Genomic DNA, 57,671 nt, shown 5'->3' with positions numbered 1-57,671 from the left:
GGTCTGATTTTACTTGGTGTAGGTGGATTTATTAGACCAAGTACATCTGCCTTTTTACACAACGCCTCTACTGTTGGAATAAGTTTAAACAGTATGACAAATTTATTAGAAGACTCTAATACTTATAGCTACAATTAATCCTAATTATATAAAACATCCTTATAAAACACATGTACATATAAAAGATTTATAGTTCATATTTAAAAAGAAGGAGTTGTCTCAAAATTGATTTTTTACAATCAAATTTCAAGTTCAACTCCTTTATATACTTCCCCTTTTATAAATTTCTTTAAAACTTATCCTTCAATTATATTTTCAACTAATCTTTGTTCATAGCATTTTAAATCATTTTGTTTTAGATAATTAAATTCAGACTCTACATAAATACCACATCCTACAAATTCAATTGTCAAGTTAGGTATATTTTCTTTCAATATGCTAGTCTGTTCATAAATAATTCTCTCCAATAAATCAACCTGTAATATTGAAAAATGCTTCATAATCTCTCCATCATTATCTATATCTTTTTTGATTTCAGACCAATTCTTTGCCAAAACACCTTTCAAATCAACATATCCTAGACTCTTCAATATATCCATACTCTCGTCCCATGCGTATTTACTAGATTTATCAAAATATGATTCTAGTTTCTTCTTCTGTTCCTTCGTCAATAAGTCATAAGAAAGTTTCTTATTAAAACGTGTCTTCAAAGAAACCTTTGCCATAGAATATGGGCTTCTACCAGAGTTTAGACCAGAATTCTTGAATTTTTCTATTCCTTTATCTTCTACTGAAGACCATATTGAGTTTATTGAATCTGAATCATTGTATTTAACATCAAGACCATGTGTAATATCAATATAGTTTTGTGGAAATACATATTGATAATAGACATCATTTCTATCATCATATAGTGAAAAATATCCGCTATCGTATAAACGCATATGTACATTTACTTTTGAGCTATCATCTAAAATATTTCGTCTAAGATTAGGGATATTAGCATAAATAGTTACATATTTCATAGCATCAAAGTGTTGATTTACTGGAATCTCAAAGTTAATTTCCTCTCCAGTCAAAAGCTTTTTCACTTCTTCTTCACTACAAGCATATAAAGAATATGTATTTTCATATCCTACTTTAGTTTTTCCACCTAAACTTCCTGCCAATGCTACTTTTAGAATATGATTATCTGTTTTTTGCCATTGATAAGTATCTTGGTCTAGAAAATCTTTAATCTGTCTATTCTGCTCTTTAGCTTGATTTACAACCTCATTTTCGTCTTCTGTAATCCCTACATGGCATCTATTTAAGATATTTACTATATTACTTCCAAATGGGAATGTCCACAATTGAAAAGCTGCTGCCTCCACTTGACACAAATATCTAACCTGATTTAATTCAATTTGATGAATAAGTTTTTTCTGATACTCATTCATCTTATTACCACTATCCGACATTTGATAAATCAATTCTCCCATTGCAAGATTATCTTTTTTCTTATCAATCTTATCAGTAATGGTAATCTGAGTTTCCATCATATCCTGCACTTTCTTGAATATTCCAGAAATCTCCTCTGAGTTTTCCATTTTTAACTTTGAAAATTTTGTAATTAACTCCGTTAAAACATCCTTCATTTTTAATTTACTTATCTCATTTTCAAATATATCTTGATTTTTAACTGTACTATCAAATTTTTCTACAAATGGTACTATAGATTCTTTAAAAGTTTTATCTTTAAACTCTACCATCTGAGTATTTAACTCATCCAATTTTTTAATATTATTTTCTTTATCCTTAATTGCATCTTTTACAACCTCTATTTTACTTTCAAAACTAGACTTTACATTAAGACAATTATTAACACCACTAATTGCTGTATTGACAAGAGAACAAGCAGAACTACCAATACTTAAGACATTTTTAATAGTAGCTGTCTTTTGTTGTCTTTCAACAGCTTGCTTACTCTTTTCTAGTGCAGCCAGCTTGTCTTTTTGTTGTTTATTACTATAGTTTGCTTCTAACATACCTATTTCTTTTTTCTGGATTTTTGTGTAGATTTCCTCATACTCGCCTTCACTTAATCCATTTTTTGCTGCTGTGATATCACTATCTCTTTCTGCATAGTTGGCGTCATCTACAGACTTAACTATAATATCTTTAATCTGATTAAACTTCTCTCTTTTTCCTTCATCAATACCTGCTAAGTTATACGTCATTTTGTCTAAAACAATCTTTCTATCGTCATTTAACTGTTCTCCAAGAACAACACCAATACCATCAGAATCTAATTTAAAATCTGAAAACTCAACCATCCTGTTAGTCCAGTTGTATTCCTCTTCTTTAGCTGAAAGATTTTCATTCAAAGATTTTGCACTATCAAATGCTCCTAGACAAGCTTGACCAATACCACTAAATGCTGTTAGTAAGCTCAACGCGCTTTGTATTCCTGAAAGAATTAACTGTGTTTTCATTTGTTCCTCAAGTTTTTTCTGTTTTTCTTTTAGTTTCTCTATATCTTCTTTTTCATCTTCTTTCATCTTTAGAATCTCTTGAATTAATAGATTCATTTTTGCAGAAACAGAAAGCATTTTATTCTCAAGTTCATTTCTTAAAACTTCTATTTGTTTATTCCCAGATTCAATTTGAGTCAGTATACCTTCTTTATATGTGTTGAAATATCCTTCTTTTAATTTATCTTTCTGTCCTTGTTCCAATTCTTTTAAAATCTTATCTAGATAATTTGTTAAAGCACGAATATCTGTAACACGATTTCCTCCAATTTCATTTTCTTCTATCATTTGCACATAAAACGCAGTCTTTTGCTCAAGTGCAAATAAAATCATACTCCATTCGCTAAAATTCTGTTTTTCTGCTATAAAAGATTCTATTTTATCAGACTGCATCAATTTATTTATAAGATATTCATAAATTTCTTTTGCCTCTTGATAAAATTCTTTCTTTATATTCATATCATCTATAGAAATTGGCTCTTTCTTTTTACTCTCAAATTTAAAGTACTTTTGAAGTATTTCTTTATTTAACTGCATCTCTACTTTCTCAACAGCATGAAAAATCTCATAAATATTTGAAAGTTCTAAAATATCAGCTTCTAAGATTCCTACTGTACACAATAGTTTAAGATTTCTATATCCCTTACTTCCAGTAAAACCGAATCTATCAAAGAATTCATAGAAGAATGTATCCATTGATAAAGAATACTCTTGCTTTAATAATTCCTTTTCTTTTAGTGCATTTCCAAAATGTCCTTCTTTTCCTTCTGCTCCATCTGAACCTGAATCTTCACGTTTGTTAATCGTCCAATCCTTATGCTTTTCATAAAGAGCATTTAATTTCACTCCATCATCTGCTACTTCATTTTCTATTGAAGCATGACTCAGTACATATCTCTGAACCTCCCATGACTAAAGTCACAGGGTTCCTGTTTCATAGAATTTCGCATACTAAAATATGTCTTACAAATTCTCCACAGGCTATCCCCGTAGTTCCTACGGTTCTTACATACGTTATCTATTTTAAACGGTTATTAGTCTTAATCCTTCTTTTAGTATATTTATACTTGCATTTATATCTCTATCATGAGTTGCATTACAACAAGGACAAACCCATTCTCTTATACTTAAATTCTTAACTTCCTCGTTTTTGTACCCACATTTATTGCATATTTGTGAACTTGCAAAGAATTTACCTACCTTTACAATTTGTCTACCATACCAATTAGCCTTGTATTCTAATTGACGAATAAATTCTGACCATGACACATCAGAAATAGAAAGAGATAATTTACGATTTCTAGTCATATTCTTTACTTGTAAATCCTCTATGCAAATAATATCATTCTCTCGTATTAATTTGGTAGATAGTTTTTGTAGAAAATCCTTCCTTTGATTAGCTATATGTTCTTGAAGTCTTGCAACTTTTAATCTTGCTTTATTTCTATTTAAACTACCAATTGTTTTTCTCGATAATTCTCTTTGTAATTTAGCAAGTTTGTTTAATGACTTCTTAAGATACTTAGGATTTTCTATAAAGTCTCCACAACTTGAGATACAAAATTCTTTAATTCCTAAATCTAAACCTATCTGATTATTAGTATTTTCAAAAGCTTTAATATCTATATCAGTACAACATAGTGATACATAATATTTACCACTTGGCTCTTTGGATATAGTAGCATTAAGTATTCTCCCTTGAGGTACTTGTTTATCCCTTACTTTAACCATACCAAGTTTAGGTAATTTTATATATTGACTAAAGTAGATAATGTTTCCATTTGTAAAGTTAGTTCTATATGAAAATCTATTAGTTTTCTTTGATTTAAATTTAGGAAATCCTGAATTTTCTTTAAAGAATTTTTTATATGCGTTTTCTAAATCTTTTAAGGTGTTTTGTAGTGAAAATTTGTCAGGTTCTTTAAGCCACTCTAATTCTCTTTTTAAATTGGTCAAATCAGAACTGCACTGTTTATAAGTAAAAGTTTCTTTATTGTTTTCATAAACTTCTATTTTTTTAGCAAGATACTTATTATATACAAATCTACAACATCCAAAAGTTTTGTTAATTAACTCTTGCTGTTTTTTATTTGGATACATTCTAAACTTATAAGCTTTTTCCACTACTATCACCTCACTTTAATTGTTTTTTATGATTATTAATATACATATCCGAGTAACTTCTATTTTTCATCACCCATTATAATATTAACAAACGTAATTATTTAAAACAATTATTTCGAAGGTTTTATATCTATTTTTAAATAACATATGTAAGAACCATAAGTCTTAACTTTTATCATTTTTGAGGTTGTCGTTCACATAAGTTCGCTACTACCTATGCAGTTCTCTTATGAACTTCTTACACTTTCATGTAAGCACAGACTATATCTTATCCTTCGGCATTATCCGTTAAGGTCTACCCACTTCCACTACCGATAGCTTGTAGTGTACTTCCCTCAAGAGGAATAGTCGTTGAAGTTTCTCCTATTCGGAGTTTACCTGCTGATTGCCCATTTTAAAGTACTTAGGGTTTAACCTTATACCATCTAACCAATTTTTTCTACTTTCGTAACTTTCACACTTAGGTTTATTTCATCCTTATGTTTTAGTTTGGTTAGCTTTAGGGGTTTCCAGCAATTCAAGTAGTATTGGATAGGTTATATCCTATCTCTACATATAAGTTTCCCTATATGCTGACTATTTTAGCTACTAACTCATGACTAAAGTCACGAGTGTGCGTAGCTATTTTTTAATCAAAATAGTAGTAGTTTCTATCACTGTCATCTATTGGAGTAGAGATACCTATATATCTTATTGTCTCTTCATATATTCCTCTAATTCCTCCAAGACCCCCAGAGCCTCCTTTTCCTCCAGAACCGCCTTTTCCTGCCATACCATGATGTCCATCTTTTGTACTTATAGCATCTTTTAGTACAGATGCTTTTCCAAGGAGATAAATCTGTCCAGATTTGCTTCCAAGACCTGCATTTCCACCATTACCTCCTGTACCTCCAGTTCCACCTGGTTTTCCTTTTTCTGCTTTTACCACAAAATATTTTGTCTTGTTTTCCTTAGCAAATTCTTTCGACTCTTTTTTAGAACCTATCTTTGCATTTGCTCCAATTTCTCCAGTTATTCCTGTCTCTCCAATTTTTCCATCCTGTCCATTTCCACCTAATCCACCATCAGTATAGAGTTTAAGCTCTCCTTGTTTTTCTATCTCTTTAAAAGATAATAAAATATCTCCTGAAGTTCCTGCATTATTACCATTTCTTCCATTCATTACATTATAAATAGTGTCTTCTCCAATCAATTTTTCTGCATCTTTACCAGATACGTTAATTGAATAAGAACCTTTTGGTATACATAATTTTTCTACCATCAATACAATATTTTTACCTGAAAAAACTTCTTTCTCCATATTACAATCAATTTTCAACTCACACTCTCCATACATATGTATAGAAGATAAAATATTAAGTTGATAACCAGATATTATTTCAGTTAAATCCGATAAGCTCACTTTAGGTATAGGTATATATATAGAAAGTATCTTTTCTTTCTCATATGATTTTATATATGTACAACTTCTAATTTTCTCTCTTCTATATTCTGCATCTTCGAGCCTTTTAGCCTCTTCTTTCTTATTTTCTTCTTCTACTATCCAGTTTCTAAGACCCCTTAACGTATCTTCTAATGTATTCTTCAGTAATGATTTTAATAACTCACTTAGACCAACAATATGAGTTTCACTACAGTAACTATTTAGCTCTAAAAGAAGGCGTATTTCTTCTAATACATTCACTTTTTGTAATCCATCACCATATGAAAGTTCTTGTACAAATTCCATAAGCTCCTTGATACTGCTTGTTTTACTACATAAATTTTCATAAATTTGTTTCAACTGAACTTCTTTATCTTTTAGATTTTTTATAGAAGGTAAGATGGAAATAGACTCTTCTATACCTTTTTTGACACTTTGTATATAAGGAACTAAAAGCTTTTCTATTTCCTTATATGTTATATCAACAGCTTTTTGTATTTCTATTTTACAAGAAGCTGTAAGCATCAAGCCCATATCTGTTTTTTCAAAAGTTCCAGGGAGATTTTTCATTTCATCTAATAAACCTTTTGGATTTTTATCCAGAGGATTACATAGTTTAATAGATACAGTATCTGATAATACTACATTTAATAGGTATACTAGTTCCTTGTAACCTTCATAATCTTTCTCTTGACTATCTAGGTCTTCTTTTACTTTTTTTAATATAGCCCTTATTTTCTCTTCTGTTACTGTATTGATGAGTAACTTAGGTATTTTATTGATAAGGAAGAAAAAATTTTCTTTATACTTTTCATAATCACCAAGCATATCTTTCAAGTTTTTACCGGTTTCTATTAATAATGTATGTCTAGAATCCATTAGAGATTGATAGTCTAAAATAACTACCATTCCTTTCACCTTTGAAGACGTAGTGATAGTTTCTCTTACCAGCATTGCACCTGCAATCATATACTCTGGTCCACGGTTATCAAAAAATCCCGGACAATCACATAATGAAAAGTCTCTATTTGTAACATCTACAACTTCTGGGCATAATGTCTTAGAGTATACACCATTTCCAATTTCAACAGCTGACTCTTTTGCAGTGATATATACTTGTCCAGTTTCTTCATCTGTTATTTCTTCCATTTCACAACCTTTTAAGTAATTGATACAAGTACTCTTTCCAACACCTGAAGCACCTAAAAATAATAAAATTGACTTTTCTTTTAAATTGTAGTTTCTAAGTTCGTCCCTTCCATCTTCCAAAAGGTTTACGATTCCATTATAAAGTTTATCTGCCATATATACATCCCTTTCTATATTTCAGAACAATAGCTTTGATATTTTTCTTTAATAAAATTCTCTTCTACTTTTGAAACAGCTGTTGATGACTTAGTATTTGGAGTATTAAATCCTCCATTTTCTCCTCTGTCTCCATATTCAGCGTATTCTCTTGATGGACCTGTTTTTCCTTCGCTCCAATTTCCACCATAAAGTTCTACACGATAATAAAATACTTTCTCTGTCTTATAATCCCAGCTTGTAAAATATCCTGTATAGTATAAAGTCTTATCTATACCACTTGCAGAGAATGAAAGTGTATTATATCCATGATGACCACCTTTTCCTCCATATCCACCTAGACCTGGTCTACCATTTGGACCTACTTCTCCATCTCTCACTGTTATATCACAATGATTAATTATTCTATTTTTTTGTTCTTCTGAGTCTGCAATGAAGTAAATATTACCTTTCTTACCAGCATTTCCACCTCTTCCAGCATTTCCACCAGCTCCACCTTTGTCACCTTTTTTACCTTTTGTTCCTTCTGCAAAGTATCCTTTAAATATTTGTCCAGCGAAATAACTTGTATATCCTGCATCAGCTCCATTTGCTCCATTTGCTCCAGTTTCACCATATTTCCCATCTGTTCCTTTAGAGCCATTTCCTCCATTTGCAATTAGTGTTAAGCGATAATTTCTAATTTCTTTCTTAACACATAGGTAAATGTTACCTGCATCTCTACCATCTTTACCATTTTGTCCATAAATAGAATTATCTAAAATTTCTCCATCTTTTCCACTTACATTAATCTTTACATTACTACTTACATCAAGATTATTACAAGCAAGAATAATATTTTTTTCTGATGCAAATCCCATTCCAAGGTTATCATCCATATAAATAGTTTCTTTAGCAAAGAACATAAATGTAGAAGTATTGTCATCTACTTTTCTATTTTTGAAATATTCCAATACACTACTAATTACTAAGTTTGGAATTAATGCTCTTATTTCAACACTCTTCTTATCATTAATATTGATTGTTTTTACTATAAATGGATTTAAAATGTATTTACTTACAAATTCCCTAACTATTTCGTTTCCTTCTTCTCCATATGTATTTAATCTTGTTATACTATCTCCTAATTTTTCACTCTGTATAGTTGTAACATTCATCAAAATTTCTTTAAAATCATTTATACTATATATATAATCCTTTTTATTTGCAACTTCCATTAATTTTTCTCTATTTTTTAATGTAAATATCTGTTTTTGTACTTCATAAGAAACTAAAACTTCTTCTAGGTTCTTTCTTATTATAGTAAAGTTTTGTTCCATTATCTTTTTACTTACTTTTTCTATAATAAATTCCATATGTACAGAAGGTAATAAAATTTCGCCAGTTCCATTTTCTGTATATTTACTTAAAGCATCAATTATATCTAAATTTCCCTTTATCTTATTTTGTAATTTCATACAAGTATCTTGCAAGAATAATCCACTTTCTTTAGACAGTACATTAATAAATTTGTCTATAGTAAGACTTGCTGTACTTTCTAACCAGTTTTTAAATACTCCTACGACTTTATCGTATTTTGATATTTCTTGAATCATTGTTATTCTTTCAATAACCTTGATAAAGTCTTGTGTATATGACTTAACATACTCTTCTAAACTGGATACGATACTACTTTGAATATCTTTTATTAACGTGTCTAAAACTAATCTTGCATCTGCACTAATTGGATATTGGAATGCCGATGTCTTATCTTTAACTTCATCTAGTTCTAGCACTTGTTTTAATAAACTTTCCCTATCATCAGACGCAAGTGGCTTACAAAGGTGAATATTTTTTCCATTATCTTTTAGCAATTCCTCAAATAACCATGCTTTTTCATCTATGTTACTTTCTAAATTTTCACATAACTGTTCATATTTTTTCTTGATAATATTATATAATTGTTTTTCTGTTCTTCCTAAGAAGCTTTTTGAAACGAAAAAGGTTATACTTCCCTTAAAATTATCTCTATGAAGACACATATTTAACTGTTGGAATAAATCCAGCACTTTTGTAAGTCTAGAATCTAATATGTCTGCTTCTGGTATTAATACAACTACTGCACATATAGATGCAGAATTTTTAAATACTTCTCCTAACGAAACTGCTGCACTAATATCATGGGCTACCCCTCTATTATCACTAAATCCTGCCGTATCACATAATTTTGCATCCATTCCTTCGACTGATTTTCTCATATCTACAATGTTTGGATACAAAGTTTGTGAAACAGCTCCTGAACCAATCTCTGCTACAGGGTCTAAACATTCAATGTAGGATATACCAGTATCTTCATCTTCTACTTCTATCATTTTACATCCTGCAAGATAGTTAATTGCAGTACTTTTTCCACAACCTGTACCACCAAGAATTAGAATTAAATTTTGATTTTGAGCCTTATCTATTGCTACTTTTCCTTCATTTAATAAGACTGTGATTTCTTCTAATAGTTGCTTGTTATTTTCTGGCATTTATTTTCCCCCTTGATTATAGATTTTTATTTAAATAAAATTTATACTATTTAAGGTTATTTTCTACTTTTTACTTTTTTATTTGATAAGTGCCTTCCTTCTGTTTAGTAAAATAACTGTGTTGCAGAGTATAATTTTTACCAACACAGTTATTTTACTTAATACATTTATTTTATTATATTTTCTAAATACTATCTTTCCATGGTTATTACATTTATAGCCTTTTTTCTTTTTATTATAGCTATATTTCTATAAAAAATTTGGACATTACACCACTACTGGCTTAAACATTACACTACCATGATTGTACTGTCTATCTTCAACTACAATAAAAACAGGTTCTAAATTTTTAGTAGATGTTATTTTTAATTCTAAAAAAATATTATTAGTTGGTAGTATTTCTACATCATAATTATTTAAATTATTATTTGTGATACTGTTAAATACATCACCTTGACGTTCAAAGAAAACATTATCAACTATTACAAAATAGACATCTTCTTTTTTACTGTTTTCAACCTCTATAGTATTTTGTTTTGTTATATTTAATCTCATATTCCAGCTCCTATTAATATTATTTAATTATATTAATACTTGTAATTGTTGCATCATGTTCATCACAAGGAAGTGGCTTGAAAACAACTATCTCTGCTAAATAATCATGTGGAGGATTTGTAACTGAAGTAGCATTGCAAATAAATTTGAAATTTGTTCCTGCTACAACTTGAGTAGCAACAATAAGTGCTTCATAATCAACACCTTTTAACATTCCTACAGCTTCATTAAATACTTTTAAATCTTCTTCTTCGACAGCCCTAAATTTTGACCATCCACCAACAAAAAGACTCATATAAAAACCTCCTTTATATATATATTTATTTATATAATAGTACCAATTTTCTTAATATTCAACATATTTTGTGTAACTGGTCAATAAAAATGCATAACTGGATAAATAGTCCATTAGAACAATATTTTAAAACAATCTTCTATAATTTAAGATAATATCATACAGAAAATTAGTCATTCTATTAAGATAAAACATAAAAAATACCTTATAGAGTAAGCATCTATCAACTTACTTTATAAGGTAAAATATAATAATCCATTCTTTTCCCAATCAATATCAAATTTAGGTAAAAGAAATTATTTTTTATAGCTCTTTAACATTTACCACTACTGCCTTAGGTCTAGTCATAGCCTCAATTGAATACTTAACACCTTGAGTTCCCATACCAGATGCCTTTACACCCAAGAATGGGAAATGGTCTGGTCCTCTTTCAGTCTTATTATTTATTTGAACAGTTCCAACCTCAAGTTTATCAGCAATATAAAACGCCTTATCAATATCACTTGTAAATACTGACGACTGAAGCCCATACTCTGACTGATTAGCAATTTCAATTGCTTGATTCATATCTTCAACTCTTATAATTGGAAGTACTGGACCAAAAGGCTCTTCCCAAGCAATCTTCATATCAACATTTACATTGTCTAATAATGTTGGATAGAATAAATTATTTTTTCTAACATTACCTGTTATTAATTTTGCCCCTTTATGTAGTGCATCATCAACTAAACCTTGAACAAAATCAGTTGCTTTATTATCTATAAGAGGTGTAATAACTACTTCATCCATTGGATTTCCAATTGTTAACTTCTCTACTAATGGCTTTATTTTTTCCACTAGTTTATCAGCTACACTCTCTTGTACTAAGATTCTCTTTACTGCTGTACATCTTTGACCTGAATATGAATAAGCTCCAGACACTATATTCTTAGCTGCAAAATCTAAATCCGCATCTTCTAATACTATAGCTGCATCTTTTCCACCAAGCTCCAATAATAATGGTACCATTCCAGATATTTTAGATATATGTTGACCAACTTCAGTACTACCAGTAAAGTTAATAAAATTAATGCCTTTATGGGTTACCACATAATCGCCTATCTCACTACCCCTACCTGTAATAGTATTAAGTACCCCATCTGGTATTCCAGCTTTTCTCATAATTTCTACTACATGAAGTGCACTAATAGCTCCTTGTGTGGCAGGTTTTAATACAACAGCATTTCCACCAATAAGTGCTGGTGCAATCTTTGACATTGACAGATTCACAGGATAATTAAAAGGAGATATTGCTAAAACAGTACCTAATGGAACTCTTGAAACATAAGACATCTTATTTCTTGTTCCACCAGGGAAATTATCACCACTAATAGCTTCACCTTCCATATTTTTTCCTACATCAGCTGTGTATCTTAAAAAATCTGCTGTTCTTTCGACTTCTGCTCTTGCAGATTTTATATCTTTGGCTATTTCAAGTACCAATATATTAGCTATTTCTTCCATATTTTCTAACAATAAATCAGCAGCTTTATGGAATATATTCGCCCTCTTATATACAGGCATTTCAGCCCATACTTTTATACTCTCTTTTGTATTTTTAATAACTTCATCTACTTCATGTTTTGTCATAGATTGTACTTTACCAACAAGAGAATTATCTATTGGTGAGTAAATTTCTATTGGTTTTCTTGAATTAGATTCTATCCATTTTCCATTTATTAAATTTTTATATACATTTTCTTTTGTTCTAAGTTCATTAAACATATTTTTATTCCTCTCTATGATATAACTTTGTGTATTTAAATTATAGCCATTTATTCTTTATATAAACATTTCTTTTTTTCATAAACGTTTACCTTGAAAAATTTTTTCATAATCCATGTTTTTTGTACTTTAAATAGCTTTATATTTTAAATAGATTTTTAATTTAAATATCTATTTTTTAATATATCTTTAATATGTCTTTGTAATTTAAGTACTTATTTTAATGTATTTTATTTTAATGTATTTTTATTTTAATGCATTTTTATTTTAAATAATTCTCTCATTATTTCACCCTTACTTTTCTTACAAGATATGATTACACATATCATAATGTCAACAATAATAGAACAGATTATATAATTAAAAGAACACTATTCTGTTAATCATTGACCCTAATCTGTATCTATGATATAATCCAAACAGAACACTATTCTGTTTAAAACTCAGAATAAAAACAGACTGTCACAAGTCTTATTCAACAGATTTTGGAGGTAAAAAATATGCGTAATGTAATCTATTACTTTACTGGAACAGGAAATAGTATGCGAGCTGCTCAAGTAATCGCACAAGAACTTAATGATACAGAGATTATCTCAATGAGAACATCACCATCTGATTATTCAAAATTAGTTGTTGAACGAATAGGGTTTGTTTTTCCTGTGTACCATTGGACTATACCAGAAACTGTAATTCAGTTTATAAAAAATTTAGACTTATCCCCTGATGCCTACATATTCGCAATCTCTATGCCTGCTTTTGTTAACGGAAAAAGCATGGAAGAATTAGCATTGTTACTCAAAGAAAAAGGGTGTAATTTATCTTATGGAAATAAAGTGTATAGTGTTGCAAACTATGTAGCCATGTATCCACCATTTCCTAACCCTAAAAAACGTGTTCCTAAAACGGAAGAACAGCTTAGAATTATCTCAAAAGAAATATCACAAAAAGAAATAAGAAACTACCCAAAACCTAATTTTTTAGTAAATACACTTTTTCATAAAATAATGGACCGTTACATAAATAATTGTCCCTCTAATGATAAATATTTCAAGGTTTGGGATGATTGTATTTCTTGTGGATTATGTGTTAAGGTATGCCCTTGCAAAAATATAATAATGCAAAATGGTAAACCAACATTTCAACATCAATGTAATCAGTGTATGGCTTGCATTTCCTTTTGTCCAAAAGAATCCATTAATTTCCCTTATTTCACTAGAAAACGCAAAAAATATCACAATCCTTACATTAACTCAAATGATATAGTATCAAATCGAAAACATTATAAATAAGGTTAAAAATCTGAAAAAATAAGATGCTTAAAAATTTTTCGCTATACTATCTCAAATGTAAATAAGAAAATCTTATCACTGTAAAACAATTAAATTTGCCAGTTATCAAATACTCAGATACAAATACATAAAGCCAATAACCTATAAGTAACATTCATTATGTCTATTGGCTCTTTTCATATAATAGCTTCCATATGAGATACAGATTGTATCAAAAACGTTGCTTATTGCCAGAGTCAAGCTTGACAAATTTATAAATGAAGAATAATATATATCTATGACTTAAAATATTTTTTAAGTCATATATACCACAATTTATAGAGAGGATTGATAAATATGGCTAAAAGCTTTACAGAAATAGAAAAAAATAATATTAGAAAAAGACTAATTTCAGAATGTGAAATTAACTGGTCTAAATATGGATACAAAAAAACTAACATTGACGACCTTTGTTCAAAATCAGGGATTGCAAAAGGCTCTTTCTATACATTCTTTGATTCAAAAGAAAAATTGTTTTTTGAAGTACTAAATGGAATTCAAAACAAGCTTATATCATCAGTAGATGAAATCTTAAGTAACATGCCTCAAAAAGAAGGTTTTGCAAAATCTTTAAAGATGTTATATCGCTTATATGATAAAAATCCATTTTTATATTCGCCAAATAATGCTGATTACATCACCTTATTAAATAAGCTACCTAAGGAGATGCTTTCACAACTTGAATATAACAATGTGCAAAGTTTTTACAACTTAATTGAAAGATACAATCTCAAGTTAAAAATAGAGAAAGAAAAAGCATTTGGCGTTTGCAATGCCCTACTATCAAGTCTATTACTAAAAGAAGATATTGGATATGACTATATTGAAGTATTTGATTTTATGGTAGACAATCTTGTAGCACACATACTTGAGTAATAATTTAAGATAAATTTTTTAAATATTTCTTTATAACTAGGAGCGTTAATATGATTGAATTAATACAAAAACTAAACGATATCATTTACAAAATAAATGATAAACTGAATATCCACACAAAACTCGTAGACCCTAGCAGTGAGCTTATGCCCTTTTACTCTATTTTATCTATAATAGTTTCTATACTTTTAATAATATTAGGAGTTAAAATAAGAAAAAATTTCCTTATAGTAATTGCTGTCATAGCAATCATTATAAATGTTTTGATAATCTTAGATAGGTAGGTATATATATGGTAAAATCATTAAATACTTTTAATAAAAATTTTAACTTGATGGTATTGGGTCAGATAATCTCATTATTTGGTGCATCAATACTCAAGTTTGCTTTATCTCTCTACATACTTGATACGACTGGTAAAGCAGAAATATTCGCTACAATACTCGCAGTATCTTCAATTCCAATTATAGTATTCTCTCCTATTGGTGGGGCTATTGCAGATATATTCAACAAAAGAAATTTAATGGTTATTTTTGATTTTTCAAGTAGTATCGCAGTACTAATCTTAGCTTTCTTTTTATTTAATGATAATGGTTCAATACTACTTGTAGGAATTATTATGACCATACTTTCAGTTATAAGCACAATGTATCAACCAACAGTTCAGTCAAGTACACCTATTTTAGTTGATAATGAACATTTAATAAATGCAAATGGTATCGTAGCTGGAGTTGCCTCTCTTACAAACATAGCAGGACCAGTACTTGGAGGTGTCTTATATGGTATACTTGGTATTAATGCAATTGTAGTTATCAGTTGTATAAGTTTCTTTCTATCTGCAATTATGGAGATATTTATACAGATTCCTTTTGTTAAACAAGAGCAAACTGGTAACATTATAAAAACTATATTTATTGATATAAAAGATGGTATTGTACATATATGTAAAGAAAATAGGTTTACATTAAAAATACTTTTTTTAGCTATGGCAATAAATCTATTTTTAAGCTCTATGCTAATCGTAGGTATCCCTTACATAGTAAAAATAACTATGGGAGCCAATAATTTTCTATATGGTCTAGCAGAAGGAGCAATCTCTTTTAGTTCGTTAATAGCTGCTGTGAGTATTGGTATTTTCTCAAAACATCTGAAAATAACTAATTTACATATTTGTTTCACCATATGTGCACTTATATTTATACCAATGGCATTTTCAGTCTATCCATTTATATTAAATACAGGATTTCCAGTTCCATTTTTAATCTTTATTGTATCCTCTATGCTAATATTTTTTACAACAACTCTTATCTCAATATATGCTATAACAATCATACAATTAAAAACTCCAAATGAACTGCTAGGAAAAGTGATGTCTATTCTTTTTGCAGGGACATCACTCGCAATGCCTCTTGGTCAGATTATATATGGTAAACTTTTCGATTTATTATCAGATAAAGTGTACGTTATTATAATAGGAGTCGGATTTATTACATTACTTGTAGCATTTGTATCAAAGGTAACATTAAAGAATGAAAAACTCTAGATACAAAGAATTTTGACATAAAAATTTAATTTTCACTAATTTCTGAATTTAGATACAAAATTGTGTATCAGTGTGTTGACGTATTGGAAATTGATTGATATAATCAATGGAAAACAAACTTTATAAAAATTCAAAATATTCAGCTAGAGGAGTGATAAAAATGAGTTACATGCCAAATATAGAACAAGCATGGGAAATATTAAAAAAATACAATAAGGAAGAATTTCATATAAGACACGCTCAAATTGTATCTGGAGTTATGAGATACTATGCAAAAGAATACGACCCTGAGAGAGTAGAATTTTGGGAAGTAGTTGGACTTTTACACGATTTAGATTTTGAAATGTATCCTGATGAACATTGTGTTAAACAAAGAGAATTAATGACAGAGCTTGATTTAGATAAGTCTATAATTGATTCTACTATAAGTCATGGATATGGATTGACTGGCTCAGATGTTAAACCAGAGCAGTTTATGGAAAAGGTATTGTTTGCTGTAGATGAACTTACTGGTTTAATTGGTGCAGCTGCAATAATGCGTCCTTCAAAGAGTGTTTCTGATTTAGAATTAAAATCTGTTAAAAAGAAATTTAAAGATAAATCATTTGCTGCTGGCTGTTCTAGAGATGTTATAAGAAGCGGTGCAGAAATGCTCGGCTGGGAACTTGATAAACTTATCCAAACAACTATAGAAGCTATGAGAAGCTTAATCCCAGAAATGACGATATAGCATCTTGTACATAGATATTTAGTATAACAAAACTTAATTAAATAAATACCTAAAAATATATTAAATATAAATTTTTATATGTTCCTTTTAATAAAATAGAGTACTCATAATACATGGAGTACTCTATTTATAATATATAGGTATAAATATTTATGTACTTAAAATTACTCTAAATCTTTTTAAATCTCTTTAAATCCTTTGGTGCTTCTGGCTGACAATTATACCATGTACAAGTAGTATTTGCAGATAAATAAAGTGTAATAACTGATAAAAATCCTAAACATTTCATCATAAGTAATGTGTATTTTTTCATTTTTTAAATCCCCCTATTTTTAAGTTTTGCTAAAATCAACATAATATTTGACCAAAACATTGCAAATGATATATACAATGAATAATCTATCATATTAGTAAATTTTACACTAATAATTATAGTAACTAGTAATATAGTTACTATTAACTTTGATATTTTGCTGTATACTTCTTTCTCCTTTAGATTTAAAGGATTATTTCTATGTTCTATTGGAGACAAAATAAATATACCTATATAATTAAAGATTGAAGCTAATAGTATAACTATTTTAATATATTCTATGTGAATCATTATATTAGAAAATATTATTGTAGATAAAAACATACATAAAAACATCAATGTACAACTTCTATGATTTGATGCATGATATCCTCCTGCAAACTGTCTAAGAAAACAATAAGAAACTAAAAAAAAGATTGTATGTATAAGCTTATTAAAAATAAATCCAATAATTAATACTAAAGAAAAATTTATAAAAGATGCAATCATCACTTCAAAACCATATGAATATACACTAAATTCACTATCTTCAATCAAGTTATTATTTTTTAAAATATAAGCCATTTTTTCTGAGTAATCCTTAATCATTACTTCATCACCTAATTCTTTATATTTATAATTAACATTATCTTAATATTAATTAAATATTTATATATACTCGTTACACTACACAATTTTCTTTGTTTACATGTCTAATTGGCATAGTAATTTTAACAATAAATCTTTTATCATCATATTCAATAACTACAGTACCATTGTATTTATCTACAGCATTTCTAATACTTTTTATACCAAGACCATGTTGAAATTTATCTTCTTTATCGGTTATAAAACTATTATTTTTAACAACTACATTATTAACTTTTGTATTTTCAGCCCTTATAAAATAAAAAGAATTTTTTACATCTCCTTTAAGTGTTATTTCTTTAGTTCCAACTTTAATTTTACTGCATGCTTCTATAGCATTATCAAGTATGTTTGAAAATATATGACATATGTCTACCGAATCAACAAAATCACAATGCGAAAAATTTATATTTGTATTAAATTCTATGTTATTTCTAGCACAAAGTTCTTTTTTGTCACTTAATATAGCATCTAATATAATATTTCCTGTATTAAAAGTAATATTATTATCCTGAATTTCTAACTGTAAATTATCTAAATATAAACTTACATCAATATCTCTATCAATCATAGCTTTAATGCATAAAATATGATTTTTCATATCATGACTTAACAATCTGGTTTTCAAACATTTTTTCTCCATATTCTCATAGTATGTATTTTGCATCTCTCCGATTTTTTTAATCATATTATTTTCTAAGATAAGCTTACTATCTCTTTGTAGCTTTATAGTAATTAATATCAGTGATATATTAGATAAAAAAAGTATTGCTGATACAATTAAAATCTCATAACTATGAATCAAAGTTGCAGTTAATGGGTTAAATACATATTTAAAGATTACAAAGAAAGAAACTATATTAGCTATCATTGGTATAATTGTATATATTAAAGTCGTTTTACTTATTTCTACATCTGACTTTTGTTTAAATATCTTATATACAAACAAAACTAAAATTAAAAGTATCTTTCCTAAAGAAACTGATTCAATTCTATATATACCTTCAGTTAGTAGTTTAGACATATCATCAATTGAATTCATCCATATAGTTAGAGTCATACTTAAAGCATCTATTCCTATTAATAATAGCCAATACATTAGAGATATTAAAATAGATTTTACAAATTTAACTTCATATAATAATTTATAAAATGTAATTGTTATAACTAAAGATATTATTATTCTTAAATCTGGAAGGATATTAAAAAAATAAAGAATATTAGCAAAGGCAACTATTATTAACATACAAAGATTTATTTTATATCCACAAAACTTTTGTTCACTAGTGTAATCTAATATTTTTTTACACGCAAACCACTCTATCATAAAAGATACTGCAATAAAAACATTCCAAAAAAGACTCGAATTAGCCATAATACCTCTCCTATTATATTAATTCTTACAAAATATTTTTTTATACAACATATTACAATTATTATACTATTTACTACAACTGTAGTAAATAGTATATGAAAATTATGTCAAATAAATCTAATTTACATTAAAATTTTTGTTCTTTTTTCTTATTTATACTTTCAATACTTTTTCTTTATGTTTTTAATATTTTTATTTAATATATATTTTATCTAGTAAATCATAAAATTTAATTCAAAATTACAATAAAATATTTTTTCTCGTGATATACCTTGACAGGCGAGGTATATCAAAGTATTATATATTTAATCGGAGGTGATGTTCATGACAATCGCATCTGACATGATAAGAGGTCATACAGAAACAATTATCTTAAAGCATTTACTTGAAAAAGACAGTTATGGTTATGAGATTAATAAATCTATACTTGAAAAGACCAATGGATTGTATGAGTTAAAAGAAGCTACTCTGTATACAGCATTTCGTAGACTTGAGCAATCTGGTGCAATAACCTCTTATTGGGGAGATGAAGCTACTGGAGCTAGAAGAAAATATTATTCTATAACAAGTATAGGCAGAGAAAAGTATATAAAAAGCCGTGAAGAATGGGATAATACAAAAGCATTAATAGACATATTAATTTAGGAGGTGAAAATATGTTAGATAAAATACGTACTTATATTAATAATAGCTTTACAGGAATTAATGAAACAAAAAAAGTCAAAGAACTTAAAGATGAATTATTTGAAAATCTAAAAGAAAAATACAATGACCAAATACAATGTGGTAAAACAGAACAAGAAGCATATAATTCAGTAATCTCAGGAATTGGCGATTTATCTGAGTTAATTGAAAGTGTTAAAGAACCATATTTTATACCTCCTGAATTAATTGAGGAAAAAAAGAAAAGAGCCTTGAGAGCATCAATAGCAATTGCCATTTTTATAATAAGCCCTTTCCTATTTGTAGTCTCAATTGTAAGCTTTGGCATGGAACCAACTCTAGCTATTCTTTTAATGCTTATATTGATAGCAATTGGTGTAGGGTTACTAGTCTATAATCAAATGACAAAACCAAACTATGTTCTATACAATGATACTTCAACAAAAGAATTCAAAGAATTTAAGACAAATTATGATGATATAAATCCAGCTTACAAATCATTTATAAGTGCATATTGGATTATAATAGTTGCTATATATCTAATTACAAGTATGCTATTTGATATTTGGTCTTTTTCGTGGATACTCTTCATAATAGGTTCTGCTGGTGTTGAGATTATTAAAGGGATAATACAACTAAGTGAATCAAAGGAGGATGATAAGCATGAATAAAAAACTCATAAAGACAAAGATTTTCATATGGAGTATTATTGCAATATCACTTTCTATCATATTTGTCCTTCTTCTTTTTGGAAGTATAGTTTCACATTCTTTTAATTTTTCTTTTAGGAACTTAAATTCGGAATATAACTATGATAAGTATATAGTAACTAAAAGTGAAAGTTTTTCAGATAAAATAACTGATATTGATGTAGACTGGATTTCAGGCGAAGTTAGAATTAAGAAAAGTGATTCTAATAAAATCAAACTAATTCAAAAAACTCCTTCTAATTTTTCAAAGAAAAAACTTGCAAAAATAAAGGTTGATGGAAATTCGCTTTCTATAGATGATAATTCAGCTAAAAAATTCTTTATAGGGATTAATCTTCCAAAACCAACAATACTTGAACTATATTTGCCTAATAAGCTTTATGATAAAATATCGTTATCTACTGCCTCAGCAGATATATATAGTACTTACATAAAAGGTAATGTAATGGAAGCTAGTACGGTTTCAGGCGTAATAGAGCTTTCTGGTAATATTAATAAAGTAAACTTAGATACAACTAGTGGTGATATTGATATAGCAAAACTAGATAGTAAAGATGCTAAATTTTCATCAACATCTGGTAAAATACAACTTTCTGGTAAAATTGATAGTTTAAATTTAGATACAACTAGTGGTGATATAAATTTAAAAGATATAAATAATAAAAGTCTTATCTGTAGTACAGTTTCTGGACAAATGAATGTATCTGGAACGCTTTCTGATATTGAAGCAGAAACAACTTCAGGTGATGCAAAAATTACATCTAACAAAATGTTGTCTTCTCTAAATTTCGAGACTACTTCTGCAGATGTTGATTTATCTATCCCTGATAATCCAGGCTTCACTTTAAATCTTGATAAGCTTTCTGGTTCCTTAGATAGTGATTTCGAATTGAATCATCATGATGATTTATACACTTATAAAAATGGGACTACAAATTTATATGTAAGTACTACAAGTGGAGATTTGACTATTATAAAGAATAAGAATTAGATAAAATGATTATTACAACCAAAATACTTCTATTATTACAAAAACACTTTTATTATTAAAATCAAAACACTTCTATGGTAGATTTATTATTTATTGATAAATCTAATACTCATAGAAGTGTTTTAATATAATAATTTTTTGTTTCCTCATTTATTTTCACTAGTAAACGTCTTACTTGTAATCTCCAATACAGTATTCAAAATCATTTCTTTCATTCATTGTCACTAGTAAACGTCTTCCCTATAATACTCTACTAAGTCCAATCTATTTACATATAATCTCAACATATCCTTTACATGCATCTATTCTCAAATAATCAGCAGTTTTAATTAAACCTATTTTATACAACTTTAAATTAACACTTATAGGTATATTAATTAAACCTATTTTATACAACTTTAAATTAACCTTTATAGATATATTATTTAAGCATCTTTTATACATCATTAAATCAACATACATATAAATATTAATTTAGCCTACAACAAAAAAATTAGAGGTACATTATCATAAAAATATGATTAACTGTACCTCTAATTATACTTATCTTTTTATAAATTTAATTTATATCTATCAACATATCAATTAAATTTATCTTATTTATTAATATCTTAAATATTAGTTTTGAATAATACTTTCTCTTGATTCAATTTCTTTTGAAATACTAGCTATAAATTCATCTAATTTAATGCTACCTATTTCACCTTTATCTCTTGATCTAACAGAAACATTATTCTCCTCTACTTCTTTCTCACCTACTATTAACATGTATGGAACTTTTTCAAGTTGAGCTTCTCTTATCTTAAATCCGATTTTTTCAGCTCTATCATCTAATTCAACTCTTATACCCTTATCAAATAACTCTTTCTTAACTTCATTTGCATAATCCATAAATTTATCAGATATAGGAAGTATCTTAACTTGAGTTGGAGATAACCAAACTGGGAATTTACCAGCATAATGCTCTATCAATATACCTATAAATCTTTCTATGCTACCAAAAGCAACTCTATGAATCATAACTGGTCTATGTTTTTCACCATCTTGTCCAATATAAGTATTATCAAATTGTCTTGGAAGTTGCATATCTAATTGTATAGTACCACATTGCCAAGTTCTTCCTAAACAGTCTTTTAGATGGAAGTCTATCTTAGGACCATAGAATGCACCATCACCTTCATTTATAGTATATGGTAGACCTAATTCTTCTAAAGCTTCTCTTAATCCATTTTCTGCTGCTTCCCACTCTTCTTCGCTTCCCATAGAATCTTCTGGTCTTGTAGATAACTCTAAGTTATATTCAAATCCAAAAGTTTTGTAGATACCATCTATTAGGTTAGCTACTCCTTTTATCTCATCCTTTATTTGCTCTGGTAACATGAATATATGTGAATCGTCTTGAGTAAATGCTCTAACTCTCATTAATCCTTGTAATGCACCAGATAACTCATGTCTATGAACTCTACCAAGCTCTGCAACTCTCATTGGGAAATCTCTATATGAGTGTAATTGAGAATTATAGTAAATTAATCCTCCAGGACAGTTCATAGGTTTTATAGCATAATCTTCATCATCTATTTTAACTGTATACATATTTTCTTTGTAATGATACCAGTGACCTGAAGTCTCCCATAATTTTCTATTTAATATAATAGGAGATTCTATTTCAATATATCCAGCTTTTCTGTGTATTTCTCTCCAGAATTTTAATAATTCATTTTTAAGTTCCATACCTTTTGGTAAAAACATAGGGAATCCAGGACCTTCTTCAGGTATCATAAATAACCCTAATTCTTTACCTAATTTTCTATGGTCTCTCTTTTTAGCCTCTTCTAATAAATGTAAGTATTCTTCTAAGTCTTTGTTTTTCTCAAAAGAAGTTCCATAGATTCTTTGAAGCATCTTATTTTTTTCGTCGCCACGCCAGTATGCACCTGCAACACTTTGTAATTTAACAGCTTTAACTTTTTTAGTAGATGGTAAATGTGGTCCTCTACATAAATCAGTAAAATCACCTTGCTTGTAGAAAGATATTATTTCGCTTTCAGGTAAATCAGATATAAGTTCTACCTTATAGTCTTCCCTTTGTTTTTTCATAAGCTCTAAAGCTTCATTTCTAGGAAGTTCAAATCTTTCTATTTTTAAATCTTCTTTAGCTATTTTTTTCATTTCAGCTTCTATTTTTTCTAAATCTTCTGGAACTAATCTATGGTCTAAATCTATATCATAGTAGAATCCATTTTCTATACTTGGCCCTATAGCAAGTTTTGCTTCTGGGTAAAGTCTCTTTATAGCTTGAGCTAATATATGTGCTGATGTATGTCTAAAAACTTCCTTACCTTCTTTATCTTCAAACTTAAATAAATTTAAGTCACAATCAGTATCTATAATGTGGTCCATACCTACAACCTCTCCGTTCACAGATGCTGCTACCACATTTCTAGCTAATCCTTCGCTAATGGATTTTGCTACATCCATAACAGAAATAGCACTTTCAAATTCTTTTATTGAGCCATCTTTTAAAGCAACTTTAATCATTGTTTTTTCCTCCTTATTGAAATAATTTTTAGATTTTTTGTAATAAAAAATCGCCCCAAATATGTTTGGGACGATATTAATTCGCGGTTCCACCCAAGTTGGTGTATACAAGTATATACAACCCTCTTGATGACTATAAGGTCGTCACCCGAGCACTTTCACATATAGTATAAATACAAATACTGCTAATAAACTCAGCTCCAAGGTAGTTTTCAAATAGACCTATTACATGGGCTCTCAGCCATAGACCCAAATTCTCTGAGAATGGTTTCTAATCTACTCTTCCTCTTCAACGCTATAATTTTTAATATATTTTCATTATAACAGATACTTATACATCAATCAACATTAATGTAATATAATAATTACCCATTATTTTTCATCTTAATCAACTGTAAATCAATATTCTAATATTTTTATACTAATTTAATCTTTTGATTTATAGTTATATTATAATATTTTCACCAGTTTTAAATTTTTAAAATATATCTACATGCATGATAGATATGACTAGATAAATACTAAAATTAATTATTATTGAAGTTAATTTTTAGTTTTTGTATACTTAAATACAATAGCTAGTTATTGTATATTTAAATAAATATAGTAACCAATCCTTGAACTATACCTATTAAAAAACCTAAAACAAGACCTAAAAATTCTATATGCTTTAATTCTTTTTTAGCTATTCTTATTATTATCTCTTCTAATTCATATAAATCTAGTTCATTAATCTTATCTTCGACCATTTTTTGTATATCTATACGTTCATTTGCTTTATTTATTATATTTTTACTCAATTCATCTATACTTTGTTTAACTTCAGACTCAATTATCTCTCCTAGATAGTCTTGTATCATGTTTTTTATGCCACTCGGTATAAATGAGACTTTCTCATGTATTATAATTTTTACCCTTGCTTTTATGTATCTTACAACTTCTTCCTTATCTTCGTCAGTAATGATATTTGCAAGTATTTCGTCCATAGAAAGAAATTCTTCTTGAATTATTTCTCCTACATTTGCTGCTATTTCTGCTCTTCTCTTTGGTATAAGTCCTACTATTTCTATATTTAAAAGAGGTATTTTAATAGGCTCTATTGGTCTAAATATTAGTCTTATAGCAACTACATTTGTAACGTAACCTATAAATCCACCAATAACAGCTAATATCAGTATCCTAATTAAATTATCCATTATAAAATTTCTCCTTATCAATTGTATATTTGTCAGCTATATTACATTTAATCAGTCGATGTTTTTTATAGTTAATAGCTCTAGCTATATTATAGCTTTATATACAATTATAAGTCTTTTGTGTCGATTTAAAAAGAATTTTTTTAGTTTTATATCTTTAGCTCCTAATTCTCCATAATTATACTAACTTTATTTTCAAAAATTGCCTCTACAGTATCTATAATTTCTTTTGAACAATTATTATTTAATAAATCTAATATTTCTATTTTTTTAGGGCATAAGGTTAATAAGGTACTTATTAAAAAGTCCTCGTAGTTTAAATTCTCTCTTATTACCATATTTATGATTTCTTCATCATCTATACTGTCTATTTTGTTTCCATTTTTATCGTATAAAATAAATGTATTATCTTCCATTATATGAACTTTTAGCAAATCAATCTTTTCTTCTTGAGTATCTATAAAGTATTTTAAAACTCTTATAAACTCATCTTGGTCTTTCTTTATTAAATACTCCTCAACTGCAATATCACCTATAGCAGAAATATATTTCATAAATTCTCTCATTCTAAATCTAATAAAACCTTCTACATTTATAAAATCATTTTCCTCTATATAATTTCTCACCCTTGTAAATACTGTTTCTCTCATAAAAATCTCTTTTTTAGCAAATATGTTTAGTGAATATATGTATATATTATTTTTATCTTCAGGATATGTACGCCCATAGCATTTTAGAATGTATTCTTTTAAAAGTTTCTCTTTCATTATACTTATTATCATACTAGTTATTTCTGTTGATATCTCATCAATATTTAGAGCTCTTTGTTCATCTTTAGTACCATTAAGTATTCTTTTATTTAATACTTCTTGCTTTGCAGAATCTATTACTACTTCTACAATGTCATTCGTATATATTAATCTATCGTTTACATTATTATTCCTCAAAAATTTCATAGAAGAAATATTATCCTTCTCAACCAAAGTTATCGCTCCTTTCTTGTCATGAGAGGAACTATAGAACCTATATCTAGTAAATTTTCACAGCTAAGTGTAACTATCTCCTTGTTTTTGCTTTCTACAAAACTTTTTATACGTTCATAGTCAGGATGTTTTTTAACATCTCCACAAAAAGCTAGTTTATCCTTAGAAATTAACCCTGTACATCCACCTATAAATCCATAATTCATCTCAAATAAATTTATATGACCTTTTTCTATTAATAAACACTCTATTTCTGTATTCTTCATGCTTTTCCAAATACCTTTATCTGATGTTATTATAGATGTTCTATCTACTATACAGATTGAGCATTTAGAATAGCCCTGCTCTATATTTATCTTTTTAAGTTTATTATTTTCAATATAATCTAATATTACTCTGTCAGTGTACTTAAAGTTGTGTATAGCATAGTCACCAACTATAGCAATATTGTAAGGTATATCATAAGGGTATCTATTTAATAAATTAGCTTCTCCCTTAATTATATTAAATTTATATCTACTTAATAACTCTTTGTATTGATTATATACATTCGGCGCAACAATTATATCTCCTTTTCCTAAATTACAAATACATATATCTGGGTGATATTTTATGCTTTCATATAATTCTTTACATTCTATTGTTTTTATTATCTCTATATTTCTTAATTTTAATTCATTTTCCATTAGATAACTAATTCTTTTGTCCACCAAAGCTAGACACAAATCGTCATCTAGTATAAATGGCTCTCTTGTAAATTCCATTTTTTACTCCTTTTTCTTTTTTTTGATAAATTTTTTATTTGAAATAAATAAAGTGTGTAGCAGAATTTTTCTGCTAACACACCTATTATTAGACTCTTCTATAATTAACTTACACCTAAAAAGTGCATTTTTATAAACTTTTAAAATAATAATTAATATGTATCTTTCACTTTGTTATACTCTTTTTTTATGTACTCTAAAACATCTGGTGGTATATTTCTACTACTATTTGGAGTCAATCCTATCTCTCCATCTTTTATTTTAAACTCCATTACTTTACTTCCATGAAAACCATCTTTTACAACATTCTTTATTAATTCATAGACTGGTTGTTCCACATCTTTTACTATTGAACTTATTACATTGTTTGGTGCCATATCATATTGGTCTTTGTTAATAGCTATAACTTTACCACCATTTTCTCTTGCTACTTGAATAGCTCTTTTACTATCATCTTCTGTAGCTGAGAATACAACATCTCTATCAGAATCTCTCATTTCTTTTGCAGTAGTTCTAGCTGATTCAGGATTTTCAAATACATTTGAATATTTAACTAATAACTCAGCATTTTTATTTGAAGTTTTTAGACCTTTTCTAAATCCAGATTCATACTTATCTCTACTAGAACCCTCAATACCTCCTATAAAACCTACTTTACCAGTATCAGTCATTTTACCTGCAATAAGACCTGCTAAATATCCAGTAGCATTATCTTGAAATGATACTGAAATTACATTAGATGGTTGAACTTTATAAGTATAGTCAACTATTGCAAATTGTTGTTTTGGATATTTAGTAGCCTCTTCTTTTATTACCTCTGCAAATCTAGCTCCAACTGCTATTATCAAATCTGGCTCAGATTTATGTAGTTTTTCTATACTTTCTTTAAAATTCTTAGAAGTCTTTGGTTTCTCAAGTTTTATTCTAATATCAAAATCTTCATCAGCTCTTTTTAGAGCTGATAGTACATTGTTATTATATGATTCGTTATTTAAATTTTCAGTGTCTAATAATACTCCAACAGTTTTTCTCACATAAGAATCATCATCTTTTATTTCATCTTCCTCATTATTACTTTTGTTATTTGATTTATCTTTATTTACTTTATCTTTATTTGATGAGGTTGATACACTTTTAGACTCACTCTGTTTGGATTTAGCACTATTTATATTAGAATTAGCTTTATTTACTTTATTAAGCCCAAAGTCAAAATTGCATATAGCTAATATAAAAATTGTAAACACCACAACAAAGCAGAGCATCAATATCCTTTTTATTTTCACAAAATTCACTCCCTGATATAGAACCTGAAGTCTCTATAATTATTTATTGTTCTTATTAACATATTCTAACACATCTGGAGGAATATTTTGAGAGCTATTTGGCGCAAGTCCAGTACTTCCAGACTTAACTGTATTTTCTATAACTTTTCCACCTTTATAATTTTCCTTTACAAAACTTTGTATCAAATTATAAGTTGGATTTTCAAAATCTTTTACAATAGAACTTATAACATTTTCTGGAGCCAAATCATGTTGGTCTTTATTAGTAGCTATAACTTTTTTATTTTTCGCTCTAACTGCATTTATTACAGTTTTTGAGTCATCTTCTGTAGTAGAGAAAATAACATCTACTCCATTATCCATCATTTTTTTAGCTATGGATTCAGCTGATTTACTATCCTTAAAAACATCCACATACTCAACTGAAACATCCTTTATACTGCTGTTAGAAAATTTAATACCTTCTTTAAAACCTGCTTCAAATTTATCTCTACTAGAACCCTTTTCTCCTCCTATGAAACCAACTTTATCACTTTCAGTCATCTTTCCAGCAATCAGTCCTGCTAGATATCCAGATTTATTGTCTTCATAAGAAATTGAAGTTATATTAGAAGGTTGCTTGTCATACTCATAGTCTACAATTGCAAATTGTTGCTTTGGATATTTTTTAGCTATTTTCTCCAATGGTTTTGCAAATCTAGCTCCTACAGCTATAATTAAATCTTGGTTGTCATTACATAAAATGTCTATGCTATTAGAAAAAGACGACGAATCATCTGATTCCACTTTATTTGTATCTATATTAAGTTTCTTTTGAGCATTGTTTAATGCCAATAAAGCAGCATTATTCATAACTTCATTGTTTGTTCCTTCAATGTCTAGTATCATAGATATAGATTTTTTTGAATTATTTTTGTCAGTTATATTACTTTTATTATCTTTGTTAGAATTAGAATTGTTATCAGGATTATTGCTACACCCAACCAACATTCCAGTTGTCATTGCTACGGTTAATATCAATATCAACACTCTTTTTAAACTCATCAAATTTCACTCCTTACACCTTCATGACATTTTTATATTCTATTTACAAATCTTTTATATACAATTTACAATCATGTTTTGAGATTTTTCCAATAAATCTTACTATAAAAAAGTGTGCAATAGATTCTTATCTATTTACACACTTCCCTAAAAACTAAATCCAATATATCAATACTTAATTTTATCTAAAATAAATCCAATTTAGCATATCAATATTTAATATTTTATCTTAATCTAATAAAAAACAAATAATCATTTAAAAAATATTATTTATTTTCTTAAACATATGATACCAGTGACACCAGGACCAGCATGTGCACCTATACACACGCCAATTTGGAAAAATCTAATTTCTTTAGGTCTTAATTCATCTTCCATAACCTTAGATAATTGTTCTTTTTCCTTAAAATCATCACTATATCCTATATACACAATTTGGTCTGATAAATCATCCCCACAATTTGATTTTATCAAGTCCATCATTTTAGAAATTACATTCTTCTTTCCTCTTACTTGAGATATTTGCGAAACTAGTCCACCTTTTATCTCTAAGATAGGTTTTATATTTAATATGCTTCCTATTGCTGCTTTAGTAGATGATATTCTTCCTCCCTTTTGTAAATATTCTAGTGTATCCACTGAAAATATAACAAAAGCTTTCTCTTTTAATTCATCCAAAACAGTCAATATTTCATCAATAGATTTCCCTTCACTTGCAAGTTCTCCTGCTTTTATTACAAGTAAACCAGTTCCCATACAAAGCAAGTTAGAATCGTATGTATATATTTTACCTTCTACATCATTCTTTGCCATTACAGCACTTTGATACGTCCCTGTGGCTGTGGCAGAACCTGCTATATAAAGTATCTCTCTACCTTCACTAGTATACTTCTCAAATATTTCTTTAAATTGGGCATAAGTAGCTTGAGAAGTTTTTGGATATACATTTTCTTCTCTAAGCCTTTTATAAAATTCATCTCCAGATATATCGATTCTATCCTTGTATTCTTTTTCCTCTAATATAACTGTTAACGAGACAATATCTATATCATATTTATCTAACAAATCTTTTGGCACGTCCGATAAACTGTCACAGATTATCTTTAGATTTTTCATCAAGTATGCTCCTTTCTCATTTAGGCTTGCTAAATTACCTCATATTAGGATATCCTATTTGTCTTAAAGCTTCGTACACTACTATAGCAACTGAATTTGATAAATTTAGTGACCTAGCTTTTTCAACATCCAACATAGGTACTCTAATACAAGTATCCATATTTGCTTTCAACAAAGGTTCTGGTAATCCCTTTGTTTCTTTGCCAAATACTATAAAACAATTTTCTTCATATTTCACATCTGAATGTGACTGATTAGCCTTTGTTGTAGAAAAAAAGTATTTGCTGTTTGGATACTTTTCTTGTAATTCTTCAAAGCTATCGTAATATTGTATATCAGCTATATCCCAATAGTCAAGCCCACATCTTTTTAGGTGTTTATCATCTAATGAAAAACCTAATGGCTTTACCAAATGTAAAGTTGAACCTGTTGCTGCACAAGTTCTTATTATATTTCCTGTATTTTGAGGTATTTCTGGTTCTACTAATACTATATTTAATGACATTTTTATCCTCCCTAAGTATTGCTCTTAATTTATTAAACTTTATTTTATAAACAGAATAACAATAATATTATACTATTATATATAATAATGTTAATAACAATTTTTACTTAGCTATATATAATAGTTTTCTATCTAACATTTTCATAAGTATTATTATATCAGAAAATCCCTCTTGTACAACTTACTTTGATAAAAGTTATTTCATTTCATTAATTTCTTTATAATAATTACAATCTTCTTTTATTGGGCAATCTCCACATTCTGGATTTCTAGCTTTACACATTCTTCTTCCATGAAAAATTAATACATGGTGTGAGTGTGACCATCTTTCTTTTGGTATGGCTTCCATAAGTGCAAATTCTGTTTTTTGAGGATTTGGCTCATCCACTATTCCAATTCTATTGGTAACTCTAAATACATGAGTATCTACTGCTATTGCTGGTTGATTAAAGGCGTTACTAAGTACAACTCCTGCTGTTTTTCTTCCAACACCAGGTAATTTTACAAGTTCTTCTAAACTATCTGGTACTTCACCATCATATAATTCACATAGTTGTTCAGATGTATCTTTTATTTTTTGAGATTTACTTTTGTAAAGACCACAGCTTTTTATCTCCTTACTAATTTCTTCAATACTCAAATCAGCAAAGTCTCTTGCTGTGTTGTACTTTTTAAACAACTCTGATGTAACTTTGTTTACCCTTACGTCAGTACACTGAGCTGATAGAATAGTAGCTATTAAAAGTTCAAAGGCTGTCCCATAATTTAACTCACATGTAGCATCTGGGTACAGTTTTTCTAATTCATCTAAAATCTTATTTACATCTTTTTCATTTACTGACTTATTCTTATTTTTAGATTTACTTTTAGCTTCTTTACTTGGTTTTTGTGTTTTCTTACTAGAATTAATACTCTTTGTTTTTTCGTCTGTTTCGGTTTTTTTGTTAGTTTTTTTGATACTTTCTTTAGTGCCTTCTTTAGTACTTTTTTTAGTGTTTTTTTTGACTGCTTTCACAGTTTTTTTATCTTCTTCAATATCACTAAAATTTTCTATATCTTTCTCATCAATTATCTTATCTTTTTTATTAATTGTTTTATCCATTCCTTTTTTAGCTTCAACCGTATTTATGTCTTTTTTATCTATATCTTCTTTCTCTTTTAGATTCTTCCCATTTATATCTTTATTATCTTTTATCTCTTTGTTAGTTTTTATCTCTTCATTCTCTTTTAGATTTACATTTTTCATAATTATCCCCCTTTAAAATACTAATTTATAAGACGCTATTTATACATAGTTTAATCATATCAACAAAAAATAAACATCAATATATAAAACATACAAAATAAAAATTTAAATTCCAGATATTTCACAAAAAAAGCAAAAACCTATTAAAGTTCTTGCTTTTTATTATACATAAATACCCATTAAATTCTACAATAAACTTATTCTTTTGACACAGTTTGTATCTTACTGAAAGATATTAATTTTTCTTTTACTAATTTCTTTATTTCTTCAAATTTAACATCCGTCAATATCTCTATAGCCTCTTCTACTCTTTCAACTGTATATATCTTAAATTTTCCATCTTGTATTGCATCATTAACCTCATCTGATAAAACGAGATTTCTCTGATTCTTCTTAGGAATTATGACACCTTGCTCACCATTTAATCCTTTAGTTTTACATATAGAATAAAATCCCTCTATTTTTTCACTTATTCCACCAACTACTTGTATATCTCCCTTTTGATTTATAGAACCTGTAACAGCAATATTCTGCTTAATTGATACTCCACTAAGAGATGATAATAGTACATATAATTCTGCTGAAGATGCACTATCTCCATCTATCCCACCATAATTTTGTTCAAAACAAATATAAGCATTTAGTGACATTATTAAATCCTGTGCAAAGTTCTCAGAAAGGTATCCACCTAATATAAGCACTCCCTTGTTATGTATAGAGCCACTCATATTTACTTCTCTTTCTATATTTACTATGCCTTTACTTCCTGGGCTAGTGGTTGCTGTAATCCTTGAAGCTCTACCAAAAGAATATTCTCCTGTGCTTAAGACTGATAGACCATTTATTACTCCAACCTTTCTTCCCTCTGTCTCTATTAAAGTAAATCCATTTTCAATTGATTCATCCATATGTGTTTCCACTCTATTAATTCTTTTTTTCTTTTCACTTATTGCTTTCTTAACATCACACTGCTCTGTATATCTTGAATTTCTAAATTCTGCATATGCACTTCCTTCTATTACAACTTCCATTATTTTATTAAACTTAGTTGATAATTTTCCTAAATCACCAGACAATCTAGTGCTAAATTTGACAACTTCATCAACTGCTTCCTTAGTAAAATGTCTTAAATTATTCTTATCACACTGAGATGCTATAAATCTAGCAATGCCTTCTTCATTGTCTTCGTTCTTATCCATTTCGCTATCAAAATCTACGAATACTTTAAAATATTTTTCAAAATCTTCATCGTATCTATATAAAATATCATATATATAGTGACTTCCAATCAATATTAACTTTACATTTAGTGGCATATTTTCTGGCTTAATTGCTGTCTGTGTTTCCAGTATTACTTTTTTTGTCTGCAAAGTCTTTTTAAGAATTTCCCAAGACATCGTATATTTTAACAATTGGTCTGCATAAATCACTAAATAACCACCATTAGCCCTATGAAATGCTCCTGATAATAGTTTTGTAAAATCAGTCTTTATATTGCCATTTGCATAATCGTATTCTGCCTTTCCAAATAGATTTGTAGGACTTGGATTTATCTCTACTATGACAGGTGCTGATTCTTTATTCTTTGCACCTCCGTTGTCTACAAATAGATTAATTTTATATTTAATAAAATGCTCTTTATCATACTTATCTTTTAATTCATCTTCATCTAAATAGAATAAGTACATATATTCTATTATATCTTTCTTTATATTTTCCAAATAAACTTGAATTTTATCATAATTTTCATATTTTTCACACAATCTTTTAATGTGAGGTTCTACTACAAGTTTAGCTATCTCTTCTTCAAGCTCTAAGACAGCTTTTTCAGCTATTTCTTCCAAATTTCTAATTTTATATACGACTTGTATAGCCATATTTTCTAGTTCTCTTTTTGCCTTATAAAACTCTTCATCAGATATGTCACTTTCATCTTCCTCTTCTTTCAAAGGTATAAAGACTATTCCCATTTTACTCTGTTTTAATTTAAACCCTTTTTCTTCTCCATATTTCTTAATTTGTTTTAGCAACATATCTTTTTCTATTTCATATTCATCCAAAAGTTTATTTTTTTCTATTTCAAAACTTTCACTTTCAAATGCATTTTTAAAATCCTCTAAAAGACTTTCAATTAACTTCTCCATGTCTTTCTTAAGTTCTCTTCCAAACCCTTTTTCTAACTCAACTATAATAGGCTCTCTAGGGTTTTCAAAATTATATATATAGCACCAATCTTTATGTGTATTTTTTTTGGATGCATATTCATTCAAAACCTTTAAGGCATAAGTACTTTTTCCTGTTCCAGATTCACCAGCTAGGTATATGTTGTAGGCTGGATTATTTATTCTTAAACCTAATTCCATAGCTTCTACGGCTCTTTCTTGACCCAATATACAATCTAGTGGATTTATTTCAGATGTATTGTTATATTTCAATATTCCCCCACCTCCTCATATTTAACGTTAATGATATAATATGACTTTGACACAATAAGTGTTAAAGTAAATTCACATTAAAGTATATGAAATAGACTCTTATTATTAGTCATTATACTTATCTAAAATTATTTCCATATTTCTCTTTATTATATTTCTGCCTCTCCAACTAAATGCTCTATCCCCATATCTCCTTTTGAATTCTTTGTTTGAAATATTTTGTACCTCATCATAATCCAAATAATCTATTATATTTTCTTTAAACTCCAAAATATGAGTTGTTGGTATTCCAACATTATGTGGACATACTTCTTGACAAATATCGCACCCAAATACTTTTTTATTACTCTTTAACACAGCCTTTTCTTCCTCTGACAAATCTCCTTTTTTTTGAGTTATATATGATAAACATTTCTTGGGATTCATATCATAATTTCCTAATATAGCATTTCCCGGACAATATTTTACACACTTACCACATTTAAAACAACTTTTTTCTAGTGGTTTATCTTCTTCAAATTTATAATTATTTACTATATATCCTATAAATATATAAGAACCATATTCATCAGTTATGATATTATTGTTTATTCCAAAATATCCTATTCCTGATAAATAAGCTAAATATCTGTCAACTAGTGGCCCATTATCAGCAAATATCTTGTATTTAAAATCTTTTATCGTTTCAGATATATAATCACAAATTTGTTGCAAAAAGTCTTTTACTACAATATGATAGTCCTTACCATGACAATATTTTGATAAATTTGAATTTTCATTCTTTTCTTGTCTATTTATATGATATGGAAATGCACATACTATTATAGAATTAGCATCTTCCATTATATTTCTTGGGTTAATTCTGTTCTCAATTATTGGCTCTTCCATACCAGTCAAATAATCTTTTTCCTGTCTATCTTCAAGTATCTTTTTTAGATTATCATACTTGTCTATACCAGCTATTCCTACACACTTTAATCCTATAAGATTACAAAATTCTTTTAATTCCTTATTATTCATAAAATTATTCCTTTTTAATCTATTTAATACTACTTAATCTATTTATTCCTGCTTAATCTATTTAATACTACTTAATCTGTTTATTCCTACTTAATCTGTTTATTCCTACTTAATTTATTTAACCTACTTAACCTATTTATTCCTACTTAATCTATTTATTCCTACTTAATCTATTTAACCTATTTAATTTAAGTTATAAAACTACAATTATTATTACTATATTATAAAATGAACTAAATTATAATATAAGTCTCATCTCTCTATAATAATATCCATTTGTTCTTTAATATAACTATTTTATACGCTCTAACTCTTATTATTTTACAATATCAACACATTTCAAACTTTTTTCTTACTATTTTTTTAGTAATTGTCTTACTGATATGATTTAGCTATTTTACTTCAATACTTACATAACTCAGATTCCACCATATAATTAAATTGTCATCTATTCTCCATTTTAATATAATATGATTTATCTACTTTCAACAATGTAATACACCTTATACTCATAATTTACAACTACAAGATTAAATATAACTTTGATTTACAATAATACACCCTATATCTTTAAAATTAGTACTCATAATAGACAGATAAATTTTATCCTCTATAAATTTATCACTTATAAAAACATCACAAATAAGAATTTGCTTTTAAAGCATCCACAGATTATAATAAATACTGTATAAGGATGGTGAACAATTTGATTAAAATAACAATTCCAGGTAGACCCATTAGTAAATCTAATTTTAAACTTCATAATATAAATGGTCAAGCATGGATGCCTTCAAAGGGAAAGTATTCTAAGTATCTTGCATACGAAAACATGATTGCAGGTTTTATAAACCAACAGTATCAAGGAGAAACTGTTGAAGAAAATCTAATAACTGTTTTAAAATTATACTTCCCAAACAAGAGAATGGGGGACTTACATAATTATCCAAAGAGTATTTGTGATGGTATTGAAAAAAGTGGAATAATAAAAAATGATAAACAACTTAAACCAGTACTTTTATTCGACTTTATAGATAAAGATAACCCTAGGGTTGAAATTGAGCTTTATCCAGTATCTAAATACGATATATCCTATAATATTTTTGAGAAATAAATATTTTATATACTACTTGATACTATAGTAATGCTATATCATTTGAAACTATAATAATATTTGCGCTATAGCTATACTTACACAAATTTTAAATTTATATGATACTTGTAGCTATGTAAATTTAATACTTATAAAATTACTGCACTCATATAAATTTAATATTTGTATACAAAGCCATATTCACATAAATAAAGCATATCCATATAAAAAGAAATCGGAGTAAACTTACTACACCGATTTCAATAAATAAAATCTATCCTAATTTTTCGACAACAGTCTTCAACATTTCTCTTATAGGAAGTTCATATGGACATCGGCTCTCACAAAGACCACAGTCAATACACTCAGTAGGTTTAACATCCATAACCTCATATTTTTCTTTAGCCCACTCTTTTAATCCATATCGAGTGTAATATCCTTCACATAAAAAGCTCAATGGTATATTTATTCCAACAGCACAAGGCATGCAGTATTCACATCTTCTACAGAATTTTTTGCCTAAAGAATTTCTTATTTCCTCAATTTCTTTATTATCTTTTTCATCTAGTACAAGATTTTCAAGTACAGCAACATTCTGTCTAACCTGTTCAACACTCTCCATACCTGGTATAACTACATCTATATAGTCTTTAGACAATATGTACTTAATAGCTAGTGTAGCATTATCTAAAGCTCCTCCAGCTAAAGGCTTCATTACTATTATACCAATTCCTTTTTCATGAGCTTTTTTAAATACTTCATCTGCTTGACCTTCAACTATATTGTAAGGAAATTGTATAGTATCAAATTTCCCATCTTCTATTGCCTTTTCTATAGTATTTAAATTATGGCTAGTTATACCAATGTGTTTTATCTTCCCTTGCTCTTTTGCCTCTAGAAGAGCATTATAAGCCATTTTATCTTTAAAAAGATTGTCATATTCCTCTTCTTTAACATTATGGAATTGATATAAATCTATAAAATCAGTTTTGAAATTATTTAAACTTATCTCAACATCTCTCTTCATTGAGTCATAATCTCTAGACATACTTTTAGTAGCTAAGAAAAATTTATCTCTTTTTCCTTCAATAGCAATTCCAATTGCTTCCTCACTTATTGTATACCCTCTTGCACTGTCAATAAAGTTTATCCCTTGCTTTTCTAACTCATTTATAACTAAGTTAGTATCTTCTTGAGTAATTCTTTGTATTGGAATTCCCCCAAAACCAACTCTCTTTATTTTCATATTGGTATTGCCCAAATTTCTCATATCTTTCCCCACCTAACTTTAATTAATTTTTATATAATATAAATGTATCATCTTTAATTATACAACAAATTATGAGAATCTTTGCAATATATTTATATTCTATTAGAATTGTATATCGTAAATGAAATTTTATTTACTAGATAATATCTCTTTTATCATCTTAAGTTCTCTCTTATGACCTTCATCATCAAAAGGAGTTTCTAAGAAAAATGGTAGGTGTTTCAGACTAGGATGCTCCATAAAATCAATTAATGCTTTTAATCCTATCTTTCCTTCCCCTATAGGAGCATGTCTGTCTTTTTTATCTCCAAATGGCATCATGCTATCATTTAGGTGAACAGTTTTTAACTTATCTATACCTATAATCTTGTCAAATTCTTCTAAGACTCCATCTAAATCATTCACTATATCATAACCAGCTGAAAAAATATGACATGTATCAAGACACACACCTATTTTTTCTTTGTGTTCAATTTCGTCTATTATACTTTTTAATTGCTCAAACTTAAATCCTATTTCAGTTCCTTTTCCTGACATAGTTTCAAGAAGTATAGTTATATTTTCATCACCCTTAATAGCATTATTCAATCCTTTTACTATTCTGTCTATACCAAAATCTATTCCACCACCTACATGACTACCTGGGTGAAAACACATGTATTCAATTCCTAACGAGTCCATCCTTCTTATATCCTCATCTATAACTCTTGTCGCAAATTCGTATACATCTTCCTTTATTCCACCTAAGTTCATAGTATATGGAGCATGTGCAAGTAGTGGTGCAAAATTATTTGCCTTTCTAATCTCCTGAAATTTAGCTATATCTTTTTCATCAAATTCTTTAGCATTTCCTCCTCTTGGATTTCTACTAAAAAATTGAAATGTATTTGCATCAATGTATACAGCTGTCTCAGCTGCCTTAGCAAATCCTTTTGCTATTGAAAGATGTGTTCCTAATTTAATCATATTAATCTCCTTTTGTTTGTACTTAAACTCGTACTAAATTTTAATTATAAGTTTCTAACAAATAAGTTTTTATTTTAATGCAACTGTAATTTAATGTAACTACAATTAATTTCATGTATATTAATTTTAAATTTTAATATTTACAATTTAATTATACCCATTTTAAGAAATTTCAAATATTATAATCTTACATACTCTTTATAAATTATTTAGTCACTTCTTACATATTATAATCTATATACCTTACAATCCAGTTATATTTCTTTTGCAATCTAATTATATTTTTCTTACAATTCAATTATATATCTCCTACAATCTGATTGTATTTCTTTTACAATTCAATTATATATCTCCTACAATCTAATTGTATTTCTTTTGCAATTCAATTATATATCTCCTACAGTCTAATTGTATTTCTTTTGCAATCCAATTATATATCTCCTACAACTTAATTATATACACTTTACAAGTCAATTATATTTCTTTTACTATCCAATTATATAATCAAACAAAAAAATAGAGACTAAAAATCATTGTTTTACTCATACCAAAAAATATTTTTTGATTATTAAGTAAATTCTGATGTTCAATCTCTAACCTTATGTTTTTAATTAATCCATAATTAATGGTTCTAACTAGGACATTCTTCCTCAAGTGTAGGAATTACAACCATAGCTATATCATACTTAGAACCTTCAACGTTGTGTTGTCTTTTATTTAAAATTTCATCTATCTTTGACTTCATAGCATCATTAAGTTCAACTAATTCATCGTGAGTAAGAGAAATATCATGATAATCAACTATATTTTCATTTTCTAAAACATCTTCTTCTGCTGCCTTATAAAAAACTTCACTCATGTTTTCAAATTTTGATATGTACAATTCTTCTTTTTCTTCCCCATTGTCTAAAGAAAAATTAAGTATCCTATTCCCTATAACCACATTTTTTGCGCTTGGATAATAGTATTTTTCCACAATCCCCGACTTTATTTTTTCCTCAACTAATTCTAAAATACCAACTTTGTATAACATTTTTATATGGTAGTTTATTTTTGCATGAGGTTCTTCCAATAATTGAGATAATTGTTTTGCTGACAATGGCGATTTGTCAAACGCTTTTAGAATATCTATTCTACGTGGATGCGCAATAGCCTTTATGCACTCCAAATCTCGTAATACCAATACCTCTTTCATTGACCCCTCCTAAAAAATTTATTTAATTCATATTTCTTTACAATTTAATTATATATTAAATTATATGTTGTTGTCAAAAAAATCCTTTCTTAAAATTTTAAAAAATATTTAATTTTAATTTATTTGACAACTCCTCTAAAACTTTAACTCCTGCGACGCTGTTACCTTTTTTGTCAAGTGCAGGTCCATAAACACCAATACCCATACGCCCTGGCACAGAAGCCATTATACCACCCCCAACTCCAGATTTTGCAGGAATGCCAACTTTAATAGCAAATTCCCCAGAAGCATCATACATTCCACAAGTCATCATAAATGTTTTGACAATTCTAGAAACCATTTCACTCATCAAATGCTCACCATTTTCTATGTCTACTCCATAGTTAGCAAGATTTATGCCAATTCTCGCCAAATCTACAGAATCTATCTCAATTGAGCATTGTTTAAAATAAAGGTCTAAAACATCCTCTACATTACCTCTGATAAATCCATCACTTTTCAATAAGTAAGCCATTGCTCTGTTTCTATCTCCAGTCATTTTTTCAGACTTATAGACATCATAGTTTATTCCTATATTATCATTTTTTGCCAATCTCCTAAAAAAACTAAGCATTCTTTCTTCTTTTTCTTCCAAACAGCTCCCATTTATAAGAGAAGTGGTTACTATAGCTCCTGCATTTATCATTGGATTACAGGGTTTTTTTGTGTCATTAATTTCAAGTTTCATTATAGAATTAAATGGGTCTCCACTTGGCTCCATTCCAACGTTTGAAAAAACGTCTTCCCAGTCATTGTCCATAAGTGCCATAGCAAGCACAATTGGTTTTGAAATACTCTGTATAGTAAACTTTGTGCTACAATTTCCAGCACTGTAAAGATTATTTTCGCTATCTATTATACAAATTCCTAAATCATTTCTTCTAGCATTTTTTAATTCTGGTATGTAACTAGCGACTTGTCCATAATTAGTATACTTCTTATTAGAACTTATAATTTCTTTTAATAATGTCTCATCTAACGTATTCATAGGCACCTCTTATATTATGTTATATATTCTATTTTAGCACAGATTTATACTATAATAAAACAGTGTTAAAAAAAATTATACTTTAAAACTATTTTTTACAAGAATTTATTCATTTTTCACTCAATTTAGATGTTTAAGTAGTTTAATAGTTCAACCTTTTAAACTCCAAATTTTTATGTTTTTATGTTTTTATGTCTTCATGTCTTCATGTCTTCATGTCTTCATGTCTTCATGTCTTCATGTCTTCATGTCTTCATGTCTTCATGTCTTCATGTCTTCATGTCTTCAAATAGATTCTAATATATATTTTAAAATTTGTAACTATTATAGCAAAATAAAAGGGGGTGTCTCAAAAGAATTATTTAGTTCATGAGGCACTCTTTTTTGTATGAAATCAAATATATTTTTATTATTTCAACAATGAAAAAGAGGCTTATCTCTATTTTGAGACAGCCTCTCTTATTTACTAACAAATCTAAAAACAAATACTATAGACCAAATTAATCCACTATTTTACTTCCTCCAATAAATTCCCTAAGAATTGAAGTTCCTGGTATATCAGAAGTATCGTCTAGCTCTACAAAATATTGTAAAAACTTTAGTAGTCTAGTTGCTTCAATGTGCGCAGGATTATCTTCTTTTATTTCCTCCAACAAAGGCTTAGCAAATCGCTTCAAAACTGCTAACTCATATACACAAGCAGAATTAAATATAGCATCTGCTTCATCTTGATATGGGAATATATTCTTCTTTTCTCCTCTTCTAACTGATGCCCATTGTAAAATAGTATTATCAGCACTATAACCTCTAAAATTATAATCTCTAACAATTCTTCTTATCATTCTCAAATCAGCAGTAGGAATTCTATTATGGTCATCCAAATTTATTTGAGTAAGGGCACTTATGTATATCTTAAATTTATCTTCTTCTGGTATAGATGATGTTAAAATAGGATTTAGCCCGTGTATACCTTCTAATATAATCGGTTGATTAGAGTCTATCTTTATTTTTTTACCAGTATATTCTCTCTTTCCTTCTTTGAAGTTGAATCTTATAGCATCAATTTCTTCACCTGCTAAAAGTCTCTTTAAGTCGAAGTTAAATTTCTCTAAATCTATAGCATAAATTGATTCAAAATCATAATTTCCATATTCGTCTAAAGGAGTATGTTTTCTGTCTATAAAATAGTCATCTAAAGAAATCGAAATAGGATTTAAATTATTCACTCTAAGGTGTATAGATAATCTATGAGCAAAACTTGTTTTTCCAGATGAAGATGGAGCTGCTATTAAGATTACTCTCTTATTATTATCTTTTATCATGTCTGCTATTTGAGATAATTTTTTTTCATGTAACGCTTCAAATGTTCTTATTATGTCTCCATATTCATTGTTTTCTATTATCTTATTAAGTGACACTACCTTGTCAATTCCCATAAGTCTCGACCATTCTTCTGCTTCATAATACACACTTGATAACTTGGGTTGAGGTATAAATTTCATAGGTTTAGTCTTATCTTCTTCACTAGGGCCTAGAATTATAACTCCACCATTGTAAAGTTTAATATCAAATGATTTTATATAACCAGTTGATGGTAGCATATACCCATAAAAATGGTCTATATAGTTTCTACACTTATATACTTTAGCACTGTCATACTCTTTATATTTTAAAAGCTCCGCTTTTTCATACATTTCATTGTTTTCAAAGATAGAAATAGCTTCATCTCTCGTAACTTCAATTTTTTCTATAATATAATCGTTGTTTACTATCTCTTCCATCTTGTTTTTTATATTTTCAACATCCACTTCTTTAAGTTTTCTCTCTATATGAACTTCACAATATAGCCCATCAGATAATGAATGTTCTATTGTAACTCTGCTATCCCAAAATATTTCTCTACAAGCCATTACAAATACAAATGACATGACTCTAAAGTAAACTCTTTCCCCATCTTCATTAGTAGTATCTAAAAAATTTATCTCACAATCATTCTTTACTCTGCAATTTAGCTCTTTTAATTTATTATCTACAACAGCAAGTGTTATATAACCCTTATGCTCATCACAAAATTCTTTTGCTATATCCCCTAGCCTAATTCCTAAAGAGTTTTCTTCTAATGAATATTCCTTGTCTTTTCCGTCTATTTTTAAGTTTATTTTTTTCACTTCAACATCTCCTTCCTTTTGATGAATACAAATTTTAATCAACGAGGCATATTAACAAGTTAAAGAGAGGTGTTTAACCCTCTCCTACAATACGATTCAATTTACTTATAGTATCTTCAATATCTTCGTAATTTATTTCTAGTATTAAATATTCTGCATCTAATTTTAAGACCTCTTTAATCCCCTCTTCAGATAAAATTCCTTTTCCTATACCTACATGTGTATCATTGATACCATCATTATCACTTAAGTGTATCACTTTTATTTTATCCTTCAAGTTCTTTATATAATCATCCTCATCAATTAAACAGTGTCCAGTATCGTAACAAAAACAAATCTTAGAATTTTTAATTCTATTAAATATATATTCAAAATCATAAGATATATTTCCAATATTTGAAAAATCCCCATTTTTTGAATAAGTATTCTCTATAGATATATACGAGTTTGTATTTATCTTGTCTAAAAAGTCTACACTATTGTCTAAATACTTGTTCCTATTTTTTTTAACTCTATTTGTCATAACATATCCCAAGTGAAGATTAAAATACCTTATATCAAACCCTTTAAGTTCAAATTCTATTTTCTCAATAAAATTTATCCATGAATTTCGTATATACTCTATATTTTCGCAAGTATTTAACTCCATAGGTAAGTGTATCCCTACAGATAATCCTAGCTTAGAAATTCTATCTTTATATTTACGTAACTCACTACATTCAGATATATTGTCAATTCCAATCTCTAAATGAGTTATTTGCTTCATGTTTTCACAAATATTTAAAGCCTCCTCAAGATTAAACAATAAGGATGCTACACCAACTGCCATACAAATCACCTACTCAAAAATACCTATATCTGTAAAAGGAAATACCCTTAAAATAACTTTTCCTTTAATATTTTGTTCATCTACTAATCCTACTTCTTTATATCTACTATCCAAACTTATTTCTCTATTATCTCCCATCGCAAATACTTTCCCCTTAGGAATCACCATATCAATATCGCCTTCAGTATAATTATCATGTATATATGAAACTTCATTTAATAACTTGCCATTTATATAAACCTTCGAATCCCTAATCTTTAGATGGTCACCAGGTACACCTATAACCCTTTTTACAAGCTCTTTTTTTCTTCCATTGTCTTGTAATAAGTCAGTCTTAAATATCATTATGTCTCCACATTTTGGCTCTGACAATTTATATGTCATCCTATTTGCTACCAAATAGTCATGTGATTTAAGCGTCGGGTACATTGATTCTCCATTTACTAGTGTTGGTTTTATAAAACGAGTTATAATAAATGCAAAAAAAAGTGCAGTAATAATTATTTTTATCCACTCTACAATCTCTTCTTTAATAGTTTCATTCATTCACAAATTCTCCTTTATAGTTATATTATCTTTTTTGATAATGCTTTTTTAACATTATCTTTTAGATAAGTCTACTAAATAAGGTGTTGTCTTTTTATACAGACAACTATTGTGCATGGTCTGGTGATTTCAGTTAATCAGCGATTGCTCCAAATTTTATATGTTTAGTCAATAGTTCCTATCTTAGAAAATGGATACAATCTGACTAGAACCTTTCCTAAAACGGTATGCTCGTCGACCAATCCAACCTCATCGTATCTACTATCTAAACTTTTTTCTCTATTATCTCCCATCGCAAATAATTTTCCTTCTGGAACTACTATATCAATATCTCCATCAGTACGATTATTATGTATATAGGAAGTCTCATTTAACAATTTATCATTTACATATACCTTGGAGTCTTCTATTTTCACATGGTCACCAGGAACCCCAATGACTCTTTTTACTAAATCTTTTTTCTTTCCATTTTCTTCTGTTAAGTCGGTTTTGAATACTATTATATCTTTGTATTTTGGCTCTCCTACCTTGTACGCGATTCTATTAACTATTAGGTAATCACGTTCAACCAGTGTAGGATACATTGATTCTCCCTTAACTATTGTTGGCACTATAAAACGAGTTATAGCAAATGCCAAAACAAGAGCTATGACAATCACTTTTATCCATTCTACAACTTCTTTTTTAACTGCTTCACCCACTAAAATCGTCTCCTCTGTATTAAATATTAAGTCAATCTACAGCAAAATAATCTACCATAAACTTACAATATAAATATTATACTTCTTTTTTCTACTAGTTTAAAATAATTTTCTAAGACCTTTAGGATAATGATTCTTAATTACACCAGCAGACTCTTTTCCCCAGCCTAAAGGTACACCTTCAACCGATACCAAAACCCAGCCTCTACTTTCATTAGAATTTACAACATCCCCTTTTAAGTATTTAAGAAGTGACTCACTCTGTACACTAAAGTTTTCGACATTTTTTACATCTTCAACCTTTAAATAATGAGATAGTGCATGAGAAGGCTCAAATCTATTCTTCTTTAAAACCCCTAAATGCAAACCGTATCTCAATACTTTCAGTTTTTTCGTATCTGGATATACTTCTGGAAGTAGGTACAAGTTTTCTCCTCTTAAATAAAATTTATTTTTTTTATTACTATAAAAATCAACCTTTAAAAATTTCTTTTCAAACTCCCTATAATCCTTTATTTCTTTATCTAAATTTTTTATTTTTAATTCCTTGACATTACACTCTTCGTCTTCTAATTTTTTTATTTTGGCAACAAAATGACCTTCTCCCTTTATTTTATGAGGCCATAACCTTTCCATTTCAATAAGTTCTGCATGTTTATATTCACTAATAAACTCATTTATAACATGTTCATTTTCTTCTCTTGAAAAAGTACATGTTGAATAAATTAAAATGCCATCCTTCTTTAACATTTTATATCCATCTCTTATAATTTCTTTTTGAATGGATTGACATTCTAATACCTTTGCATAACTCCAATCTGATATGGCAACCTCATCCTTTCTAAACATGCCCTGACCAGAACAAGGTGCATCTATAATCACCTTATCAAAATACCCATTAAATGCCTTCCTTAAGCTTTTAGAATCAGTATTTGTTATAATACAATTTCTCGCTCCAAATCGCTCTAGGTTTTCACCTAAAGCCTTAATTCTACTCGCATTAATCTCATTGGAAACCAATAGACCTGTATCATTTAATTCAGACAGTATATATGTAGATTTCCCACCAGGAGCAGCACACATATCGAGTACTTTATCCCCCTCTTTAATATCTGCTTTTGGTATCACACTCATGGCAGAAGGCTCTTGCAAATAGTATGCTCCAGCCTCATGCAGTGGATTTCTACCAGGTCTATTGATTTTATCATCATAATAAAAACCCTCTTCTGCCCATGGTATTTGATGTAAATCGAACAAATTTAAATCCAAGAGTTTGTTCTTATCAATTTTTAATGTATTTATTCTAAGACCAGTAGTCTTGTCTTCATCATAACTTTTTATAAAATCATCATATTCATCTTGTAGTATTTCTCTAATATCTTCTAAAAATTCTTTTGGTAAGTTTGCCAAATCTATAATCCCCCTTCAATCTGCTTTGCTTGTCTGTCATTTAATACTTTTAATTGTTTATGTTTTTCTTTTGAACTCTATTTTCTCTTCTTTTTCTTAAGATTACCGAAAAACACTTTTTTAGAGTGATTCATATATTTCTCAAGTTTATCGAGATTTATCTTCCACAACATTATCACATAAACTATAAGTAATATAATAGCCCATCTATATTCTATCATCAATATAAAATCAAAAACTCCATGTAATAAAATTGGAATCAATACAGCCATAAATAAGTACTCACGTCTTTTGCTTTTATTTCCTTCAAACTTATACTTAGAAATATAATATCCCATAGTAATAGCAAACATTACATGAGCTGGGATAGAGATAATCGCTCTATTAATACCAACTTGAAGTGCTAAATTGCCACTCTCAGAAAAAATATAGACTATATTCTCAATTGTTGCAAACCCCAAAGCTAAAAATACAGAGTAAATAATGCCATCTAGTTTTTCCGTGAAATGTTTTTCTTTAATTAGTGCAGGAATTAGTATCAGAGCTTTTACACCTTCTTCCACAAGCCCTGCAACTACAAATGATACATATATTAGTTCTGAATATCCTTCAAATACATTAAATTTCATCATTAAATTTTCTAGAAGTATAATTATAATACTCAAAAAAGCACCTATTAGAAAAAATTTAATTAAATGAATTAGAGGTTCTCTGCAATATCTATCTTTAGACCTTATCCAAAACAGACCTATTAGTATAGGAACTATTGCCAATAAAAATAAATCCAGCTTCATAGATTATTTTCCTTTCAAAATTTTTAATTCATTTCTGCTCAAAATTCTTAATCCATTTCTGTTTTATAGCATCTATTTATTTTTAACTTATTTTGTTTTAAATACACTCTCAAATACACATTAAATTATTAAAAATCAAATATACTAAAACATTAAAAAAATTTAAATTTATATCTATATTATTTAACAAATTTCAAGCTATATTCATATCTTGAAATATAAGGGAACTAAATTCATTTAAAGAAAGGGTGATTTGATGCAAGATGGTTTCTTAACAGTAAGTATAATCGATGCTACTAACAATAGACCTATTCAAAATGCAACAGTAAACATATATTCAATGTCTAATGGTAGCCAAAGCTCATCAACTTTATACCAAAACCTAACAAGTAATGAATCTGGTCAAGTGATTGGATTAGTATTACCAGCACCAGATGTAGATTACTCTCTACAACCATCTGATGTTAGGCCTTACAGCCAGTATATAGTAGAAGCCATAGCAGATGGATATGAAACAGTTGTCATAGAAGGAACACAGTTATTAGCTACAATTGAAGCGAGACAGGGAGTTCCCATGTTTCCTAGAACAAGAAGTAAACGTTCTTTCTCAAGACAAAGTGAATTGATTTTTGACATAGGAGAACATACTTTATTTGGTACTTATCCTCCTAAGATTCCAGAAAGTAATTTAAAACCATTACCACCTCCTACTGGTTTCGTTGTATTAGATAACCCTGTAGTACCTGAATTTATAGTAGTTCATGATGGTTTACCAGAAAATTCATCAGCTCCAAACTATTGGATTCCATTTAAAGAGTACATTAAAAATATAGCATCATCTGAAATATATTCAACTTGGCCTGAACAGACAATTTATGCAAATATAATAGCTATAATATCATTTACTCTAAATAGGGTCTTCACTGAATGGTATAGAAATAAAGGCTATAATTTTACAATAACCTCATCAACAGCATATGACCATAAATTTATAAATAATAGAAACTTATTTGAACCAATTAACGTAGCTGTAGATGCTATATTCAATACATTTATAAAAAGACCTCCCACAGCAAGACAGCCCTTATTAGCACAATACTGTGATGGTCAGAAATCTCAATGTCCTGACCAAATGACTCAATGGGGTAGCAAAGACTTAGGAGACCAAGGGTACGACTATGAAGGTATACTAAGATATTTCTATGGAGATGAGATAGTATTTGAAAAAGCACCTATAGTAAGTGGTGTTCCTGTATCATTCCCTGGTACTACACTACAGGTTGGTTCTTCTGGACAGTATGTTAGAACTATACAAAATCAGTTAAATGCTATATCTAACTCTTACCCAGCTATCCCAAAAGTAAGAGAAGATGGTATCTATGGAACAGACACAGAAAATGCAGTTAAAATATTCCAAGGAATCTTTGGTTTACCTCAAAGTGGAGTAGTAGATTTTAAAACATGGTATGAAATATCTAGAGTTTATGTGGCTACAACTAGAATAGCTTCTTTAAACCCTTTAATTTAAGACTCAAGTTAGAATTTATTTTAAATTATTGGCTAAAAATAAAAATGGCTGTTACGAACTAAGATATACTATAAGTATTTTAACTTCTAAGTATCATAGTCCTAACAGCCATTTTTGTAGTTATAACTTATTGTTTTAGAATCTTAAAACTTTAAATGGGGGATTTTAAGCTTCTTAAAAACAGTACTCGCAAATTTAGCTTTCTTTAAAATCTTATTTTTATTTTGAAATTTAATAAAATGTTAATTATAATGTTAAATTATAATGAAAATATTACGTATTATAAATATAATAATACTATTACTATTTTAAAAGATTATTCCTAGTTTAAATAATACCTTTTACTTCATCACTAAACTTAACTTGCAACTTTAGATTTATTAGCTAAAGCTAAGATTAGCCCTAAAGCTATAGATGCAAATGCAGATGCAATTACCCTATATTCAGCAGGGAATAAGAATACAATTGTGTGGCATGGTATCCAGAAAAATGGTATGGTCTTTAAAACACTAAAACCAAGATAAGCATTCCAGTCCACAATATTTACCACATCTTTAAGTGTTACCTTAATCCCTTTTTCAACTTCATATTTTTTGTCTATAAAACAGTCCATAACCTTATGGAATAAAAATACAGTAGGTGACATTAGTATATTCATGGTTGCACTCTTAAATAAAGCATTAGCAAAAGCTATTCCCTCAAATGGAAGCATACCATCCACTTGTGCTTGACCTACACCTGCTGAGTAGATTGACATAGCATATGTGGTAACTACACCTATTATTCCCCAGACTATTGCTCTGTAAAAGACTCCTACTGGTATTTTCCAGTCTTTATGCAAAATTCTAGCACCAAGCAAATCTCCCATTGTGGCTAGTACAGCAAACTTGAAAAAACCTCCAATATATGGATGTGCACCTGTTGCTGCCATAAATACTTCTCTACTACTTGGTATCGCTAATATAGCAATAATACAAATAAGAATTCCACTCCATATAAAATCGCCTTTTTTCATATTATAAATCCTATTTAATATATAAATAGTTCTCCTTCCTGTCAAAGATTTATTTAATTTACAATCTATCTGTAATTATTTATTAATATTGCCTATTAGATATTCATTTTCCATAATTAAATTTATAAAATTCTATTTTTAAATGATTGTATTTTAATCTTAATTTTTATTTATCTTTTCATCTAACCCTTTATCTAGTTTTCAACTAGTCTTATTTACAATCACCTTATAATTTATTTTGTAATTGATTTCCACCCTAACCCTTTATCTAGTTTTTAACTAGCCTTTTCTACAATCATCTTATAATTTATTTTGTAATTTTTTCCACCCTAACCCTTTATCTAGTTTTTAACTAGCCTTCTCTACAATCATCTATACAATTTGTTTTGTAATTTTTTTCCACCCTAACCCTTTATCTAGTTTTCAACTAGCCTTCTCTACAATCATCTATACAATTTATTTTGTACTTATTCTCTTACCCTAACCCTTTATTTATTTTGTTTTTTAATCATCTAATTTTATAGCCTTATATATGTTTCATTTACAGTTATTTTTTCTATACATTTACATACTTATAACTTCATTTTTATTTTTTAGATACTCATCCCTTCTTTTAAAGCCTTTATATTAATTTCTATAAACTTAGGCTTAACTTGTTGTGACACTATTTTTTCCCAATCTATATCATTTTCTACCTGTAAAGCTTTAATCAATGCTCCTAAAAGAACCACATTCATAACTTTTTCATTTCCAAGACCTCTTGCAATATCAACTGCCTTTATTACAGTTGCATCCACTTTTTCTTTAATATCATCTATTATATTTTCAGGATAATCCACCCTACCTGTTAAAATTGGTGCTGAAGGCATTTCATAGTCATTCACTACTAATTTACCATCAGGTTTTAGAAAATCAAGATATCTCAAAGCTTCCATAGTCTCAAATGAAACTAGCACATCAACATCTCCCTTTCCAAGTATAGGAGAATGTACTTTTTCACCATATCTAACTTGAGTTGTTACACTTCCTCCTCTTTGAGCCATTCCATGGACTTCTGACATCTTAACATCATATCCAGCATCAATAAGACCAGCAGAAAGTATTTTACTTGCTAAAACAGTACCTTGCCCCCCTACACCTGATAGCAATACATTTTTAACCTTTTTCATTATTTTTCACCAACCTTTTTTATAGCATTTACTGGACATACTTGTGCACATACTGTACAACCTACACATTGAGCTTGATTTATACTTGATTTCTTTTTAGATTTATCAAATCTCAGAGCTGGACATCCTGTTGTAAGACATTTCTTACATCCAATACACTTCTCATCATCTACACTACAAACTGATGGTATAAGGTCAAATCTCTTTTTGTCATCTTCCGTGAATTTTTTTAATGCACATGGCCATCTCGTAATTATTACTGAAGGTTCATCAATTGATAAAGCCCATGCTAATGCCCCTTTAACTTCATCCAACTTATTAGGGTTTACAACTTTTATATTCTTACATCCTAAAGCTTTTACTATAGTTTCTATATCCATCATTTCAGTAACATCACCTTGTAATGAAAATCCAGTTCCAGGATTCTCTTGATGCCCTGTCATACCAGTAATTCTGTTATCAAGAATACATGTTACAGTATTACTTTTATTGTAGATTATATCTATAAGCCCATTTATTCCTGTATGGAAGAATGTCGAATCTCCTATTGTACTTATAGTTCTCATATTAATATTATTTTTAGTAAATATTTTTTGTGCCCCATGAGCTACTCCTGGACCACCTCCCATACATATACAAGTATCCTTAGCATTTAAAGGCTCTGCTCCTCCAAGTCCATAACAGCCTATATCTCCACTTATAAGTACATTTTTAACTTTTCCTAACTCATAGAAAAATCCTCTATGTGGACATCCTGCACATAATGTTGGTGGTCTGCCTACTATCTTTTCTTTACTATATTCTATCAGTTCTCTTTTTTCTCCTAAAATTGATTGTGCTATGATATCTGGGTTTAACTCGCCTATATTAGGTATCTTTTCCTTTCCAATACAAGGTATATTATTCTCTTTTAAATGTTCTTCTATATAAGGTTCCAATTCCTCAATTACATAAACAGTATCTACTTGTTCTGTAAACTCCCTAATTTTCTTAGTTGGGAGAGGATACGTAAATCCTAATTTCAAATATGATACAGTATCCCCAAACACATCTTTAGCATACTCATAAGAAGCCCCTGAAGTTATTACACCAATTTTTTTATCATTCCATTCTATAAAGTTTAAATCTGTTTCATTAGAAAACTCCTCGAGTTTTTTTAATCTATCTTCAAGTTTAACTCTAAGTACTCTTGAAGTAGCTGGTATAGCATCAAATTTAGAAAGATTTCTTTCATATTTTTTTACAACTGTTTCTTCTTTTTCTCCCAACTCAACAAGACCTTTACTGTGACATACTCTTGTAACCATTCTGAATAAGACTGTAGTATCGTATTTTTCACTTATTTCAACAGCTACTTTTAACATATCTTTACATTCTTGGCTATTGCTTGGCTCTATCATAGCTATTTTTGCAAATTTAGCATAGTGTCTATTATCTTGTTCATTTTGTGATGAATGCATTCCAGGGTCATCTCCAGATACAATAATCATTGCACCATTTACTCCCATATACGCATATGTAAATATTGGGTCTGCTGCTACATTTACTCCAACATGTTTCATAGCTGCAAGTGCTCTTCCACCTGCAATAGATGCCCCTATTGCAGACTCTACTGCTACTTTTTCATTTGGTGCCCACTCTGCAATTATGTCATCTTTATATAGTGCTATATTTTCTAATATTTCAGTACTTGGTGTTCCTGGATAAGCAGCTGCATAAGATATTCCTGCTTCATAAGCTCCACGTGCTACTGCCTCATTTCCTGTAAGCAATTGTTTCATTACTCTCCCCCCTTAAAAATAATACGCTTTTAATAGCTTAGTGTACTTGTTATGATACATTTTAAAAGCTATCAACATATATTTATTATCAACATAGTATAGGTATTGATAAGTAAATAATGATAAAATTAATCCACAAATTTATAATCATATTATTACTTTATGTATTAAGCAATTGTTATGCCAAGAAGTTTAAATTTTTTAAAACCCCTTTTAAAAATACTAAATTGATTATTTCCTTTAACTTTTAATGAATCTAATAGATAATATTTAATTTTCGTTAGAATTTTCAGAATGTTTGAATTATTATTTTGGATAAAAAAAAATAATGTTAACATTTCTTAACATACATTAAAAAATGTTAACATTATAAATTGGGTTTAATACTTTTACTTTGACTTGATTTACTTTTATTTTGTTTTTCTTCTAATTCTTACTTCCTTTTTAGCTTAGACTTTAGCTCTTTTATTACTTATCTGAGTCTCATTTTATTCTTACTCAATATATTCAATTACACTTGTCTAAGTTTTTTTAATACTTTTTTACTTCACTTTAACAAACTTAAATTTCATTTGGGTAGTGCAGTTGATGAATATTTAGATAACCATCAACTGCATGTTTACATCACAGTAGCCTAATGTATTTAATCACGCTTATTTAGGGTTTTAAGATATCTTTGAGATTATATTTAACACTAATTAGTTGCTACAAAACTTGAAGAAACTGAAACTTGAGTCCCATCTTCATTTTCTATAGTGATAGGCTTCATAATTTTTAATCCTTCAGTTTTTATCTTTTCTAACTCTTGTTCCATTATCTTAATTGTTTTTTCAAGGTCCTCTTGACTTACATCTTTAGTTGCATTAGGGTCTTTAGCATATGCCTTTAATTCTTCAATATGTTTAGCATATTCTTCATAAGTATAATACTCTACTCCATACTTTTCTAATTCAGCAGGCTCAGTTATTCCTGATTTTATTAGAGAATCAAATTTCTCTAATGTAATATTAGAGGAATCATTTCCATTCGCAAATACTGCTCCAGTTCCTCCTAGTATCATAGCAGATACTATCATTGTACTTAAAAGGGATTTTTTTATTTTCATAACCAATCTTCCTTTCTTAAAGATTTATTTGGGTATTGTAGTCGGCAATGACTATTGCAATAGTTATTAACTACATCTTTAGACTATCACAATAGTCACTTTTCTGTCAAGCATTTTTATAAACTTTTTAATAAAAAAGCAATGTCAACACTACAAGCTGAGTAGATTATCTACCACAGAAAATTACAAGCCCATTTCCAGTCTCTACTCTAATAGGTTTCATAATCTTCAATCCTTCAGTTTTTATTTTCTCTAAATCTTGTTCCATTTTTTTAATTCTCTTTTCAAGGTCTTTTGCAGATACATCTTTAACTTCATTAGGGTCTTTAGCATATGCTTTTAAATCTTCAATATTTTTAGCATACTCTTCATAAGTGTAATACTCTACTCCATACTTTTCTAATTCAGCAGGCTCACTTATTCTTGATTTTATTAGAGAATCAAATTTATCTAATGTAATATTAGATACATTACTATTTTCATTCGCAAATATTGACCCTGTTCCTCCTAATACTATAGCAGCTGCCATCATTGTACCCATAAGAGATTTTTTTATTTTCATAACCAATCTTCCTTTCTTAGATATTTATTTAAGTATTGTAGTTGATAGTGACTATCGCAATAGTTATTAACTACACTTTTAGACTACCATGATAGTCACTTTTATGTCAAGTATTTTTATGATTTTTTTAATAAAAAATACTATCTCAAAATAATTAAATTTATTTTAAGATAGTATTTTAATTCTAAATCTCTTGTATCTCTAAGATTTATGGTTCTTTTACAGAAGTTCTATATTGTACTTTGCTTACTGACAACAAATTTCCTTGTCTTGATATAACTAAACCATTCTCATCATAACCAATTTCCTGAACTGAATAATTTTTTGAATTAGTATAAAATACATCATTGTAATTACTAGATTTATTCACAGACATATATTCATTACTTTTAGATTTACTTGATTTACTAATGGATTCATCTTCATTGCTTTTAGATTTACTCACTTTACTCATGGATTCATCTTCTTTATTCCTAGATGCCTTTGACATGCTAACAGAAATATCTGAATCTATACTTGAAGAATATAAATCATTAGATTTATTACTTAATGAAACTTCACTTTTATCACTTTTTGTTAAATCAAAAGATTCAACTTCATTAATTTCTTTATTCCCTGTTGCGAAAACAAGACTTGTTCCACAAACTAATACAGCTGAAACTAAAAAGGTAACATAAGTTGACTTTTTAAACTTCATAACATTAACTATTCTATCTTCTATCTTTGTCTTTCCAAATCCATTGTAAATCGCCATTGAAAATGGGTTATTCTCTTCTGCTAAACTTATCAATGCAGTTGCATAATCAGCTCTGTATTCTTCCCCAATCATATTCATCACTTTTTCATCGCAACTAAATTCTATATCTTTATTTAGTAAAAAAAACATTACCCAAACTAAAGGATTAAACCAATGAATAACAAGAGCCAAAAGCATAAACAACTTCAACATATTGTCAAACCTGTTAATATGAACCATCTCGTGAGTCAAAACAAAGTTTAAAGTCTGATTATTACTATAGTCCATTTGCTTTGGTAAAATAATACGTGGTTTTAAAATACCAGATGTAAGCGGTGTCTTAGTAAATTCAGATACACAAACCATAAATTTTCTAAAGCACCTATTTTCACATATCCATTTTTTAATAAAATCATGATTTTTTATATGTATTGAAGTTTTAAAAAGATTAATTATTTTAATATACTTAGAGCATAAAAACATACTAAGTATAATAGTAACCACAAGGGACAAAATACCTAACATTTCCAATATTGTAAGATTCTCAATATCAGATAGTACTTTATTGTTAGAAGTATTTTTACCTATAGATTTACTGACTTTCTTAAGAGTGTAATCTTCAGATGATGTGGCTCCTAACTCAACATTAAAAGTAGATTCAATTATACTATAAATACTAAAACCAGAGTTTAAACTTACTGGTATAAGAAGTTTAAGCAATACAATCAACCATAATAATACAAATACCTTTTTAGGTAATTTTTTAAATAAACATGCTCTTATGAAAATAATAATTAAAAGTAAAACTCCAGAAGTAAAACTCATTTCTAACAATTTAATGAACATAAATCTTACCTCACTTTAATTTTTCGACAATCTGCTTAAGTTTTGTAATATCATCACTTGAAAGATTTTCTTTATTAAGAAAAGCTGAAAGAAATTTCTCTGAAGACCCTCCAAACATCTTATTAATTAGTGTTTCTGTTTCCTGTTTTTGTACTTCTTCTTTACTTATTAAAGCTTTACAAACAAAATTCGGTTCAATTCTCTCTATTGCACCTTTTGCAACTAATTTTTTTATAACTGTATAAGTAGTATTCCTATTCCATCCAGTTTCTTCTTTTAATATCTTTACTAGCTCCCCTGCCTTACTTTCTCCTAACTCCCATAGAACTTCCATTACTTTAAGTTCTGAATCAAATAATTTTATTTCCATATAAAATCGCTCCTCAAATATGGTTATCGCAATAGTCATTACTATAATTAAAAACTATCATAATAGTCTATACTATGTCAACCATTTATTTTTTAATAACAAAAACTGCCTTTAAGAAAATAATTCCTCTAAAAGACAGTTTTGTCAATGTATACTTTACTATTTAAGTTAAACTATATTTTCTTTAACTATAAAACTATCTTAATACATAGAATAAGATTTTTCTTTATCTAATAATATATCATCTACATCTGGATTCTCTTTTAATAATTGTCTATAAAAATTACAGTTAGTAACTCCTACATATGGAATCAACCATATTAGACCTATTCCAAGAGTAACTATTGCCAGTATATACCATCCTATGAAGCTAAGGTTTAGTACAAATAATTTAAGTACATTTCCTTTCATCATATCTAAACTGGCACCCATAGCTTTAAATACGCCCATATTATCCTTATCTTCACAAATTAAGAAAGCAGCTTGAGAAACATATAATAGCAATATATAAACTGGTAACATAAGAACAAATATTATAAGAACTAAAGTTATTCCAGTAGAAATAATTGTTCCTATCCCAACAGTATCACTTGATAGATATTCAATCGCTCCACTAGTAATTAAAACTCCAAATGATAAAAATGCTCCTATAATTGTGATTATAAAAGAATAAATATAAACAGCAATTGATTCTAATATATAAAATCCAAAACTTCTTAAATAAATTCTTCCATTTACAAAGATATCTCCTATTTTTACTTTTTCATCTTTAGTAATCTTTAGGAACA

The 57,671-nt window shown here is 28.4% G+C and carries 49 protein-coding genes, 1 pseudogene and 1 other annotated feature (2 of these 51 running past the window's edge); of the genes and pseudogenes, 11 read left to right on the top strand and 39 right to left on the bottom strand.

Annotated elements, in window-relative coordinates; genetic code table 11:
* Positions 1 to 138, top strand: partial view of a heavy metal translocating P-type ATPase gene (locus tag ACTG45_RS03255; protein ID WP_479919807.1) — the end only. 1,962 nt of this gene lie to the left of the window's left edge; only the last 138 of its 2,100 coding nucleotides appear in the window; its start codon lies beyond the left edge, outside the window; the stop codon is at positions 136 to 138.
* A gap of 158 nt (positions 139 to 296) precedes the next feature.
* On the opposite strand, the pseudogene ACTG45_RS03250 reads toward ACTG45_RS03255, so the two are convergent.
* From ACTG45_RS03250 to ACTG45_RS03220, 7 genes and pseudogenes are all read right to left on the bottom strand, one after another.
* Positions 297 to 3,410: pseudogene (locus tag ACTG45_RS03250) on the bottom strand (hypothetical protein); the annotation flags it as partial.
* A 126-nt stretch (positions 3,411 to 3,536) separates the two neighbouring features.
* Entirely contained in the window at positions 3,537 to 4,646 is a 1,110-nt protein-coding gene (gene tnpB, locus ACTG45_RS03245) for an IS200/IS605 family element RNA-guided endonuclease TnpB (RefSeq protein ID WP_479919806.1), read from the bottom strand.
* 619 nt (positions 4,647 to 5,265) lie between these two features.
* On the bottom strand, positions 5,266 to 7,365 hold the full coding sequence (locus ACTG45_RS03240; RefSeq protein WP_479919805.1) for a hypothetical protein: 2,100 nt from the start codon (positions 7,363 to 7,365) through the stop codon (positions 5,266 to 5,268).
* A 14-nt stretch (positions 7,366 to 7,379) separates the two neighbouring features.
* On the bottom strand, positions 7,380 to 9,875 hold the full coding sequence (locus tag ACTG45_RS03235; RefSeq protein ID WP_479919804.1) for an ATP-binding protein: 2,496 nt from the start codon (positions 9,873 to 9,875) through the stop codon (positions 7,380 to 7,382).
* Between the two features lie 267 nt (positions 9,876 to 10,142).
* Entirely contained in the window at positions 10,143 to 10,430 is a 288-nt protein-coding gene (locus ACTG45_RS03230; protein ID WP_021383218.1) for a hypothetical protein, read from the bottom strand.
* A gap of 19 nt (positions 10,431 to 10,449) precedes the next feature.
* Entirely contained in the window at positions 10,450 to 10,725 is a 276-nt protein-coding gene (locus tag ACTG45_RS03225) for a hypothetical protein (protein ID WP_479919803.1), read from the bottom strand.
* Between the two features lie 303 nt (positions 10,726 to 11,028).
* Complete coding sequence (locus tag ACTG45_RS03220) at positions 11,029 to 12,489, bottom strand: NADP-dependent glyceraldehyde-3-phosphate dehydrogenase (RefSeq protein ID WP_021383207.1); 1,461 nt, start codon at positions 12,487 to 12,489, stop codon at positions 11,029 to 11,031.
* Positions 12,490 to 12,989: 500 nt separating this feature from the next.
* Here ACTG45_RS03220 and ACTG45_RS03215 point away from each other — a divergent pair, with 500 nt between their 5' ends.
* The 5 genes from ACTG45_RS03215 (at position 12,990) to ACTG45_RS03195 (ending at position 16,966) form a co-directional block, all read left to right on the top strand.
* On the top strand, positions 12,990 to 13,778 hold the full coding sequence (locus tag ACTG45_RS03215; protein WP_479919802.1) for an EFR1 family ferrodoxin: 789 nt from the start codon (positions 12,990 to 12,992) through the stop codon (positions 13,776 to 13,778).
* A gap of 336 nt (positions 13,779 to 14,114) precedes the next feature.
* Positions 14,115 to 14,693 (top strand): TetR/AcrR family transcriptional regulator, encoded by a 579-nt coding sequence (locus ACTG45_RS03210; protein WP_479919801.1) that lies wholly within the window; start codon positions 14,115 to 14,117, stop codon positions 14,691 to 14,693.
* 50 nt (positions 14,694 to 14,743) lie between these two features.
* Positions 14,744 to 14,977, top strand: coding sequence for a hypothetical protein (locus ACTG45_RS03205; RefSeq protein WP_044212613.1), 234 nt, complete (start codon positions 14,744 to 14,746; stop codon positions 14,975 to 14,977).
* Positions 14,978 to 14,985: 8 nt separating this feature from the next.
* On the top strand, positions 14,986 to 16,236 hold the full coding sequence (locus ACTG45_RS03200) for an MFS transporter (protein WP_479919800.1): 1,251 nt from the start codon (positions 14,986 to 14,988) through the stop codon (positions 16,234 to 16,236).
* A gap of 160 nt (positions 16,237 to 16,396) precedes the next feature.
* On the top strand, positions 16,397 to 16,966 hold the full coding sequence (locus tag ACTG45_RS03195) for a hydrolase (protein WP_479919799.1): 570 nt from the start codon (positions 16,397 to 16,399) through the stop codon (positions 16,964 to 16,966).
* A gap of 169 nt (positions 16,967 to 17,135) precedes the next feature.
* On the opposite strand, the gene ACTG45_RS03190 is transcribed toward ACTG45_RS03195, so the two are convergent.
* The 3 genes from ACTG45_RS03190 to ACTG45_RS03180 all read right to left on the bottom strand — a co-directional run bounded on the left by ACTG45_RS03190 (position 17,136) and on the right by ACTG45_RS03180 (position 19,281).
* Positions 17,136 to 17,279 carry a cyclic lactone autoinducer peptide gene (locus ACTG45_RS03190; protein ID WP_479918108.1) on the bottom strand — a complete coding sequence of 48 codons (144 nt, stop codon included), beginning with the start codon at positions 17,277 to 17,279 and terminating at the stop codon, positions 17,136 to 17,138.
* 3 nt (positions 17,280 to 17,282) lie between these two features.
* A complete protein-coding gene (locus tag ACTG45_RS03185) occupies positions 17,283 to 17,867 on the bottom strand; it encodes an accessory gene regulator ArgB-like protein (protein ID WP_479918107.1) in 585 nt (194 codons plus the stop codon).
* A 73-nt stretch (positions 17,868 to 17,940) separates the two neighbouring features.
* Positions 17,941 to 19,281 (bottom strand): GHKL domain-containing protein, encoded by a 1,341-nt coding sequence (locus tag ACTG45_RS03180; RefSeq protein ID WP_479918106.1) that lies wholly within the window; start codon positions 19,279 to 19,281, stop codon positions 17,941 to 17,943.
* Positions 19,282 to 19,605: 324 nt separating this feature from the next.
* Between ACTG45_RS03180 and ACTG45_RS03175 the strand changes: the two genes are divergently transcribed.
* Genes ACTG45_RS03175 through ACTG45_RS03165 form a run of 3 tightly spaced genes read left to right on the top strand, consistent with a single transcriptional unit; the run spans position 19,606 to position 21,645 of the window.
* A complete protein-coding gene (locus tag ACTG45_RS03175; protein ID WP_021383225.1) occupies positions 19,606 to 19,926 on the top strand; it encodes a PadR family transcriptional regulator in 321 nt (106 codons plus the stop codon).
* Between the two features lie 11 nt (positions 19,927 to 19,937).
* Positions 19,938 to 20,615 (top strand): permease prefix domain 1-containing protein, encoded by a 678-nt coding sequence (locus ACTG45_RS03170; protein ID WP_479919798.1) that lies wholly within the window; start codon positions 19,938 to 19,940, stop codon positions 20,613 to 20,615.
* The gene (locus ACTG45_RS03165; protein ID WP_479919797.1) at positions 20,608 to 21,645 is read left to right on the top strand and encodes a DUF4097 family beta strand repeat-containing protein; all 1,038 of its coding nucleotides are present in this window, start codon (positions 20,608 to 20,610) and stop codon (positions 21,643 to 21,645) included. Before ACTG45_RS03170 ends, ACTG45_RS03165 begins: the two co-directional genes overlap by 8 nt.
* Positions 21,646 to 22,263: 618 nt before the next feature.
* On the opposite strand, the gene thrS is transcribed toward ACTG45_RS03165, so the two are convergent.
* The 11 genes from thrS to queG form a co-directional block, all read right to left on the bottom strand.
* A complete protein-coding gene (gene thrS / locus ACTG45_RS03160) occupies positions 22,264 to 24,183 on the bottom strand; it encodes a threonine--tRNA ligase (RefSeq protein WP_479919796.1) in 1,920 nt (639 codons plus the stop codon).
* 63 nt (positions 24,184 to 24,246) lie between these two features.
* Positions 24,247 to 24,485, bottom strand: a binding site (T-box leader).
* Positions 24,486 to 24,776: 291 nt separating this feature from the next.
* Positions 24,777 to 25,379, bottom strand: coding sequence for a DUF445 domain-containing protein (locus ACTG45_RS03155; RefSeq protein WP_021383203.1), 603 nt, complete (start codon positions 25,377 to 25,379; stop codon positions 24,777 to 24,779).
* 164 nt (positions 25,380 to 25,543) lie between these two features.
* A complete protein-coding gene (locus tag ACTG45_RS03150; RefSeq protein ID WP_021383238.1) occupies positions 25,544 to 26,362 on the bottom strand; it encodes a putative sporulation protein YtxC in 819 nt (272 codons plus the stop codon).
* A gap of 2 nt (positions 26,363 to 26,364) precedes the next feature.
* Positions 26,365 to 27,126, bottom strand: a complete 762-nt coding sequence (locus ACTG45_RS03145; protein WP_021383214.1) for a DUF6873 family GME fold protein — start codon at positions 27,124 to 27,126, stop codon at positions 26,365 to 26,367.
* A gap of 152 nt (positions 27,127 to 27,278) precedes the next feature.
* Positions 27,279 to 28,409 (bottom strand): BMP family ABC transporter substrate-binding protein, encoded by a 1,131-nt coding sequence (locus tag ACTG45_RS03140; protein WP_479919795.1) that lies wholly within the window; start codon positions 28,407 to 28,409, stop codon positions 27,279 to 27,281.
* 39 nt (positions 28,410 to 28,448) lie between these two features.
* Complete coding sequence (locus ACTG45_RS03135) at positions 28,449 to 29,453, bottom strand: BMP family ABC transporter substrate-binding protein (protein ID WP_021383228.1); 1,005 nt, start codon at positions 29,451 to 29,453, stop codon at positions 28,449 to 28,451.
* 270 nt (positions 29,454 to 29,723) lie between these two features.
* Positions 29,724 to 30,569 carry a DegV family protein gene (locus ACTG45_RS03130; protein ID WP_021383226.1) on the bottom strand — a complete coding sequence of 282 codons (846 nt, stop codon included), beginning with the start codon at positions 30,567 to 30,569 and terminating at the stop codon, positions 29,724 to 29,726.
* 34 nt (positions 30,570 to 30,603) lie between these two features.
* On the bottom strand, positions 30,604 to 31,074 hold the full coding sequence (gene trmL / locus ACTG45_RS03125) for a tRNA (uridine(34)/cytosine(34)/5-carboxymethylaminomethyluridine(34)-2'-O)-methyltransferase TrmL (RefSeq protein ID WP_021383223.1): 471 nt from the start codon (positions 31,072 to 31,074) through the stop codon (positions 30,604 to 30,606).
* Positions 31,075 to 31,270: 196 nt separating this feature from the next.
* Positions 31,271 to 32,320, bottom strand: a complete 1,050-nt coding sequence (gene nth, locus ACTG45_RS03120) for an endonuclease III (RefSeq protein ID WP_021383235.1) — start codon at positions 32,318 to 32,320, stop codon at positions 31,271 to 31,273.
* Between the two features lie 197 nt (positions 32,321 to 32,517).
* Positions 32,518 to 34,755 carry a Lon protease family protein gene (locus ACTG45_RS03115; RefSeq protein WP_479918099.1) on the bottom strand — a complete coding sequence of 746 codons (2,238 nt, stop codon included), beginning with the start codon at positions 34,753 to 34,755 and terminating at the stop codon, positions 32,518 to 32,520.
* A gap of 105 nt (positions 34,756 to 34,860) precedes the next feature.
* Positions 34,861 to 35,775 (bottom strand): tRNA epoxyqueuosine(34) reductase QueG, encoded by a 915-nt coding sequence (gene queG, locus ACTG45_RS03110; protein ID WP_479919794.1) that lies wholly within the window; start codon positions 35,773 to 35,775, stop codon positions 34,861 to 34,863.
* Positions 35,776 to 36,481: 706 nt separating this feature from the next.
* On the opposite strand from queG, the gene ACTG45_RS03105 reads away from it, so the two are divergent.
* Positions 36,482 to 36,886 (top strand): RusA family crossover junction endodeoxyribonuclease, encoded by a 405-nt coding sequence (locus tag ACTG45_RS03105; protein WP_021383211.1) that lies wholly within the window; start codon positions 36,482 to 36,484, stop codon positions 36,884 to 36,886.
* A 253-nt stretch (positions 36,887 to 37,139) separates the two neighbouring features.
* On the opposite strand, the gene ACTG45_RS03100 is transcribed toward ACTG45_RS03105, so the two are convergent.
* The 10 genes from ACTG45_RS03100 to ACTG45_RS03055 all read right to left on the bottom strand — a co-directional run bounded on the left by ACTG45_RS03100 (position 37,140) and on the right by ACTG45_RS03055 (position 47,771).
* On the bottom strand, positions 37,140 to 38,135 hold the full coding sequence (locus ACTG45_RS03100) for an aldo/keto reductase (protein WP_479918097.1): 996 nt from the start codon (positions 38,133 to 38,135) through the stop codon (positions 37,140 to 37,142).
* Positions 38,136 to 38,264: 129 nt separating this feature from the next.
* Entirely contained in the window at positions 38,265 to 39,101 is an 837-nt protein-coding gene (locus tag ACTG45_RS03095) for a deoxyribonuclease IV (RefSeq protein WP_479919793.1), read from the bottom strand.
* Positions 39,102 to 39,732: 631 nt separating this feature from the next.
* Entirely contained in the window at positions 39,733 to 40,296 is a 564-nt protein-coding gene (locus ACTG45_RS03090; protein ID WP_021383224.1) for an ArsR/SmtB family transcription factor, read from the bottom strand.
* A gap of 97 nt (positions 40,297 to 40,393) precedes the next feature.
* Complete coding sequence (gene glsA / locus ACTG45_RS03085) at positions 40,394 to 41,323, bottom strand: glutaminase A (RefSeq protein ID WP_021383210.1); 930 nt, start codon at positions 41,321 to 41,323, stop codon at positions 40,394 to 40,396.
* A gap of 500 nt (positions 41,324 to 41,823) precedes the next feature.
* Entirely contained in the window at positions 41,824 to 43,491 is a 1,668-nt protein-coding gene (locus ACTG45_RS03080; RefSeq protein ID WP_479919792.1) for a uridine kinase family protein, read from the bottom strand.
* 73 nt (positions 43,492 to 43,564) lie between these two features.
* Entirely contained in the window at positions 43,565 to 44,320 is a 756-nt protein-coding gene (locus tag ACTG45_RS03075; protein ID WP_479919791.1) for a sugar phosphate isomerase/epimerase family protein, read from the bottom strand.
* A gap of 9 nt (positions 44,321 to 44,329) precedes the next feature.
* Positions 44,330 to 44,866 (bottom strand): signal peptidase I, encoded by a 537-nt coding sequence (lepB, locus tag ACTG45_RS03070; RefSeq protein ID WP_021383221.1) that lies wholly within the window; start codon positions 44,864 to 44,866, stop codon positions 44,330 to 44,332.
* A gap of 164 nt (positions 44,867 to 45,030) precedes the next feature.
* On the bottom strand, positions 45,031 to 45,567 hold the full coding sequence (gene lepB / locus ACTG45_RS03065) for a signal peptidase I (RefSeq protein ID WP_021383227.1): 537 nt from the start codon (positions 45,565 to 45,567) through the stop codon (positions 45,031 to 45,033).
* 99 nt (positions 45,568 to 45,666) lie between these two features.
* On the bottom strand, positions 45,667 to 46,977 hold the full coding sequence (locus ACTG45_RS03060) for an RsmF rRNA methyltransferase first C-terminal domain-containing protein (RefSeq protein ID WP_479918094.1): 1,311 nt from the start codon (positions 46,975 to 46,977) through the stop codon (positions 45,667 to 45,669).
* A gap of 77 nt (positions 46,978 to 47,054) precedes the next feature.
* A complete protein-coding gene (locus tag ACTG45_RS03055; protein ID WP_021383182.1) occupies positions 47,055 to 47,771 on the bottom strand; it encodes a PrsW family intramembrane metalloprotease in 717 nt (238 codons plus the stop codon).
* A gap of 256 nt (positions 47,772 to 48,027) precedes the next feature.
* Here ACTG45_RS03055 and sleC point away from each other — a divergent pair, with 256 nt between their 5' ends.
* Positions 48,028 to 49,299, top strand: coding sequence for a spore cortex-lytic germination protein SleC (gene sleC, locus ACTG45_RS03050; protein ID WP_021383172.1), 1,272 nt, complete (start codon positions 48,028 to 48,030; stop codon positions 49,297 to 49,299).
* A 358-nt stretch (positions 49,300 to 49,657) separates the two neighbouring features.
* Here the strand turns inward: sleC and ACTG45_RS03045 are convergent, their stop codons facing one another.
* The 8 genes from ACTG45_RS03045 to ACTG45_RS03010 form a co-directional block, all read right to left on the bottom strand.
* Positions 49,658 to 50,314 carry a hypothetical protein gene (locus ACTG45_RS03045; RefSeq protein ID WP_479919790.1) on the bottom strand — a complete coding sequence of 219 codons (657 nt, stop codon included), beginning with the start codon at positions 50,312 to 50,314 and terminating at the stop codon, positions 49,658 to 49,660.
* A 593-nt stretch (positions 50,315 to 50,907) separates the two neighbouring features.
* Complete coding sequence (locus ACTG45_RS03040) at positions 50,908 to 51,483, bottom strand: indolepyruvate oxidoreductase subunit beta (protein ID WP_479919789.1); 576 nt, start codon at positions 51,481 to 51,483, stop codon at positions 50,908 to 50,910.
* Positions 51,483 to 53,264 carry an indolepyruvate ferredoxin oxidoreductase subunit alpha gene (gene iorA / locus ACTG45_RS03035; protein ID WP_479918091.1) on the bottom strand — a complete coding sequence of 594 codons (1,782 nt, stop codon included), beginning with the start codon at positions 53,262 to 53,264 and terminating at the stop codon, positions 51,483 to 51,485. Before iorA ends, ACTG45_RS03040 begins: the two co-directional genes overlap by 1 nt.
* Before the next feature lie 694 nt (positions 53,265 to 53,958).
* Positions 53,959 to 54,369: a hypothetical protein gene (locus ACTG45_RS03030; protein WP_021383191.1), complete on the bottom strand. Its 411-nt coding sequence runs from the start codon at positions 54,367 to 54,369 to the stop codon at positions 53,959 to 53,961.
* A 166-nt stretch (positions 54,370 to 54,535) separates the two neighbouring features.
* Entirely contained in the window at positions 54,536 to 54,931 is a 396-nt protein-coding gene (locus ACTG45_RS03025) for a hypothetical protein (RefSeq protein WP_479918090.1), read from the bottom strand.
* Positions 54,932 to 55,139: 208 nt separating this feature from the next.
* Entirely contained in the window at positions 55,140 to 56,513 is a 1,374-nt protein-coding gene (locus ACTG45_RS03020) for a M56 family metallopeptidase (RefSeq protein ID WP_021383168.1), read from the bottom strand.
* Positions 56,514 to 56,523: 10 nt separating this feature from the next.
* Positions 56,524 to 56,883 carry a BlaI/MecI/CopY family transcriptional regulator gene (locus tag ACTG45_RS03015; RefSeq protein ID WP_479919788.1) on the bottom strand — a complete coding sequence of 120 codons (360 nt, stop codon included), beginning with the start codon at positions 56,881 to 56,883 and terminating at the stop codon, positions 56,524 to 56,526.
* Positions 56,884 to 57,084: 201 nt separating this feature from the next.
* Positions 57,085 to 57,671 carry the 3' portion of a DUF975 family protein gene (locus tag ACTG45_RS03010; protein ID WP_021383181.1) on the bottom strand. It continues 193 nt past the right edge of the window, so the window shows 587 of its 780 coding nt (coding positions 194-780); its start codon lies beyond the right edge, outside the window; its stop codon occupies positions 57,085 to 57,087.

It is taken from the genome of Clostridioides sp. LIBA-7602 (assembly GCF_056688945.1).
This window is presented reverse-complemented; position numbering and strand designations above follow the sequence as displayed.

Excerpts from the sequence above, each read along its gene's own strand:
- ACTG45_RS03240 (WP_479919805.1), bottom strand. The coding sequence starts at position 7,365 with ATGGCAGATAAACTTTATAATGGAATCGTAAACCTTTTGGAAGATGGA.
- ACTG45_RS03235 (WP_479919804.1), bottom strand. The coding sequence starts at position 9,875 with ATGCCAGAAAATAACAAGCAACTATTAGAAGAAATCACAGTCTTATTA.
- ACTG45_RS03230 (WP_021383218.1), bottom strand. The coding sequence starts at position 10,430 with ATGAGATTAAATATAACAAAACAAAATACTATAGAGGTTGAAAACAGT.
- ACTG45_RS03225 (WP_479919803.1), bottom strand. The coding sequence starts at position 10,725 with ATGAGTCTTTTTGTTGGTGGATGGTCAAAATTTAGGGCTGTCGAAGAA.
- ACTG45_RS03220 (WP_021383207.1), bottom strand. The coding sequence starts at position 12,489 with ATGTTTAATGAACTTAGAACAAAAGAAAATGTATATAAAAATTTAATA.
- ACTG45_RS03215 (WP_479919802.1), top strand. The coding sequence starts at position 12,990 with ATGCGTAATGTAATCTATTACTTTACTGGAACAGGAAATAGTATGCGA.
- ACTG45_RS03210 (WP_479919801.1), top strand. The coding sequence starts at position 14,115 with ATGGCTAAAAGCTTTACAGAAATAGAAAAAAATAATATTAGAAAAAGA.
- ACTG45_RS03205 (WP_044212613.1), top strand. The coding sequence starts at position 14,744 with ATGATTGAATTAATACAAAAACTAAACGATATCATTTACAAAATAAAT.
- ACTG45_RS03200 (WP_479919800.1), top strand. The coding sequence starts at position 14,986 with ATGGTAAAATCATTAAATACTTTTAATAAAAATTTTAACTTGATGGTA.
- ACTG45_RS03195 (WP_479919799.1), top strand. The coding sequence starts at position 16,397 with ATGAGTTACATGCCAAATATAGAACAAGCATGGGAAATATTAAAAAAA.
- ACTG45_RS03190 (WP_479918108.1), bottom strand. The coding sequence starts at position 17,279 with ATGAAAAAATACACATTACTTATGATGAAATGTTTAGGATTTTTATCA.
- ACTG45_RS03185 (WP_479918107.1), bottom strand. The coding sequence starts at position 17,867 with ATGATTAAGGATTACTCAGAAAAAATGGCTTATATTTTAAAAAATAAT.
- ACTG45_RS03180 (WP_479918106.1), bottom strand. The coding sequence starts at position 19,281 with ATGGCTAATTCGAGTCTTTTTTGGAATGTTTTTATTGCAGTATCTTTT.
- ACTG45_RS03175 (WP_021383225.1), top strand. The coding sequence starts at position 19,606 with ATGACAATCGCATCTGACATGATAAGAGGTCATACAGAAACAATTATC.
- ACTG45_RS03170 (WP_479919798.1), top strand. The coding sequence starts at position 19,938 with ATGTTAGATAAAATACGTACTTATATTAATAATAGCTTTACAGGAATT.
- ACTG45_RS03165 (WP_479919797.1), top strand. The coding sequence starts at position 20,608 with ATGAATAAAAAACTCATAAAGACAAAGATTTTCATATGGAGTATTATT.
- thrS (WP_479919796.1), bottom strand. The coding sequence starts at position 24,183 with ATGATTAAAGTTGCTTTAAAAGATGGCTCAATAAAAGAATTTGAAAGT.
- ACTG45_RS03155 (WP_021383203.1), bottom strand. The coding sequence starts at position 25,379 with ATGGATAATTTAATTAGGATACTGATATTAGCTGTTATTGGTGGATTT.
- ACTG45_RS03145 (WP_021383214.1), bottom strand. The coding sequence starts at position 27,126 with ATGGAATTTACAAGAGAGCCATTTATACTAGATGACGATTTGTGTCTA.
- ACTG45_RS03135 (WP_021383228.1), bottom strand. The coding sequence starts at position 29,453 with ATGAGTTTAAAAAGAGTGTTGATATTGATATTAACCGTAGCAATGACA.
- ACTG45_RS03130 (WP_021383226.1), bottom strand. The coding sequence starts at position 30,569 with ATGAAAAATCTAAAGATAATCTGTGACAGTTTATCGGACGTGCCAAAA.
- trmL (WP_021383223.1), bottom strand. The coding sequence starts at position 31,074 with ATGTCATTAAATATAGTATTAGTAGAACCAGAAATACCTCAAAATACA.
- nth (WP_021383235.1), bottom strand. The coding sequence starts at position 32,320 with ATGAAAAATGTAAATCTAAAAGAGAATGAAGAGATAAAAACTAACAAA.
- queG (WP_479919794.1), bottom strand. The coding sequence starts at position 35,775 with ATGAATAATAAGGAATTAAAAGAATTTTGTAATCTTATAGGATTAAAG.
- ACTG45_RS03100 (WP_479918097.1), bottom strand. The coding sequence starts at position 38,135 with ATGAGAAATTTGGGCAATACCAATATGAAAATAAAGAGAGTTGGTTTT.
- ACTG45_RS03095 (WP_479919793.1), bottom strand. The coding sequence starts at position 39,101 with ATGATTAAATTAGGAACACATCTTTCAATAGCAAAAGGATTTGCTAAG.
- ACTG45_RS03090 (WP_021383224.1), bottom strand. The coding sequence starts at position 40,296 with ATGAAAGAGGTATTGGTATTACGAGATTTGGAGTGCATAAAGGCTATT.
- glsA (WP_021383210.1), bottom strand. The coding sequence starts at position 41,323 with ATGAATACGTTAGATGAGACATTATTAAAAGAAATTATAAGTTCTAAT.
- ACTG45_RS03075 (WP_479919791.1), bottom strand. The coding sequence starts at position 44,320 with ATGGCAGTTGGTGTAGCATCCTTATTGTTTAATCTTGAGGAGGCTTTA.
- lepB (WP_021383221.1), bottom strand. The coding sequence starts at position 44,866 with ATGAATGAAACTATTAAAGAAGAGATTGTAGAGTGGATAAAAATAATT.
- ACTG45_RS03055 (WP_021383182.1), bottom strand. The coding sequence starts at position 47,771 with ATGAAGCTGGATTTATTTTTATTGGCAATAGTTCCTATACTAATAGGT.
- sleC (WP_021383172.1), top strand. The coding sequence starts at position 48,028 with ATGCAAGATGGTTTCTTAACAGTAAGTATAATCGATGCTACTAACAAT.
- ACTG45_RS03045 (WP_479919790.1), bottom strand. The coding sequence starts at position 50,314 with ATGAAAAAAGGCGATTTTATATGGAGTGGAATTCTTATTTGTATTATT.
- ACTG45_RS03040 (WP_479919789.1), bottom strand. The coding sequence starts at position 51,483 with ATGAAAAAGGTTAAAAATGTATTGCTATCAGGTGTAGGGGGGCAAGGT.
- iorA (WP_479918091.1), bottom strand. The coding sequence starts at position 53,264 with ATGAAACAATTGCTTACAGGAAATGAGGCAGTAGCACGTGGAGCTTAT.
- ACTG45_RS03030 (WP_021383191.1), bottom strand. The coding sequence starts at position 54,369 with ATGAAAATAAAAAAATCCCTTTTAAGTACAATGATAGTATCTGCTATG.
- ACTG45_RS03025 (WP_479918090.1), bottom strand. The coding sequence starts at position 54,931 with ATGAAAATAAAAAAATCTCTTATGGGTACAATGATGGCAGCTGCTATA.
- ACTG45_RS03020 (WP_021383168.1), bottom strand. The coding sequence starts at position 56,513 with ATGTTCATTAAATTGTTAGAAATGAGTTTTACTTCTGGAGTTTTACTT.
- ACTG45_RS03015 (WP_479919788.1), bottom strand. The coding sequence starts at position 56,883 with ATGGAAATAAAATTATTTGATTCAGAACTTAAAGTAATGGAAGTTCTA.